General features: G+C 43.4%; 60 protein-coding genes (2 of these 60 cut by a window edge). 52 read left to right on the top strand and 8 right to left on the bottom strand.

Features of this window, described 5'->3' with window-relative positions:
• Positions 1–899, top strand: the 3' portion of a protein-coding gene (locus RIL182_RS15605) for a phosphoribosylaminoimidazolecarboxamide formyltransferase (RefSeq protein WP_260048031.1). It extends 307 nt beyond the left edge of the window; the window shows 899 of its 1,206 coding nt (coding positions 308–1,206); the start codon falls outside the window, past its left edge; the stop codon is at positions 897–899.
• Here the strand turns inward: RIL182_RS15605 and RIL182_RS15600 are convergent, their stop codons facing one another.
• The gene (locus tag RIL182_RS15600; protein ID WP_134523406.1) at positions 900–2,216 is read right to left on the bottom strand and encodes a nucleotidyltransferase; all 1,317 of its coding nucleotides are present in this window, start codon (positions 2,214–2,216) and stop codon (positions 900–902) included.
• Positions 2,217–2,561: 345 nt separating this feature from the next.
• Here RIL182_RS15600 and RIL182_RS15595 point away from each other — a divergent pair, with 345 nt between their 5' ends.
• The 10 genes from RIL182_RS15595 to ilvA all read left to right on the top strand — a co-directional run bounded on the left by RIL182_RS15595 (position 2,562) and on the right by ilvA (position 13,553).
• The gene (locus RIL182_RS15595; protein ID WP_006858548.1) at positions 2,562–3,752 is read left to right on the top strand and encodes an acetate kinase; all 1,191 of its coding nucleotides are present in this window, start codon (positions 2,562–2,564) and stop codon (positions 3,750–3,752) included.
• Positions 3,753–3,914: 162 nt separating this feature from the next.
• Positions 3,915–4,439: a YceD family protein gene (locus RIL182_RS15590; RefSeq protein ID WP_006858547.1), complete on the top strand. Its 525-nt coding sequence runs from the start codon at positions 3,915–3,917 to the stop codon at positions 4,437–4,439.
• Positions 4,440–4,443: 4 nt separating this feature from the next.
• Positions 4,444–4,623 (top strand): 50S ribosomal protein L32, encoded by a 180-nt coding sequence (gene rpmF / locus RIL182_RS15585; RefSeq protein WP_006858546.1) that lies wholly within the window; start codon positions 4,444–4,446, stop codon positions 4,621–4,623.
• A 162-nt stretch (positions 4,624–4,785) separates the two neighbouring features.
• Positions 4,786–5,508, top strand: coding sequence for a YesL family protein (locus tag RIL182_RS15580; RefSeq protein ID WP_006858545.1), 723 nt, complete (start codon positions 4,786–4,788; stop codon positions 5,506–5,508).
• A 113-nt stretch (positions 5,509–5,621) separates the two neighbouring features.
• The gene (plsX, locus tag RIL182_RS15575) at positions 5,622–6,662 is read left to right on the top strand and encodes a phosphate acyltransferase PlsX (protein WP_015521280.1); all 1,041 of its coding nucleotides are present in this window, start codon (positions 5,622–5,624) and stop codon (positions 6,660–6,662) included.
• A 4-nt stretch (positions 6,663–6,666) separates the two neighbouring features.
• Positions 6,667–6,897, top strand: coding sequence for an acyl carrier protein (gene acpP, locus RIL182_RS15570; protein ID WP_006858544.1), 231 nt, complete (start codon positions 6,667–6,669; stop codon positions 6,895–6,897).
• 165 nt (positions 6,898–7,062) lie between these two features.
• Positions 7,063–7,749, top strand: coding sequence for a ribonuclease III (gene rnc, locus RIL182_RS15565; protein WP_006858543.1), 687 nt, complete (start codon positions 7,063–7,065; stop codon positions 7,747–7,749).
• 36 nt (positions 7,750–7,785) lie between these two features.
• Entirely contained in the window at positions 7,786–11,346 is a 3,561-nt protein-coding gene (gene smc / locus RIL182_RS15560; RefSeq protein WP_044999445.1) for a chromosome segregation protein SMC, read from the top strand.
• A gap of 30 nt (positions 11,347–11,376) precedes the next feature.
• The gene (gene ftsY, locus RIL182_RS15555) at positions 11,377–12,321 is read left to right on the top strand and encodes a signal recognition particle-docking protein FtsY (protein ID WP_006858542.1); all 945 of its coding nucleotides are present in this window, start codon (positions 11,377–11,379) and stop codon (positions 12,319–12,321) included.
• 20 nt (positions 12,322–12,341) lie between these two features.
• On the top strand, positions 12,342–13,553 hold the full coding sequence (ilvA, locus tag RIL182_RS15550; RefSeq protein WP_044999444.1) for a threonine ammonia-lyase: 1,212 nt from the start codon (positions 12,342–12,344) through the stop codon (positions 13,551–13,553).
• A 152-nt stretch (positions 13,554–13,705) separates the two neighbouring features.
• On the opposite strand, the gene RIL182_RS15545 is transcribed toward ilvA, so the two are convergent.
• Positions 13,706–14,098, bottom strand: coding sequence for a hypothetical protein (locus tag RIL182_RS15545; protein WP_015559917.1), 393 nt, complete (start codon positions 14,096–14,098; stop codon positions 13,706–13,708).
• A gap of 225 nt (positions 14,099–14,323) precedes the next feature.
• On the opposite strand from RIL182_RS15545, the gene ylxM reads away from it, so the two are divergent.
• From ylxM to ltrA, 9 genes are all read left to right on the top strand, one after another.
• Positions 14,324–14,668, top strand: a complete 345-nt coding sequence (gene ylxM, locus RIL182_RS15540; protein ID WP_006858567.1) for a YlxM family DNA-binding protein — start codon at positions 14,324–14,326, stop codon at positions 14,666–14,668.
• Positions 14,669–16,015, top strand: coding sequence for a signal recognition particle protein (gene ffh / locus RIL182_RS15535; RefSeq protein WP_006858541.1), 1,347 nt, complete (start codon positions 14,669–14,671; stop codon positions 16,013–16,015).
• A 35-nt stretch (positions 16,016–16,050) separates the two neighbouring features.
• Positions 16,051–16,296: a 30S ribosomal protein S16 gene (gene rpsP, locus RIL182_RS15530; RefSeq protein ID WP_006858540.1), complete on the top strand. Its 246-nt coding sequence runs from the start codon at positions 16,051–16,053 to the stop codon at positions 16,294–16,296.
• An 18-nt stretch (positions 16,297–16,314) separates the two neighbouring features.
• On the top strand, positions 16,315–16,545 hold the full coding sequence (locus tag RIL182_RS15525; protein ID WP_006858539.1) for a KH domain-containing protein: 231 nt from the start codon (positions 16,315–16,317) through the stop codon (positions 16,543–16,545).
• Positions 16,546–16,625: 80 nt separating this feature from the next.
• Entirely contained in the window at positions 16,626–17,363 is a 738-nt protein-coding gene (locus RIL182_RS15520) for an Ig-like domain-containing protein (protein WP_006858538.1), read from the top strand.
• 55 nt (positions 17,364–17,418) lie between these two features.
• A complete protein-coding gene (gene rimM / locus RIL182_RS15515; protein WP_044999449.1) occupies positions 17,419–17,952 on the top strand; it encodes a ribosome maturation factor RimM in 534 nt (177 codons plus the stop codon).
• Entirely contained in the window at positions 17,949–18,665 is a 717-nt protein-coding gene (trmD, locus tag RIL182_RS15510) for a tRNA (guanosine(37)-N1)-methyltransferase TrmD (protein WP_006858536.1), read from the top strand. Before rimM ends, trmD begins: the two co-directional genes overlap by 4 nt.
• Before the next feature lie 129 nt (positions 18,666–18,794).
• Positions 18,795–19,148 carry a 50S ribosomal protein L19 gene (rplS, locus tag RIL182_RS15505; protein WP_006858535.1) on the top strand — a complete coding sequence of 118 codons (354 nt, stop codon included), beginning with the start codon at positions 18,795–18,797 and terminating at the stop codon, positions 19,146–19,148.
• A 527-nt stretch (positions 19,149–19,675) separates the two neighbouring features.
• Entirely contained in the window at positions 19,676–20,959 is a 1,284-nt protein-coding gene (gene ltrA / locus RIL182_RS15500) for a group II intron reverse transcriptase/maturase (protein WP_157351184.1), read from the top strand.
• Between the two features lie 57 nt (positions 20,960–21,016).
• On the opposite strand, the gene RIL182_RS15495 is transcribed toward ltrA, so the two are convergent.
• A complete protein-coding gene (locus tag RIL182_RS15495; RefSeq protein ID WP_006857941.1) occupies positions 21,017–21,451 on the bottom strand; it encodes a hypothetical protein in 435 nt (144 codons plus the stop codon).
• Between the two features lie 238 nt (positions 21,452–21,689).
• Between RIL182_RS15495 and RIL182_RS15490 the strand changes: the two genes are divergently transcribed.
• The 6 genes from RIL182_RS15490 (at position 21,690) to RIL182_RS15465 (ending at position 27,501) form a co-directional block, all read left to right on the top strand.
• Entirely contained in the window at positions 21,690–22,430 is a 741-nt protein-coding gene (locus RIL182_RS15490; protein WP_006857940.1) for a GNAT family N-acetyltransferase, read from the top strand.
• Positions 22,431–22,617: 187 nt separating this feature from the next.
• The gene (locus RIL182_RS15485; protein WP_006857939.1) at positions 22,618–23,832 is read left to right on the top strand and encodes an LL-diaminopimelate aminotransferase; all 1,215 of its coding nucleotides are present in this window, start codon (positions 22,618–22,620) and stop codon (positions 23,830–23,832) included.
• Between the two features lie 101 nt (positions 23,833–23,933).
• Complete coding sequence (locus tag RIL182_RS15480; RefSeq protein WP_006857938.1) at positions 23,934–25,232, top strand: HD-GYP domain-containing protein; 1,299 nt, start codon at positions 23,934–23,936, stop codon at positions 25,230–25,232.
• Between the two features lie 20 nt (positions 25,233–25,252).
• Complete coding sequence (locus tag RIL182_RS15475) at positions 25,253–25,798, top strand: hypothetical protein (protein WP_006857937.1); 546 nt, start codon at positions 25,253–25,255, stop codon at positions 25,796–25,798.
• A 216-nt stretch (positions 25,799–26,014) separates the two neighbouring features.
• Positions 26,015–26,620, top strand: coding sequence for a bifunctional phosphoserine phosphatase/homoserine phosphotransferase ThrH (thrH, locus tag RIL182_RS15470; RefSeq protein ID WP_006857936.1), 606 nt, complete (start codon positions 26,015–26,017; stop codon positions 26,618–26,620).
• Between the two features lie 38 nt (positions 26,621–26,658).
• The gene (locus RIL182_RS15465) at positions 26,659–27,501 is read left to right on the top strand and encodes an alpha/beta hydrolase (RefSeq protein ID WP_006857935.1); all 843 of its coding nucleotides are present in this window, start codon (positions 26,659–26,661) and stop codon (positions 27,499–27,501) included.
• A 162-nt stretch (positions 27,502–27,663) separates the two neighbouring features.
• Here RIL182_RS15465 and RIL182_RS15460 read toward each other — a convergent pair whose 3' ends face one another.
• Positions 27,664–28,143: an S-ribosylhomocysteine lyase gene (locus RIL182_RS15460; protein ID WP_006857934.1), complete on the bottom strand. Its 480-nt coding sequence runs from the start codon at positions 28,141–28,143 to the stop codon at positions 27,664–27,666.
• A 194-nt stretch (positions 28,144–28,337) separates the two neighbouring features.
• Between RIL182_RS15460 and RIL182_RS15455 the strand changes: the two genes are divergently transcribed.
• The 3 genes from RIL182_RS15455 (at position 28,338) to RIL182_RS15445 (ending at position 31,482) form a co-directional block, all read left to right on the top strand.
• Positions 28,338–29,105, top strand: coding sequence for a 5'-methylthioadenosine/S-adenosylhomocysteine nucleosidase (locus RIL182_RS15455; protein WP_006857933.1), 768 nt, complete (start codon positions 28,338–28,340; stop codon positions 29,103–29,105).
• Positions 29,106–29,210: 105 nt separating this feature from the next.
• The gene (locus RIL182_RS15450; protein WP_006857932.1) at positions 29,211–30,752 is read left to right on the top strand and encodes an ABC transporter substrate-binding protein/permease; all 1,542 of its coding nucleotides are present in this window, start codon (positions 29,211–29,213) and stop codon (positions 30,750–30,752) included.
• The gene (locus tag RIL182_RS15445; RefSeq protein ID WP_015559928.1) at positions 30,742–31,482 is read left to right on the top strand and encodes an amino acid ABC transporter ATP-binding protein; all 741 of its coding nucleotides are present in this window, start codon (positions 30,742–30,744) and stop codon (positions 31,480–31,482) included. Before RIL182_RS15450 ends, RIL182_RS15445 begins: the two co-directional genes overlap by 11 nt.
• A gap of 52 nt (positions 31,483–31,534) precedes the next feature.
• Here the strand turns inward: RIL182_RS15445 and RIL182_RS15440 are convergent, their stop codons facing one another.
• Complete coding sequence (locus RIL182_RS15440) at positions 31,535–31,714, bottom strand: hypothetical protein (protein WP_006857928.1); 180 nt, start codon at positions 31,712–31,714, stop codon at positions 31,535–31,537.
• A gap of 377 nt (positions 31,715–32,091) precedes the next feature.
• Between RIL182_RS15440 and prmA the strand changes: the two genes are divergently transcribed.
• The 4 genes from prmA to thiI all read left to right on the top strand — a co-directional run bounded on the left by prmA (position 32,092) and on the right by thiI (position 36,400).
• Positions 32,092–33,075 carry a 50S ribosomal protein L11 methyltransferase gene (gene prmA / locus RIL182_RS15435; RefSeq protein WP_006857927.1) on the top strand — a complete coding sequence of 328 codons (984 nt, stop codon included), beginning with the start codon at positions 32,092–32,094 and terminating at the stop codon, positions 33,073–33,075.
• Positions 33,076–33,116: 41 nt separating this feature from the next.
• Positions 33,117–33,872 carry an RsmE family RNA methyltransferase gene (locus RIL182_RS15430; RefSeq protein ID WP_006857926.1) on the top strand — a complete coding sequence of 252 codons (756 nt, stop codon included), beginning with the start codon at positions 33,117–33,119 and terminating at the stop codon, positions 33,870–33,872.
• A 166-nt stretch (positions 33,873–34,038) separates the two neighbouring features.
• On the top strand, positions 34,039–35,193 hold the full coding sequence (locus RIL182_RS15425; RefSeq protein ID WP_006857925.1) for a cysteine desulfurase family protein: 1,155 nt from the start codon (positions 34,039–34,041) through the stop codon (positions 35,191–35,193).
• A gap of 25 nt (positions 35,194–35,218) precedes the next feature.
• Entirely contained in the window at positions 35,219–36,400 is a 1,182-nt protein-coding gene (gene thiI, locus RIL182_RS15420; protein ID WP_006857924.1) for a tRNA uracil 4-sulfurtransferase ThiI, read from the top strand.
• A gap of 171 nt (positions 36,401–36,571) precedes the next feature.
• Here the strand turns inward: thiI and RIL182_RS15415 are convergent, their stop codons facing one another.
• Positions 36,572–36,802, bottom strand: a complete 231-nt coding sequence (locus RIL182_RS15415) for an HPr family phosphocarrier protein (protein WP_006857923.1) — start codon at positions 36,800–36,802, stop codon at positions 36,572–36,574.
• Positions 36,803–36,901: 99 nt separating this feature from the next.
• Between RIL182_RS15415 and mtaB the strand changes: the two genes are divergently transcribed.
• The 15 genes from mtaB to RIL182_RS15340 all read left to right on the top strand — a co-directional run bounded on the left by mtaB (position 36,902) and on the right by RIL182_RS15340 (position 51,571).
• The gene (gene mtaB, locus RIL182_RS15410) at positions 36,902–38,209 is read left to right on the top strand and encodes a tRNA (N(6)-L-threonylcarbamoyladenosine(37)-C(2))-methylthiotransferase MtaB (RefSeq protein WP_006857922.1); all 1,308 of its coding nucleotides are present in this window, start codon (positions 36,902–36,904) and stop codon (positions 38,207–38,209) included.
• Between the two features lie 64 nt (positions 38,210–38,273).
• The gene (locus RIL182_RS15405; RefSeq protein WP_015521299.1) at positions 38,274–38,537 is read left to right on the top strand and encodes an IreB family regulatory phosphoprotein; all 264 of its coding nucleotides are present in this window, start codon (positions 38,274–38,276) and stop codon (positions 38,535–38,537) included.
• Positions 38,538–38,544: 7 nt separating this feature from the next.
• Positions 38,545–38,979: a Holliday junction resolvase RuvX gene (gene ruvX / locus RIL182_RS15400; protein WP_006857921.1), complete on the top strand. Its 435-nt coding sequence runs from the start codon at positions 38,545–38,547 to the stop codon at positions 38,977–38,979.
• Positions 38,980–39,043: 64 nt separating this feature from the next.
• Positions 39,044–39,310 (top strand): DUF1292 domain-containing protein, encoded by a 267-nt coding sequence (locus tag RIL182_RS15395; protein WP_015559933.1) that lies wholly within the window; start codon positions 39,044–39,046, stop codon positions 39,308–39,310.
• Positions 39,297–41,051: a ribonuclease J gene (locus RIL182_RS15390; protein WP_006857920.1), complete on the top strand. Its 1,755-nt coding sequence runs from the start codon at positions 39,297–39,299 to the stop codon at positions 41,049–41,051. The genes RIL182_RS15395 and RIL182_RS15390 overlap by 14 nt, the downstream gene beginning before the upstream one ends.
• 16 nt (positions 41,052–41,067) lie before the next feature.
• Positions 41,068–41,409 carry a YlbF family regulator gene (locus RIL182_RS15385; RefSeq protein ID WP_015521301.1) on the top strand — a complete coding sequence of 114 codons (342 nt, stop codon included), beginning with the start codon at positions 41,068–41,070 and terminating at the stop codon, positions 41,407–41,409.
• Between the two features lie 15 nt (positions 41,410–41,424).
• On the top strand, positions 41,425–41,937 hold the full coding sequence (locus RIL182_RS15380) for an endolytic transglycosylase MltG (RefSeq protein ID WP_006857919.1): 513 nt from the start codon (positions 41,425–41,427) through the stop codon (positions 41,935–41,937).
• Complete coding sequence (locus RIL182_RS15375) at positions 41,934–42,578, top strand: O-methyltransferase (protein ID WP_006857918.1); 645 nt, start codon at positions 41,934–41,936, stop codon at positions 42,576–42,578. Before RIL182_RS15380 ends, RIL182_RS15375 begins: the two co-directional genes overlap by 4 nt.
• 41 nt (positions 42,579–42,619) lie before the next feature.
• Complete coding sequence (locus RIL182_RS15370) at positions 42,620–43,855, top strand: peptidase U32 family protein (protein WP_006857917.1); 1,236 nt, start codon at positions 42,620–42,622, stop codon at positions 43,853–43,855.
• A 42-nt stretch (positions 43,856–43,897) separates the two neighbouring features.
• A complete protein-coding gene (locus RIL182_RS15365; protein WP_006857916.1) occupies positions 43,898–44,956 on the top strand; it encodes a lactonase family protein in 1,059 nt (352 codons plus the stop codon).
• A 237-nt stretch (positions 44,957–45,193) separates the two neighbouring features.
• Positions 45,194–46,300, top strand: a complete 1,107-nt coding sequence (gene ytvI / locus RIL182_RS15360; RefSeq protein WP_015559935.1) for a sporulation integral membrane protein YtvI — start codon at positions 45,194–45,196, stop codon at positions 46,298–46,300.
• Between the two features lie 207 nt (positions 46,301–46,507).
• The gene (locus RIL182_RS15355) at positions 46,508–47,788 is read left to right on the top strand and encodes a BMP family ABC transporter substrate-binding protein (RefSeq protein ID WP_044999248.1); all 1,281 of its coding nucleotides are present in this window, start codon (positions 46,508–46,510) and stop codon (positions 47,786–47,788) included.
• A gap of 170 nt (positions 47,789–47,958) precedes the next feature.
• Positions 47,959–49,497: an ABC transporter ATP-binding protein gene (locus RIL182_RS15350; RefSeq protein ID WP_022112227.1), complete on the top strand. Its 1,539-nt coding sequence runs from the start codon at positions 47,959–47,961 to the stop codon at positions 49,495–49,497.
• Positions 49,490–50,590, top strand: coding sequence for an ABC transporter permease (locus tag RIL182_RS15345; protein ID WP_015559937.1), 1,101 nt, complete (start codon positions 49,490–49,492; stop codon positions 50,588–50,590). The genes RIL182_RS15350 and RIL182_RS15345 overlap by 8 nt, the downstream gene beginning before the upstream one ends.
• Positions 50,591–51,571 (top strand): ABC transporter permease, encoded by a 981-nt coding sequence (locus RIL182_RS15340; protein WP_006859110.1) that lies wholly within the window; start codon positions 50,591–50,593, stop codon positions 51,569–51,571.
• A gap of 4 nt (positions 51,572–51,575) precedes the next feature.
• Here RIL182_RS15340 and RIL182_RS15335 read toward each other — a convergent pair whose 3' ends face one another.
• A complete protein-coding gene (locus tag RIL182_RS15335) occupies positions 51,576–52,451 on the bottom strand; it encodes a LysR family transcriptional regulator (protein ID WP_006859109.1) in 876 nt (291 codons plus the stop codon).
• 187 nt (positions 52,452–52,638) lie between these two features.
• On the opposite strand from RIL182_RS15335, the gene RIL182_RS15330 reads away from it, so the two are divergent.
• Genes RIL182_RS15330 through RIL182_RS15320 form a run of 3 tightly spaced genes read left to right on the top strand, consistent with a single transcriptional unit; the run spans position 52,639 to position 55,363 of the window.
• The gene (locus RIL182_RS15330) at positions 52,639–53,283 is read left to right on the top strand and encodes a YoaK family protein (protein WP_006859108.1); all 645 of its coding nucleotides are present in this window, start codon (positions 52,639–52,641) and stop codon (positions 53,281–53,283) included.
• Between the two features lie 14 nt (positions 53,284–53,297).
• Positions 53,298–54,053, top strand: a complete 756-nt coding sequence (locus tag RIL182_RS15325) for a DUF4866 domain-containing protein (protein ID WP_015559938.1) — start codon at positions 53,298–53,300, stop codon at positions 54,051–54,053.
• 17 nt (positions 54,054–54,070) lie between these two features.
• On the top strand, positions 54,071–55,363 hold the full coding sequence (locus tag RIL182_RS15320; RefSeq protein ID WP_006859107.1) for an adenylosuccinate synthase: 1,293 nt from the start codon (positions 54,071–54,073) through the stop codon (positions 55,361–55,363).
• A gap of 4 nt (positions 55,364–55,367) precedes the next feature.
• On the opposite strand, the gene RIL182_RS15315 is transcribed toward RIL182_RS15320, so the two are convergent.
• A complete protein-coding gene (locus tag RIL182_RS15315; protein WP_082241397.1) occupies positions 55,368–56,696 on the bottom strand; it encodes a threonine/serine exporter family protein in 1,329 nt (442 codons plus the stop codon).
• A 189-nt stretch (positions 56,697–56,885) separates the two neighbouring features.
• On the opposite strand from RIL182_RS15315, the gene RIL182_RS15310 reads away from it, so the two are divergent.
• Positions 56,886–57,671 carry the 5' portion of a DUF6033 family protein gene (locus RIL182_RS15310; protein ID WP_172606720.1) on the top strand. It continues 45 nt past the right edge of the window, so 786 of the gene's 831 nt are visible here — the first part of the coding sequence; the start codon lies at positions 56,886–56,888; its stop codon lies beyond the right edge, outside the window.

Raw genomic sequence — 57,671 nt, 5'->3', positions numbered from 1 at the left:
TGGAGTTTACACCGCTTGCAAATGCATATGCGAGAGCAAGAGGCGCAGACCGTATGTCATCTTTTGGTGATTTTATTTCTTTATCTGATGTCTGTGATAAGGCAACTGCAATGATCATCAAGAGAGAAGTTTCCGATGGTGTCATCGCGCCGGGCTACACAGATGAGGCATTAGAGATCTTAAAAGCAAAGAAAAAAGGCAATTATAACGTGATCCAGATCAATCCGGATTATGTGCCGGCACCGATCGAGCACAAAGAAGTATTCGGTATTACCTTTGAGCAGGGAAGAAATGAATTAGTGATTGATGAGCATTTCTTTGACAATGTGGTAACGGACAATAAGGAAATTCCGGATGCTGCAAAAAGAGATCTTGCAATCGCAATGATTACTTTAAAATACACACAGTCCAATTCTGTATGTTATGTCAAAGACGGACAGGCAATCGGTATCGGTGCTGGACAGCAGTCCCGTATCCACTGTACCAGACTTGCAGGCCAGAAGGCAGATAACTGGTGGCTGCGCCAGTCCCCGAAAGTGTTAGGACTGCAGTTCCTCGACAAGATCGGACGTGCTGACAGGGACAATGCGATCGACCTCTATATTGGTGAGGATTACATGGATGTCTTAGCTGACGGTGCATGGGAAAACATCTTTAAGGTAAAACCGGAGGTCTTTACCGCAGAGGAAAAACGTGCATGGTTAGATAAAAACACAAATGTGGCGCTTGGATCTGATGCATTCTTCCCATTTGGGGATAACATCGAGCGTGCACATAAGAGCGGCGTGGCATATGTGGCACAGCCGGGCGGATCTATCCGTGATGATAATGTCATTGAGACCTGTAACAAATACAATATGGCAATGGCATTTACCGGAATCCGTCTGTTCCATCATTGATCAGACACGGATGATTTCTTTGCTGCATTCAGGACAGGAAAAACGATTTTTCGTTTTTCCTGTTTTTTGCTGTTCGTAGAGCTCAGAAGAAAAAATATCCTGTTTCAGCATCTGGTTTGCAGTTCCGTCAAGTGTGCGCAGGGCAGAGGAGAGCTTAGAGATGACAGGTACTTTTGCGGATTTTTTTAAGGCAGAAAGCAGGGCGGAAGCATCTTTGCGGAAACCGAGGATTCGCAGGTAAGGGATGTAATCAGTCTCCTTATATTGCTTCACATCCGTCTGGGTCATCTGAAGGATCAGATGCAGAAGGATCCGGTTCATGCGTGTGTAGGTGATATCGCGGCTCTTGTTTTGTGCACAAAACTGTGTGAAAGAGGAAAAATGATATCTGTTCTTTATTATGCGGTTTGCAATCTCCGGTGTCATATCATAGATATTTTCTAATTCCTTTTTGATGCACGATAAGATCCGGTAGCCAAGAATGGAGGAAAAGTCATCAGCATCCATAAGTCTGCCGGATGTGATCTCCTTTTGAAACAGTGCAAAAGCCGGTTCCGGCATCGAAGATGCAATTTCCGAAAGATGTGGCCGGCTGGAATGAATACTCTGTGAACCGTAATCTGCAGATGAAAAATGGAAAGTATGATTATCCGATGGTGTAACATTAGAAACTGCCGCGCGGATGGCGGAGGCAGAAGCTGTCGGTGTGTTGATCGTGGTATCATGATATCCGCTCCCCGCCCGCGGGATCAGGATTGGAGTCATGGCAGAATTACGCCGTTTCAGTGCCTTTAAATATTCGACCGCGAGGATGTTATTCGGAGTATCTAATATGGAAATGAGGAAATTCATTCCGGTGCTCTTAAAATAATCAGAAAGCGCAGCAGCTCTTGCAGCCGGAAATGCCAGTCCCTTTTTTAAATAAGAAGAAAGCGCAGATCTGTAAATGTCCGGTTCTTCTGCAAGAACACCGGCAATGCTCTTAAGCAGGGGGAGCTGGTCGGATTCTGCTCCAAAGCATATCCCGTCGATACAGCCCATTTTATCAAACAGGGTAACACCTGCCATGGCAAAATCCTCCGCGGAGGAGACTGCCCAGACAGCCGGGAGTTCGATGACAAGATCCGCACCACATAAAAGCGCCATTTCTGCCCTGCAATATTTATCGATGATGGCAGGGGCTCCTCTCTGGACAAAGTCACCGCTCATGGCGATGACGACAAAATCAGCATTTGTTTTTCGTTTTAACTCTGCAATCTGGTAGGCATGTCCGTTGTGGAAAGGGTTGTATTCTGCAATGATTCCGATTGTTTTCATAAGATACTCCATTTCTGACCATTTTTTGAAAATCCTGATTCCATCTGTATCTCAGGTTTGGGCGTAAGCACAGATTCTGCGTGTAACAGCATGATTACAGACTACCATACACAGATTTTTTTCGCAAATGTGAATGTCTGGGATTTGTTAAAAAAATAACGTTAAAATTCTGTCAACCTGTTTTTCATTTTGTACAAAAAATCTCACTTTAAACACCTTGTGCGAACAGAGTTAGAGGCGTATACTAGAGTTATATGCGGTTCGTATCGGTCGGACTGCCCATTTATCATTTATATAAGAAAAGAAAACTGCCATTCGAAAGCAGGCAGGGCATGGGAGGAAAATATGAACGTTTTAGTAGTAAACTGCGGAAGTTCTTCACTGAAATATCAGCTCATCGATTCTGACAGTGAAGCAGTATTAGCAAAAGGACTTTGCGAGAGAATCGGTATTGACGGAAGACTGGTATACCAGAAGACCGGATTAGACAAAGAGATCACAGAAGCAGCAATGCCGACGCACAAACAGGCAATCCAGATGGTACTTGATGCACTGGTAAATGAGAAAACAGGTGCAATCAAGAGTCTTTCCGAGATCGATGCAGTTGGTCACCGTGTTGTACATGGTGGAGAGAAGTTTGCTTCTTCTACCGTTTTAACACCGGAAGTATTAAAAGCAATCGAAGAGTGCAATGACCTTGCACCACTTCACAACCCGGCAAACCTGATCGGTATCGATGCATGTAAAGAACTGATGCCAGACGTACCGATGGTAGGTGTATTTGATACAGCATTCCATCAGACAATGCCAAAGAAAGCATTCCTTTATGGTCTTCCATACGAATACTATGAAAAGTACAAAGTAAGAAGATATGGCTTCCATGGAACCAGCCACAGTTTTGTATCAAAACGTACTGCTGAATTCCTTGGAATGGATCTGAAAAATTCTAAGATCATTGTGGCTCATCTTGGAAATGGTGCTTCTATCAGTGCCGTATTAAATGGTGAGTGTGTAGATACATCCATGGGTCTTACACCTTTAGAGGGACTTGTTATGGGAACACGTTCCGGCGATATTGATCCGGCAATCATGGAGTTCATTGCAAAGAAAGAGAACTTAGATATCGAAGGTGTCATGAATGTTTTGAATAAAAAGTCAGGTGTACAGGGATTATCAAAATTATCAAGTGATTTCCGTGATCTTGAGGCTGCAGCCAATGAAGGAAATGAGCTTGCAATCGGTGCTATCGACGTATTCTGCTACCGTGTTGCAAAATATATCGGTGCATATGTGGCAGCAATGAATGGTGTGGATGCGATTGCATTTACTGCAGGTATCGGAGAAAATACAACGATCGTCAGAGCAAAGGTACTTGAGTATCTTGGATATCTTGGAATTACAGTAGATGCACAGGCAAACGAAGTACACGGAGAGGAAAAAGTGATCTCAACAGCAGATTCCAAAGTAAAAGTCTGTGTGATCCCGACCAACGAGGAGCTTGCAATCGCAAGAGAGACGGTTGCACTTGTAAAATAGGCAAAACAGCGGGTCTTTGAGGTTCATAGACGATGAAAAATAAAAAAACAGGGTTGTCAAGAAAAAATACTTGACAAACCTGTTTTCACTATGTATAATCATTTAGGTGTGAAAAGCCTAGATAAAAGGTTTGATTCACAAAAAAAGATATAGGAGAATGCCGTGATTATAGATATTTCAGACATTTTATCTTGTGAAAACAAGGAAGAAACAAAGCAGGTTCAGATTGAACTTACGTCTTTTATATCAAAGTTAGGGGAATTTCCTATTATCAGTGCAGCACCGATAGAACTGCGTATCGCAAACCGGGAGAACAAGCGGCTGCTTATCCAGGGTGATGTTGATCTGCGAGTGTCGATTCCGTGCAGCCGTTGTCTGGAGGAAGTTCCGACAGATATCCACTTTTCGATTGACAAGGATATCAAATTAGAAGATTCTGTTGTTCATGACGAAGATGTGGAAGATAATGACTACCTGATTGGATTTAATCTGGATATAGATAGACTTATCTATGGAGAGATTTTGGTGAACTGGCCGATGAAAGTTCTGTGCAGGGATGATTGCAAAGGAATTTGCAAGGTGTGCGGAATGAACCTGAACAAAGGGGAATGCAACTGCCAGAGAACAGAACTGGATCCAAGAATGGCAGCAATCCAAGATGTCTTTAACAAATTTAAGGAGGTGTGAGAATATGTCAATTTGTCCAAAGAATAAATCTTCCAAAGGAAGAAGAGATAAAAGAAGAGCAAACTGGAAAATGACTGCTCCGGCATTAGTAAAATGCAGCAAATGTGGAGAGTTAATGATGCCTCATAGAGTATGTAAAAACTGTGGCTCTTACAACAAAAAAGAAATCATCCCTCAGGACTAATCCTTACGGGAAACAGAAAGATCAAGAGTGGAACGATGAGTTTCCTCTTGGTCTTTTTTGTTTCCGCTGAAAAAGTTATAATAATTTCACAAATTACCGGTTGCATAATCGGAGTGAACAGAATAAAATGGTAGAATGATGTTTTAGCAAAGGAGTAGGGCAATGGGAGATATTTTTAATTTGGACAACAAGTTTTTTCAGACACTTGGAAAGGGCGTCGACTGTGTATGCTTAAGCCTGCTGTGGATGATCTGCTGTATACCGCTTGCGTTCGGCATTTATGTGGCATATGTATCAAAAGCGATCATATTAGCACTTCCATGTATCGTACTGGCTGTTCCGGCTGGAATTGCGACAACAGCACTTTATTATGCAGTTAACAAGGTGATCCGTCACAGCAGAGGATACCTGTGGAGTTCTTTCTGGCATTCTTTTAAAACAAATATGAAGCAGGGTGCATTTGTAACGCTTGTCGTGGCAGCAGCGGTTGTTCTGGTAGGACTTGACGGTTATATCATGTATCAGTTTGCAAAAGCGGGTGAAAAATCAGGAGTTCTTTATGTTGTGTTCTTTGTGCTGATGCTTGTGGTCATTGCATGGGCGATTTATGTATTCCCGTATATGGCACGTTTTGAGAATTCGACAAAATTGATCCTTAAAAATTCTGCGCTGATGGCGATCGGCAATCTGCCAAAGACTTTTATGGCACTGATGTTTTTCCTGGCATGCTGTATCGGAACTTATCTTTTGCCGGTTGTAGCAATCATATCACCGGCTTTGGGAATGCTTCTGCTCAACTATATTTTAGAAGGTGTGTTTGAACGCTATATGTCCGATGAAGACCGTGAAGCAGAAAATGAAAGAAATCAGGAATTCTATAACTAATGATATTGTAAATGACAATCGATTTTTTATATTGATTTATAGAAAGAGTTATAGTATATTTCAATATAGACGTGAAGGGAGAGCCCGAAAACGTATCAGAATGGAGAGTAGTTATGCAGCAGAATCAATCACTTGAGATTACCAAAGTTGCCTTAGATGCGATGGGTGGAGATTATGCTCCGGCCGAGCCTGTAAAGGGGGCTGTGGATGCGGTAAATGCGAGAAGTGATATCAAGGTTCTTCTGATCGGTCAGGAGGACGTGGTTCGTAAAGAACTTGAAAAGTACACTTATCCGGCGGAGCAGATCGAGGTTATACATGCTGAGGAAGTTATTGAGACAGCAGAACCGCCGGTAAATGCGATCCGCAAGAAAAAACAGTCATCGATCGTTGTCGGCATGAATATGGTAAAACAAAAAGAAGCAGATGCTTTCGTATCGGCAGGAAGTTCCGGTGCCATATTAGTTGGTGGACAGGTTATCGTAGGCAGAATCAAAGGAATCGAAAGACCACCGTTAGCGCCGCTTATTCCGACGGAAAAAGGTGTGTCGCTTCTGATCGACTGCGGCGCGAATGTGGATGCAAGGGCATCACATCTTGTTCAGTTTGCGAAGATGGGTTCTATTTACATGGAAAATGTACTTGGAATCAAAAATCCGAGAGTGGCGATTGTAAATATCGGTGCGGAGGAAGAAAAGGGAAATGCGCTGGTAAAAGAAACATTTCCACTTCTGAAAGAATGTACGGATATTAATTTTGTGGGCAGTATTGAGGCTCGTGAAATCCCGCATGGAGAGGCAGATGTGATCGTATGTGAAGCATTTGTTGGAAATGTAATTTTAAAGCTGTATGAAGGACTGGCAGGAACGCTTGTCGGAGCAATCAAAAAAGGCATGATGAGCACCTTAAGAAGCAAAATTGGTGCAGCGCTTGCGCTTCCGGCATTAAAGTCAACATTAAAAGCGTTTGATGCTACTCAGTATGGCGGCGCTCCTTTATTAGGACTGAATGGACTTGTGGTAAAGACGCACGGAAGTGCAAAGGCAGTCGAGATTACCAATTCCATTTTTCAATGTGTGACGTTCAAAGAGCAGGACATCAACGGAAAAATCAGAAAAAATATTATAAGTTCAACGGAACAGGAAGGAATGTAAAGTTATGGAATTTGAAAAACTGAAAAAAATCATTGCAGAGGTATTAAACGTGGACGAGGAAGAAATCACAATGGACACCACTTTTGTGGATGACCTTGGAGCAGACTCCCTTGATATTTTTCAGATTATTATGGGAATCGAAGAAGAATTCGACATCGAGATCGCGAATGAGGATGCTGAGCATATCGTGACAGTTGCAGATGCAGTAGAGCAGATCAAGAATGCTTTAAACTAAATAAAAGATGACGTATGCCCTTGTTGAAGACAAAAGGGCGGTGCGCGATGTACCGTCTCTTGTCAGGCAAGGGCTTTTCCGTTATTATATAAGAAAACAGAGTCTTTTTTATATTTTACTGGATACACAGTAAGGTAGAAAAAAGCCCCTGACCAGGAGGATGAAATGTCAAAGTTACAGGAATTGCAGAACAGGATTGGTTATACATTTGAGAAAGAGGGCTTATTGCGTCAGGCACTGACGCACAGTTCCTATGCTAATGAAAAACACATGAAAAAACATTCTGACAATGAGAGACTGGAGTTTTTAGGGGATGCGGTTTTAGAGATCGTATCGAGTGATTTTTTATACCGCAATTATCCGGATCTGCCGGAGGGAGATCTGACAAAACTCCGTGCGAGTATTGTGTGTGAGCCTACACTGGCACTTTGTACCAGAGAGATGGATCTTGGCGATTATCTGCTGCTTGGCAAGGGTGAAAACCAGACAGGTGGAAGAAAACGTAAATCAATTTTATCGGATGCTTTAGAGTCTGTGATTGGAGCTATCTATTTAGATGGTGGTTTTGAACCGGCGAAGAAGTTTATACATAAGTTTATTCTGACAGATATCGAGCACAAAAAGCTGTTTTATGACAGTAAGACCATTTTGCAGGAAGTTGTGCAGGGCAATTATAAAGAGAGTCTGCATTACGAGCTGATTTCAGAAGAAGGACCGGACCATGACAAACAGTTTTCGGTCGAAGCACGGATCGGAGATAAAGTGATCGGCGCAGGAACCGGACACACGAAAAAAGCGGCAGAGCAGGAAGCTGCCTACCAGGCACTTTTGCTTTTGAAACCGAAACTGTAATTATGCGCAAAAGTCAGCGCAAGAATGAGGTTTAGTATGTATCTGAAAAGTATTGAAGTGCAGGGATTTAAATCATTTGCGAACAAGATCGTTTTTGATTTTCATAATGGGATCACTGGAATTGTCGGGCCAAACGGCAGTGGCAAGAGTAATGTCGGGGATGCAGTGCGCTGGGTACTTGGTGAACAGAGCGCCAAGCAGCTGCGTGGTGCCAGTATGCAGGACATTATTTTTGCAGGAACGGAAAACCGTAAACCACTCAGTTATGCTTATGTTGCGATCACACTTGACAATGCGGACCATAAACTGCCGGTGGATTATGAGGAGGTCACGGTTGCGAGGCGCGTGTACCGCTCCGGGGAGAGTGAGTATCTGCTCAACGGCAATACCTGCCGTCTGAAGGATGTGACCGAGCTGTTTTATGATACCGGTATCGGAAAAGAAGGATATTCCATTATCGGACAGGGACAGATTGAGAAAATTTTAAATGGTAAACCCGAGGAGCGGCGTGAGCTTTTTGACGAGGCAGCCGGAATTGTAAAATATAAAAAGCGCAAGGCGACTGCACAGAAAAAGTTAGAAAATGAACGTGAAAATTTAGTTCGTGTCAATGATATCTTAAGCGAGCTGGAACGCCAGGTCGGCCCGTTAGAAAAACAGGCTGAAAAAGCGCGTGTATATTTAAAGAAAAAAGAAGAATTAAAGACATATGACGTCAACATGTTTCTGATGGAGATGACACGCATTGACGGACAGCTTCATGAAGTGGGCGAAAAATGCGGCATTGCGGAAGCACAGTTACATGAGTCAAAAGATTCTTATGAGCAGGTAAAGACAGAATATGAGCGCATGGAATCGGAGATCGAACAGTTAGAACAGGCAATCGGTGAGGTACGCGAAAATTTAAGCGGTTCCACTGTTTTAAAAGGAAAGTTAGAAGGACAGATCAACGTCTTAAAAGAACAGATCCACACGGCAGAAATGACGGACGAGCATTTAAAAGACAGACTTGATTCCATCGAAAAAGACACACAGGATCGCCTTGCGCAGAAAGATGTTTATGGCAGGGAACGAGAGGAACTGTTAGAGGCATTAGCAGGGATTTCGGAGAGAAAGCAGGCTACTGAAAAAGAATTAGATGAGCTGCGCAATGGAATGAAAGAATGCAGTGACGGGATCGAACACGGAAAGAGTGAGATCATCGAACTCCTTAACAACAAGGCATCCGTTAAGGCGAGACAGCAGCGTTTTGATACGATGGCAGAGCAGATCAACATCCGGAAAGCGAAACTGACACAGAGACTTCTTGCCAGAAAGACAGAGGAAGAAGATTTAGACAATGTGCTGGCTGCCTATCAACAGGAATTAGATGATGTCAATGAAACGATCCGTGAGTTAAAGGAATCTGCAGCCGCAATGGAAGAAAAAAACCGTGAGTGGCGTAGAAAATATTCGCAGACGAGCCAGCAGTTAGAGCAGGATGTCACCAGATATCATAAAGAACAGTCCAGGTTAGAGACATTAAAAAACATTGCAGAACGCTATGACGGATATGGAAACAGTATCCGCCGTGTAATGGAACAGAAAGACAGACACAAAGGAATTTTAGGTGTCGTATCAGATCTGATTCAGGTTGAGAAAAAATACGAGGTTGCGATCGAGACTGCGTTAGGCGGAAGTATCCAGAATATTGTCACGGAGGATGAAGAGACAGCAAAGCAGATGATCGCGTATCTGAAGCAGAACCGGTATGGGCGTGCAACATTTCTTCCGCTCACGAGTGTGAATGGCAGCGGCGGGTTTAAGAATCAGGAAGCACTGCGGGAGCGGGGCGTGATCGGACTTGCAAGTACCCTGGTGAAAAATGATGCCAGATATGATGGCGTGACGAATTATCTGCTCGGCAGGGTAGTTGTTGCCGAGACGATCGATGACGCGATTGCTCTGGCAAGAAAATACCGCTATTCATTCCGTATCGTAACGCTAGAGGGCGAATGCTTAAATCCGGGCGGTTCCATGACCGGTGGTGCATTTAAAAATACCAGCAATCTTCTTGCGAGAAGACGTGAGGTAGAAGAACTTGAAACACTTGTTGCTTCTCTGCAGAGTCAGATCAAAGAGTCGAGAGACCGCTTAGAGGATATTAAGACGGCGCAGTCACTGTTAGAAGAAGATATGGAAAGCGGCAAGGAGAAACTGCAGGAACAGTACATTCTTCAGAACACGGCAAAAATGAACTTAGACCGCGCCACAGAGCAGAAAAACGAGAGAGAAACAGTTTTTGCCGGTCTGCATGCGGAGCGGGCAGAGATCGAGGAGCAGCTTGCAGAGCTTGAAAACAATAAAGCGCAGATAGCGGCAGAGATTGAGGCTGCAGCGGTTCGTGAAAAAGAGATCGGACAGGAAAACGAGGACTTCCAGAAACGTTTCGAGGAATATCAGACGAAGGAGAAGGAAGCTGCGGAAACTGTTTCAAAGATTGCTTTAGAGGAAGCCGGTATCCGTCAGAAAGCGGAGTTTGCGCAGTCAAATATTTCGCGTATTCAGAGTGAGATCACAAGATTTTCACAGGACAGGGAAACGCTGATCACGCAGGCAGGAGATGCAAAAGAAGAAGCAAAACAGAAGATGGCAGAGATCGAGGAATTAAAAAAGACGATCCTTGCATCGGATGATACGCATGCTGCTTTCGAACAGCAGTTAAAAGATTATACGCAGAAGAAAGAAGAACTGTCAGCTTCACATAAAGGATTTTTCCGGAAGCGTGAGGAGATATCCAATCAGATCTCGGAACTTGATAAGGAAGTATTCCGTCTGAATAGTCAGCGTGAAAAGCTAAATGATGCGAGAGAATACCAGACCAATTATATGTGGCAGGAATATGAACTGACGCTTCACGCTGCAATGGATCTTCGGGATGATACCTATGACGATCTTTCTACATTAAAGAAAATGATTGCACAGATTAGGGATGAGATCCGAAAGCTCGGTGACGTCAATGTCAATGCGATCGAGGATTATAAGGAGATCTCAGAGCGTTATCAATTTTTAAAAACACAGCATGATGATCTGATCGAAGCAGAGAAAACGTTGATCGGAATCATCGAGGAACTTGATACGGGAATGCGCAAACAGTTCATGGAGAAATTTGCAGAGATTCAGAAACAGTTTGATACCGTATTTAAAGAAATGTTCGGCGGTGGAAAAGGTACACTGGAACTGGTGGAGGATGAGGATATCTTAGAGTGTGGTATCCGTATCATCGCACAGCCTCCTGGAAAGAAGCTGCAGAATATGATGCAGATGTCCGGTGGAGAAAAATCACTGACAGCGATTGCACTGTTATTTGCGATCCAGAACTTAAAGCCTTCACCGTTTTGTCTGTTAGACGAGATCGAGGCGGCACTGGATGATTCAAACGTCACCCGGTTTGCAAAATATCTGCACAAGCTGACGCAGAATACACAGTTTATTGTAATCACACACAGACGAGGTACGATGGCGGCGGCTGACCGTCTCTACGGTATCACGATGCAGGAAAAAGGTGTTTCCACACTGGTTTCCGTAAATCTGATAGAAAATGATTTAGACAAATAATGATTGGAACAAATAAGAAAGGCAGGATGTATGGGCGAAGAAAAAAAAGGATTTTGGAGCCGTCTGGTTTCCGGACTCAGCAAGACAAGAGATAACATTGTATCCGGAATTGATTCGATCTTCAGTGGATTTTCCAGTATTGATGATGATTTTTATGAAGAAATTGAAGAAATTCTGATCATGGGAGATATCGGTGTCAACGCGACCGAAGCGATCATCGAGAATCTCAAAGAAAAAGTAAAAGAAAATAAGATCAAGGATCCGGCAGAGTGCAAGGAACTTCTGATCAACAGCATCAAAGAGCAGATGGATGTTGGAGAGACTGCATACCGTTTTGAAAATGAAAAATCTGTGGTACTTGTCATCGGAGTAAACGGTGTCGGTAAGACGACTTCTGTTGGAAAACTGGCTGGAAAGCTAAAAGACCAGGGCAAAAAGGTTGTCCTTGCAGCGGCTGATACATTCCGTGCAGCAGCAGGAGATCAGCTGTTAGAATGGGCAAACCGTGCAGGTGTTGAGATGATCGGCGGACAGGAAGGTGCAGATCCGGCATCGATCGTATATGATGCGGTCGCAGCAGCAAAAGCAAGAAATGCGGATGTACTGCTCTGTGATACGGCAGGACGTCTTCATAATAAGAAGAATCTTATGGAAGAGTTGAAAAAGATCAACCGTATTCTTGAAAAAGAATATCCGGATGCATACCGCGAAACTCTTGTCGTATTAGATGCAACGACAGGTCAGAACGCACTTGCACAGGCGAGACAATTTTCAGAAGTGGCAGAGATCACAGGTATCATTCTAACAAAGATGGACGGAACGGCAAAAGGCGGTATTGCGGTTGCAATCCACTCCGAACTTGGAATTCCGGTCAAATATATCGGTGTCGGAGAGACCATCGAGGATTTACAGAAGTTTGATTCTAATGAATTTGTAAACGCACTTTTTGATATCAAAGATCAGGCAGAACAATAAACAGATGAAGGAGAATGCAGATGTTAACATTAGACAAGTTTGAAGAAGCAAGTGAGAAAGTAAAAGAAGTCACCTTAGAAACAAAACTGGTATATTCAGATTTCTTAAGTGAGCAGACAGGAAATAAGGTATATTTAAAACCTGAGAATATGCAGTTTACCGGTGCATACAAAGTGCGCGGAGCTTATTACAAGATCAGCACACTGACAGAGGCAGAGCGTAAAAAAGGACTCATTACCGCCTCAGCAGGAAATCATGCGCAGGGTGTTGCCTACGCAGCAAAATGTTATGGATGTAAAGCTGTCATCGTGATGCCGACAACGACACCTTTAATTAAGGTAAACCGTACCAAGAGTTATGGTGCAGAGGTTGTTCTCTGCGGAGATGTTTACGACGAGGCCTGTCAGAAAGCCTACGAACTGGCAGAGGAAAAAGGATATACGTTCATTCATCCGTTCGATGATCTTGCAGTTGCAACCGGACAGGGAACGATCGCAATGGAAATCTTTAAAGAGCTGCCGCTTGTGGAATATATTTTAGTTCCGATCGGCGGAGGCGGACTTGCAACAGGTGTATCCACACTTGCAAAACTGTTAAATCCAAAGATCAAAGTGATTGGTGTGGAACCGGCAGGTGCAAACTGTATGCAGGCTTCTTTCAAAGCAGGAAAAGTAACGACTCTGCCGAGCGTCAACACGATCGCAGACGGTACTGCGGTAAAGACACCGGGCAGCAAGATCTTCCCATATATCAAAAAGAATTTAGATGATATCATCACAGTAGAAGATGATGAACTGGTTGTTGCATTCCTTGATATGGTAGAAAATCATAAAATGGTTGTGGAAAACTCAGGTCTTCTTACGGTAGCAGCGTTGAAACATTTAGGTGTAAAAGATAAGCGTGTCGTATCGATCTTAAGCGGTGGTAACATGGATGTGATCACAATGTCTTCCGTGGTACAGCAGGGACTTATTTTCCGTGACCGTATCTTTACGGTATCCGTGCTTCTTCCGGATAAGCCGGGCGAATTGTCAAAAGTAGCCGCAACGATTGCAGCAGAGCAGGGGAATGTGATCAAGTTAGAGCATAATCAGTTTGTCAGCACAAACCGTAATGCAGCCGTGGAGCTTCGTATTACTTTAGAGTGTTTTGGTACAGATCACAAAAATCAGATCATCAAAGCATTGGAGAAAAATGGTTATAAACCGAAATTAGTCAGAGCAAGTCTGTAGAATTGCGTTTCGGATATCAGAACCGGATCATAAAATGAAAAATGGTTAAAAAATAAGGAATTTCGTTCATTGCAAAACGAAATTCCTTATTTGTTATGAAACAGTATGCTCGTACAATATGTGGTCCGGCGTATGCGGCCAAATAGTCAGTGTCAGGATACTGTGTAAGACTGACCTGTCATATCCAGGCTGTTAATGTCTGCACCGGAGTGATTTACGTGAAGACCAAGATTGAAGCCAGAACCGCCATCCGGGTTAAAGCTGACAGTCACGGAATTGCCGGAAATAGAAGTAGACGCAGAGTATCCGGCAACCTCGACCTGATCGATCGGTGTATTAAAGGAAAGTGTCAGGGCGACATTGCCTGCCACGTTATTCCAGTTCACGGCAACCAGACCTTTTCCGCCACCTGCCCATCTGTCCCATACTCCCATATAGGTTGCGGTTACGGAACCGGCTGCACCGGCTGCGCCGCTTGCAAGATAGATGCCTTCTGTATGTTCAGGTGTCAGATAAATTGCAGGTTTCTGATATTTATTTTTCATGAGAACCTCCATTCCTGCGCATGATTTACGCAAGCAAAAAAGTTTTTATTTTAGGTTTAGCTCATTATAAACAGGGAAAAAAAGTGTTGTCAATACTGTTATAGGAAAAAAGTCATGTTTTAAGAAAAAATAAATACTGGTGTCAAGAAAAAATGCTTGACACCCATTCTTTTTTATGATAATCTATGCAAGGTGCTGATGTGAGAGTACAGATTGGGATATGAGATGGAAGAAAAGATTGAACAGGCGTATCTATATGATTTCTATGGAGAGCTTTTAAACGAACACCAGAGAAAGATATATGAAGATTTTGTGTTCAATGATCTCTCACTCGGTGAAATCGCGGATGAAGAAGGAATCAGCCGTCAGGGTGTACATGATATGGTAAAGCGGTGTACGAAGACCTTAGAAGGATATGAGAGCAAGCTTCATCTGATCGAAAAATTCCAGACCGCAAGAGGTATGGTGACAAAGATTCACACGTTGACCAAAGAGTTCTATAAGAACCATGACGAGGCAGTGTTAGAAGAGATCGAACAGATCTCCAACCAGATATTAGAGGAGCTATAGATGGCATTTGACAGTTTATCCGAAAAACTCCAGAATGTATTCAAAAACCTGAGAAGCAAAGGGCGTTTGACAGAAGATGATGTGAAGGCTGCTTTAAAGGAAGTTAAGATGGCTCTTTTAGAGGCCGATGTCAATTTCAAGGTAGTCAAGCAGTTTGTCAAAGATGTGCAGGAGCGTGCGATCGGACAGGACGTGATGAACGGACTGAATCCGGGACAGATGGTCATCAAGATCGTAAACGAAGAGATGGTCCGCCTGATGGGTTCCGAGACGACAGAGATTGCACTTCGTCCGGGCAAAGAACTGACGATCATTATGATGGCAGGTCTTCAGGGTGCTGGTAAGACGACTACGACAGCAAAGATTGCCGGAAAGTTAAAAGCCAAAGGCAAGAAAGTACTGCTTGCGGCATGTGATGTATATCGTCCGGCGGCGATTGAACAGTTACAGATCAACGGTGAAAAACAGGGAGTGGAAGTATTCTCCATGGGAGATAAAAATACTCCTGTGAACATTGCAAAGGCTGCGGTAGAGCATGCCACAAAGAATGATTTTAATGTGCTGATCATCGATACGGCAGGACGTCTTCATGTGGATGAGGACATGATGGCCGAATTGATTCAGATAAAAGAAAATGTTGCGGTATCACAGACCATATTAGTGGTCGATGCCATGACAGGACAGGATGCAGTCAATGTTGCAAAGACCTTCGATGAGAAGATCGGAATTGACGGCGTAGTACTCACCAAACTGGATGGTGACACCAGAGGTGGTGCGGCACTCTCAATAAGAGCGGTGACCGGCAAACCGATTCTTTACGCAGGTATGGGAGAAAAGCTTTCTGATTTAGAGCAGTTTTATCCTGACCGTATGGCATCGAGAATCCTTGGAATGGGTGATGTGCTGACACTCATTGAGAAGGCACAGAACGAGCTTGACGAGGAGAAAGCCAAAAAGCTTGAAGAAAAGATGCGCAAGAATGAATTTGACTTTGAGATGTATTTAGAGTCCATGAGTCAGATGAAAAAAATGGGCGGTCTTTCCAGTATCCTTGGCATGATGCCGGGACTTGGCGGCGGTAAGATGCCTGAGATTGACGAGGGAGCGGCTGAGAAGAATATGGCACGCACTGAGGCGATCATTTTCTCAATGACAGTCGAGGAGAGACAGAATCCATCATTGCTCAATCCGAGCAGAAAGCGTAGAATCGCACAGGGGGCGGGCGTGGATATCGCAGAGGTCAACCGTCTTGTAAAACAGTTTGACCAGGCGAAGAAAATGATGAAACAGATGCCCGGCATGATGAAAAAAGGTAAAAAGGGAATGTTTAAAGGACTTCCTTTTTAATAAATGAACAGCAAAAATTTAAGGAGGTGAAAGTAATGGCAGTAAAGATCAGATTAAGAAGAATGGGACAGAAGAAAGCACCTTTCTATCGTATCGTAGTTTCTGATTCCAGATCCCCGAGAGATGGAAAGTTCATCGAAGAGATTGGAACATATGATCCGACTAAAGATCCGAGCGAGTATCATGTAAATGAGGACTTAGCAAAGAAATGGTTAGCAAACGGAGCTCAGCCAACAGATACCGTAGCAAGAATTTTCAAAAATGCTGGTATTGAGAAATAGGATCAGTGAGGTGGACCTATGAAAGAATTAGTAGAAGTAATTGCCAAGGCACTTGTTGATTGCCCGGACGAAGTTGTTGTGACTGAGACCGAGAATGAAAAAGCAATCGTATTAGAGCTGCGCGTTGCACAGTCTGATATGGGTAAGGTAATCGGCAAACAGGGACGTATTGCGAAAGCGATTCGTTCTGTTGTGAAGGCTGCTGCCTCAAAAGAAGAGAAAAAAGTGATTGTGGAGATTATGCAGTAATCTTCGCAGTAAACCGGCGTGATCATGAACATGGTGCAGCCGGTTTTTTTTCTATCAGAGAAGAATAGAGGGGGATAAAAATGAGAGATATTACAAAAAAATGCTCTATATTTTTATTGACATTACTGTTGGCTGTACAGATACCGGTATTGACAAGTGCCAGGGAAATAGTGACAGACACAGGAAACTATACAGTATTTACCGAAGATAATGAGTCAGATAAGACAGCAGATATCGTAAAAGAATACTGTAAAGGTGCTTCCACGAAAATGAGTTTTAGGGGAAAACTGACACAGGTATACTGCCCAAAGAAAAGTACAACTTATATATATAGAGTGAAAAATATGCCATCGAACGGAAGAATTACAAAAGTGAGCAGTTCAAATGGAAAAGTGGCAAAGATTTCAATAGGTGACAATAATGTCCGGATCAAACCGTTAAAGGTGGGAAAATCAACGATTAAAGTGACGGTAAAAACAGGAAGGCTCCTGACAACTTTTACATCACAACTGACTGTTTATAAATGGAGTAATCCGGTTGCAAATTATAAAATAGGAAACAAACAAATAAAAAACCAGTTTAAAAATACCAATATTTATAATTATAAGCTTGGAAGCAAAAAAACATTAAAGTTTGATGTAAAGGCAAAAACAGGCTGGAAGATGACATCATTTACTTATTATGACAAGCTTGGAAAAAGTACATCTTATCTATCTTCTTCAAAGAAAATCAAACTGGAAAAGGGTGGTTCCGTGCAGATTAATTTTACAAATCAGAAAACAGGTCTGGTTGAGAATGTTGTAATCTGGATCAAATAACAGAATGAAAAATTTTATGAAAATAAGATTTTTCACACGCAGGAATGGAGATTTTATGGAGAATTTACTTCAGGTAGGTGTCATAACAACGACACACGGTGTGCGTGGGGAGGTCAAGGTATTTCCGACCACAGATGATGCGGCACGCTTTAAAAAATTAAAACAGGTAATCTTAGACACAGGAAAAGAACACCTTGCATTGGAAATTGCCGGGGTAAAGTTCTTCAAAAATATGGTAATACTCAAGTTTAAGGGATATGACAATATCAATGATGTGGAGATGTTCCGCAAAAAAAGTCTCTATGTGACCAGGGAAAATGCCGTAAAGTTAAAGAAAAATGAGTATTTTATAGCAGATCTCATCGGTCTTAAAGTGATCTCAGATGAGGGTGAAGATTTGGGAGAGCTGACTGATGTACTGCAGACAGGGGCGAATGATGTCTATGTGATCAGCAAAGAGGGTGCGGATGATATTTTACTTCCGGCGATCAAAGACTGTGTAAAACAGGTGGACATCGAGGGCGGTACGATGCAGGTACATCTGCTTGACGGCTTAAGAGACTTAAACAGCAGGCGGGAGGAAGCATGAATTTCTACATTATGACATTGTTTCCGGATATGGTCATGCAGGGATTAAATACCAGTATTATCGGCAGGGCAGCGGAAAAGGGACTGCTTACGATCGAGGCGGTAAATATCCGGGACTATACGATCAATAAACACAAAAAGGTGGATGATTATCCATATGGCGGTGGTGCAGGAATGCTGATGCAGGCACAGCCGGTCTATGATGCGTGGAGATCGATCGTCGATAAAATCGGGACAAAACCGCGTACAATTTACCTCACACCGCAGGGACCGACTTTTACACAGCAGGCGGCAAAGTCATTTGCAAAAGAAGAAAATCTGATTTTTTTATGTGGACATTATGAGGGGATTGATGAGCGTGTCTTAGAGGAGATCGTGACCGACTATGTCTCGATTGGTGACTATGTCTTAACCGGAGGAGAACTTCCGGCGATGGTCATGGTGGATGCGATTTCCCGTATGGTGCCGGGGGTGCTGACAAATGATGAATCCGGTTCTACGGAGTCATTTGAGGGAGATTTGTTAGAGTACCCGCAGTACAGCCGTCCGGAGGAGTGGATGGGAAAAAAAGTTCCTCCGGTATTGCTGTCCGGAAATCATAAACTTGTGGATGAATGGCGCAGGGAGCAGTCGATCATCCGCACGAAAGAACGCCGTCCGGATCTGTTTGCGCGTGCAGAGCTGACAGAAAAAGAGCGGAAAAAGTGGCGTTAAAAATAAAAATAAAATTTGTTTACAATCACAAACTTATGTGATATACTATAACAGTTGTGAATAAAAATAGATGGTCCTCTGTTACGAATTCGCGTATTAAGAACATCCAAATTATCAGGAGGTCACAAAATGAACGCAAGTGAAATCATTAAGAACATTGAAACAGCACAGTTAAAAGCAGAAGTACCGGAGTTCCGTGTTGGTGATACTGTAAAAGTTTACGGTAAGATCAAAGAGGGTAACCGTGAGAGAATCCAGGTATTCGAGGGTACTGTACTTAAAAAACAGGGCGGAAGCAACCGTGAGACATTTACTGTAAGAAAAATCTCTAACGGTGTCGGCGTAGAAAAAACATGGCCGTTACATTCTCCGAACGTTGAGAAAGTAGAAGTAGTTCGTCAGGGTAAAGTAAGACGTGCAAAATTATTCTACTTAAGAGATCGCGTTGGTAAGAAAGCAAAAGTAAAAGAGTTAGTAAAATAGTAGATGTAAGCGAAAAGCTGCAGTGGAGACACTGCAGCTTTTTTGGTTTGCGCGCCATGGGCGCGCTCTAATGGGTGAAAGTCCCGAACACGCCTAGGCAACGAGGAAGTGTATAGCAGAACAGCAAGGGTGTCCATCGTGAGGTGGAATCTGAAGGAAGCTGTAAGCAAACTCTTGGTCCGACGGACAGAAATCACATATAAGGCTCGGAAATACGGATAAGTCTGCCAAAAGAGATGAAGTCCTAAAGTTGCTGGAAGTACGAGTAGATGTGGCGGATAGATGAGAGGAAAGAGCGTGCACCTTAAGCGTGGAGGTCTCACAGGGGTTTCATTAGCCTAGTAACAACGAACTGTGAGAAGTCAGCCGAGCCCATAGTAGTGAAGAAGTCTCTGTAATGGAGATAGAGCAAAGGGGCGAACAATCAATAAGTTTGAGTATGTCTCGTATTGCAGAAGAGATAACATCTGCCGTAACCAATCGGGTAAAAGATGGTCAAATCAAGCGGGACGGAAAGGAAAGAACGCATGGACACAAGTAGTCTAATGGAGCAGATACTATCTAACGATAATCTCAACAGAGCATATCTGCAAGTCGTACGAAACAAAGGTGCCGAGGGAGTAGACGGAATGAAGTACACAGAACTCAAGGAATATCTTGCAAAGAACGGCGAAATTATCAAGGAACAGTTGAGGATAAGAAAATATAAACCTCAACCAGTACGAAGAGTGGAGATACCAAAGCCTGATGGTGGTGTCAGAAACCTGGGAGTACCGACAGTAACAGACAGATTCATACAACAAGCTATTGCACAGGTTTTAACACCAATCTATGAGGAACAATTCCATGACCATAGCTATGGATTCAGACCGAACAGATGTGCACAGCAAGCAATCCTTACAGCACTCGATATGATGAATGACGGAAATGATTGGATTGTAGACATTGACTTGGAAAAGTTCTTTGACACAGTAAATCATGACAAACTTATGACTATCATAGGTAGAACTATTAAAGATGGAGATGTTATCTCTATTGTCAGAAAATACCTAGTCAGTGGAATCATGATTGACGATGAGTATGAGGATTCTATCGTGGGAACACCTCAAGGTGGAAATCTCTCGCCATTATTGGCAAATATTATGCTGAACGAACTAGACAAGGAAATGGAAAAGAGAGGACTTAACTTTGTACGGTATGCGGATGACTGTATCATTATGGTCGGAAGTGAAATGTCTGCGAATAGAGTTATGAGAAATATCTCACGATTCATTGAGGAAAAACTAGGACTTAAAGTCAATATGACGAAGAGCAAAGTAGATAGACCAAGAGGAATTAAATACCTTGGGTTTGGATTCTACTACGATACAAGTGCACAGCAATTCAAGGCGAAACCACATGCAAAATCAGTAATGAAGTATAAGAAGAGGATGAGGGAACTCACTTGTCGTAGCTGGGGCGTTAGCAACAGCTATAAAGTAGAGAGACTTAATCAGCTTATCAGAGGATGGATTAACTACTTTAAGATAGGTAGTATGAAAACTCTCTGTAGAGAACTTGATGGAAACATTAGATATAGAATACGCATGTGTATTTGGAAACATTGGAAAACACCACAAAACAAAGAGAAGAATTTGGTTAAACTCGGCGTTCCAAGATGGGCGGCACATAAAGTGGCAAATACTGGCAATCGGTATGCACACATGTGTCACAATGGATGGATACAAAAGGCTATAAGCACAAAGAGACTAACTTCATTTGGATTAGTCTCAATGTTAGATTACTACACCGAAAGGTGTGTTACTTGTTAAGTTGATTGAACCGCCGTGTACCGAACGGTACGCACGGTGGTGTGAGAGGTCGGGAAATCACTCAGATTTCCCTCCTACTCGATTGATTAGATGAAAAGCCGTATTCGGATCAGTACAGGGAATGTGTTGCACAGGCAAAAAGTTCGAAAGTAGAACTTGAGGCGTGGATGAAGCAGAATCTCTTTGATAAGTGATTAATACCCCCAATTGATTATTTTCTTTGTGATACTTTTCAATTTCTTCTGCAAATCTGTTTTCAACATCCTTGTCATAGCGAAGTTCTGTAAGTGTGCAACCTTCAAAATCTTTTGCAAATTTTTTCTCTATGACATCAAATGCTTCATTGATTGAATTTTCACCATAGAGTGCAGAGTAACCAACAACACGATTAATATTTGATACATTTCCTCTGTTTCCAGTCAATACAAGGACTGCTGCCAAAACTAAAATTACTAATACAGCACATATTGCAATTATGCTTTTCTTCTTCATACAATCACATTCCTTTGTCAAATTCCAATCCGTCAGATTATTTCTTATTGTACCATATAGCAGGATAGAAGTAAAAAGTTATTATCTGGTATCAGAGCATAAGATAACATTCTTTTAAACGAGTCTCTTGAATGGAGGGGATAGGACTGCTATAATCCTACATAGAAAATGTCTGGTTACACAATAGGTGTGAACAGCAGCAATGTCTGAAATTTTATAATCAGGAGGAGAACCAACGATGAAATACATCCAACAACTAAGCCGCCAGCTCGCCTTAGACTACTGTTGCACCCCCGCAGACATCCTCGACCAAGGAAACCACTTCACCGAATACCGCAGTCTCGAAGGACGGCGCAGATTCGAAGACCAGGACAACTGTGCCCTGAAAATAACCGCTGTCAACAGAAAACTGATTTTCACCGGAAAAAAGGAGATCATAGAACTCTGCCGCGAAAAATACGAAACCTGCCCCGGCGCATGGTTTATGGATGTCGGAAACTTCCGGGAACTGGATCACATCTTAAAACCATACGGCTGCCAGTTAAAAACAGCACATCCGTTTTTCCTGCCGGAGACAGAGAGTGTTGCAAAAGAAACGGGGTTTGAGATCCGAACATATGACCGTGGGGAGATCCTGCAGTTTGCAGGGGACAACCGGTTTGACGAGGCATTCTGCTTTGACGAAAAATCACCCGATATGCTGGGAGTGGCAGCGATTTCAGACGGAAAGATCATCGGCATGGCGGGGGCAAGCGCAGATAGTCCTCTGTTCTGGCAGATCGGGATCAATGTGGAAAAAGAGGCGGAGTGCAGACATATCGCGTCCACTTTGGTCACAATTTTAAAAGAAGAGATAGAGAAATTGGGAAAAGTGCCGTATTATGGAACCAGTATGTCAAATCTTGCGTCACAGCGGGCAGCGGTGAATGCAGGATTTCGCGTGGCATGGGTGGAACTTCTGGCGGAAGCTAAAATATGAGATAAGCCTGTAAAATCAATGATTTTGGGACCAGAATTATGGATAAAAAATATCAGATTAGGTGAGACAATATTTTTTGATTCCAGGTAAACAAAAAATGCTTGCATGACCTATCACACAATGCTATACTGTATGACAGTTAGATAACGTTAACTTGTATTTTGAATGCAAAGTGAGGAGTAAGGACATGTTTAAAATTAATGACAATTACCAGAAACTTCCGGGAAGTTATTTATTTTCTACCATTGCAAAGAAAGTAAGCGCATATTCTGCAGCAAATCCGGACAAACAGATCATCCGTCTTGGTATCGGTGATGTGACACAGCCGATCGCGCCGGCTATTATCGATGCAATGCACAAAGCAGTCGATGAGATGGGACATGCAGAAACATTCCACGGTTATGCACCGGATCTTGGATATGACTTTTTAAGAAATGCCATTGTGGCAAATGATTACAAAGCAAGAGGATGCGATATCTCTGCTGACGAAGTTTTTGTATCTGACGGAGCAAAGAGTGATTCCGGAAATATCCAGGAAATTTTTGCACAGGATAATAAGATCGCTGTCTGTGATCCTGTATATCCGGTTTATGTGGATTCCAACGTTATGGCTGGAAGAACCGGCACTTATGATGCAGATACACAGATGTGGAGTGATGTGATCTATATGCCTTGTACCAGTGATAATAATTTTGTACCGGAGCTTCCGAAAGAGACACCGGATGTTATTTATCTGTGTCTGCCGAATAACCCGACCGGAACAACGATCACGAAATCACAGTTACAGGAATGGGTAGATTATGCAAACAAAGTCGGTGCAGTGATCATCTACGATGCAGCTTATGAGGCATATATCAGTGAGGATGATGTGGCACATTCCATCTATGAGTGTGAGGGAGCAAAGACCTGTGCGATTGAGCTTCGCAGTTTTTCTAAAAATGCAGGATTTACCGGAGTACGTCTTGGATTTACGGTTGTTCCAAAAGAATTAAAATGCGGGGATGTCTCCTTAAATGCGATGTGGGCAAGACGCCACGGAACAAAGTTTAACGGTGCGCCTTATATTGTACAGCGTGCCGGTGAGGCAGTTTACTCCGATGCCGGAAAAGCACAGTTAAAAGAGCAGGTCGGTTATTATATGAAGAATGCAAAAGCCATCAAGGAAGGTCTGACGAAAGCCGGCTATACTGTATTTGGCGGTGTAAACGCACCATATATATGGTTAAAAACACCGGATCAGATGTCTTCCTGGGATTTCTTTGATTATCTGCTTGAAAATGCCAATGTGGTTGGTACACCGGGATCCGGATTTGGACCGAGCGGTGAGGGATATTTCAGACTGACAGCATTTGGTACTTACGAGAATACACTTGCAGCTATGGAGCGGATCCAGACACTGTAAGATTTAATGGTAAAATAAAAACGGGCAGAACCACCTTTGGTTCTGTCTGTTTTAGCATATTAAAACAAAAGAATGATCCACAATGGTGGACAGGAGACGAAATGGAATACTGTAAATTACAGATTGGCTGCATGATCATTGTCCTTTATGTGGCGTGTATTTATATCAGAGAAAAACAGATTTATCAGATGAAACGGAAAAACGTGTTGTTTGAGACAATTTTGGCTGCAGGGATTGTCGGTATTTTCTTTGATGGAGCAACTGCCTATACTGTCAATCATTTAGCGGAGATACCGGCTTCTGTCAACACATTTTTACATCTGTGTTTTCTTTCTTTTCTGGATATTTTTGTGTTTTTGATGTTTTTATATATGTACGATATTACAAGAGGACTGCCACAGAAAAGAGGGGAACGCATCGGACTTTTCCTGCCTCTTCTGATCAATATTGTGGTTGTGATCGTATTTATGCCACAGCTTGAGTATCGCAAAGGAACGTTTACCAACTATTCGATGGGAATGTCTGCATATACCTGTTTTGCAATGGTGGCGTTGTATGTACTTGCTGCGAGTGGTATTTTTCTGCACAGCTGGAAGAATCTTGAGAGACATAAGCAGATTGCGATATCTACTTATTTGTTAGTGACAATCGGGGTGACGGCATATCAGATGTTTTTCCCGGAGGCACTGCTGACGAGTCTGGTTCCGGCGGTTGTGATCGTGGGAATTTATCTGAATCAGGAGACACCGCTCTATGCGAAACTCCAGAAAAACAATGAAGAGATGGTGATGGGGTTTGCGACACTTGTGGAGAACCGTGATGACAATACGGGAGGGCATATCCGCCGTACAACTGCGTATGTGAAATTGCTGGCAGAGGAACTTCGAAGCCGCGGTTTTTATAAGGAGCAGCTTACAAAAGATTATGTGGCAAATCTTGTGATGGCGGCACCAATGCATGATGTTGGTAAGATTGCAATACCGGATGCAATTTTGCAGAAGCCGGGGAAACTGACGGATGAAGAGTTTGAAATTATGAAGACACATGCCCAAAAAGGCGGAAAGATCATCCGGGAGACATTCGGGCATCTGGGAAATGATGCGTACGAAGAGATGGCATATGAAGTGGCAGCACATCACCATGAGAAATGGAATGGGCGCGGATATCCGGATGGACTGAAAGAGACAGAAATCCCATTGTGCGCCAGGATCATGGCTGTCGCGGATGTATTTGATGCAGTATCGGCAAAACGTTGTTACAGGGATGCAATGCCGCTGGATCAGTGTTTTCATATTATAGAAGAGGGACGTGGCAGGGATTATGATCCGGTTTTAGTGGATGTCTTTATTGAAATTGAGGATAAGATCAGAAAAGTTTATGAGGAAAGTAAGGCAGAATAAGAGGGGGTTTTTGCAGAAAGATGGATCGGTCGATTTTTAGGATCAAAAGGACAAAGACTCTGCATCAGGATTGGAAACACAAAAAGTCTGCCGAGTTAGAGAAGCAGAGGCGGGATATTTTAGAAGAAAAGAGAAAATTAGAAGAGGATCGTCGAAACTTCGAGCGGGAAAAAAGAGAATTTTCCACACACTGTCAGCTTGAAAAAGACAGTATGAAGCGGGAAAAACAGTTGTTTGAGACAAAGTGGAAGATTTTAGAGGAAGAACTTTCGCAGCTCGCAGATGAAAAGATCCAGATGAAAAAACAGCGGGATTTTTATAAATATGTCAGAGAACAGGAAGCACGTGATATGCTGACGGTGGGGACGGAAAATGTGGTACGCGGGGAATTGTTTTTCATCGGTGTGGAAAGTAAGAGTGCCTTAAAGAAAAGGTATAAACAGCTGCTAAAAATCTATCATCCGGACAATCTCTGTGGGGATACGGAGACACTTCAGGAGATCAACCGTGAGTATGACAGGCTGTTGAAGCAGTATGAGCTGAAGCAGGAACAGAGTGATACATAAATGTTTGCGTGGGGCAGTTACTGTTCACTCCTTACCAGTCGCTCCGGTAATGTGGGGCATTCTGTTGTTTCTGACAGTGGAAAACAGGAATTGCATCGTGGAAAATAATATGTTAGTATAACGAAGTAAAGTGATACAAAACGAAAGTAAAAGCAGAAAACAGGAGCTGTATTTACAGACCTGATATGCGTATTGAGGGCGCAGGAAAGGAGTTTTATGTATATTACATGTTTGGATGTAGAGGGAGTATTAGTACCGGAGATCTGGATCGCATTTGCAGAGGCAAGCGGAATTCCGGAATTAAAGAAAACGACCCGTGATGAGCCGGATTATGATAAACTGATGAAATGGAGACTTGGAGTTTTAAAAGAACATGGACTCGGTTTAAAAGAGATCCAGGACGTTATCAGAACGATCGATCCGCTGCCGGGTGCGAAAGAGTTTTTAGACGAACTCCGCTCTTTCACACAGGTGATCTTAATCAGTGATACCTTTACCCAGTTTGCATCTCCTTTGATGGAGAAATTAGGCTGGCCGACGTTATTCTGTAATTCTTTGGAAGTTGCAGAAAATGGTGAGATCACAGGCTTTAAGATGCGTGTGGAACAGTCAAAATTAACAACAGTAAAAGCACTGCAGTCGATCGGATTTGACACGATCGCAAGTGGAGATTCCTATAACGATCTTGGAATGATCCAGGCGAGTAAGGCAGGATTTTTATTCCGTTCCACCGATAAGATCAAGGCGGATTATCCGGATATTCCGGCATATGAGACCTATGAGGAACTGCTCAGTGCGATAAGGAAAGCAATGGTGGATTAGAGAAGCGATAAAAAACAGCATTGGAGAGGAGAATTTGTATGAAAAGAACAATTCATGTGAAACCGGCTGCACCGCAGTATTCCGTGATTACAAACATCACATTTGCACAGACAGATGCATGGTTCGGACACACCACGCAGGATCTTCGTATGGATTTGATTTATCCGGAAGATACGGCACACGATTATCCCTGTATTGTCTGGATCTGTGGCGGTGCATGGCTGAGCATTGACAAGTCTGCACATCTGGCATATCTGAGCGAACTTGCGAGAGCAGGTTTTGTGGTGGCATCCGTACAGTACCGGACCAGCAATGAAGCAAAATTTCCGGCACAGCTCTGTGATGTAAAAGCGGCGATCCGCTATCTGCGTGCGCACGCCGCAAGGTATCACATCGACGAAGCACATATTGGGGTGATGGGAGAATCAGCGGGGGGATATTTAACCTGTATGGCGGCATTATGCGATGATCCGGCATATGAGGTGGGAGAATATCTTTCTTATTCCAGCAAAGTGCAGGCAGCGTGCCCATGGTATCCTCCGACAGACTTCAGAGGTTTTCTATACGAAAACGAGGAACAGTGTGCAGCATCCCCAGAGTCATTGCTGATGGGAAAAAATGCGATGCGCAATCCCAGGGAGGCGCTTGCATGCTGCCCGGTCAGCTTTGTGACCAAAGATGCTCCGCCATTTTTTATTATCCATGGAAAATGTGATAAGACGGTACCATTTACACAGGGAGTGGAACTACATGATGAACTTGAAAAAGAGGGCAGTGATGTCACACTTTTAGAGATCGAGGACGCAGACCATGCGGATATCCGTTTCTTCCAGGAAGAGATCTGGCAGGAAATCATAACTTTTTTTAAAACAAAATTATAAAAAGAAAACAGCAGCAGATTCTTCAAAGATGGAAAAATGGAGAATTTTACTGTCTGAAAAAATGGGCATATAGCAGAAAATTGTTTGCTATATGCCATTTTCAACCCATTTGCGTCTATAAATTACCGCCTCGATATTATTCACAAGGTCTGGCGAAATTTATTAAGCTGGATAAACAAGATGTGCATCATCAATGTCATACAGTGTGTTCTCTAAATAACGGCTGGCAAGATAATTTGCCATGCCAAGGTTCATATCTAAGTAGTTACCGCAGTCCTTTGGAGAGGCACCAGGTACTTCGTCATGAAAATCGCGGATAAATTCAAACATTTCTATGATGAGCCCTACGATATCTTTGGATGTGTAATTGCCTGCGAGCAGCAGATAAAATCCGGTGCGGCATCCCATCGGTCCGAAATAGATCGTTTTATCCTTATAAAGAGGATGATTTCTTAAAAATGTGGCACCAAGATGCTCGATCGTGTGTACTTCTGCGGTATTCATAACCGGTTCATCGTTTGGGGAAGTCATGCGCAGATCGAATGTAGTGATGACTTCGGAGCCGACGGTATCTTTTCTTGATACATAGACACCAGGTTCTAATTTAATATGATCAATCGTAAAACTTGCTATTTTTTCCATAAGATTCCTCCATGTTTGCGTTTAAAATATTGTTACAGTAATGACCTGACCGGAAATGTGCAGCAGTAAAAGTAATTTTTATCCTCTTTCTATTGCTTTTTTTGCGGCGGACAATGTATTATGAAACTACCATAAAACAGATATTATAGTTCGTCAAGAAAAATTAAACAGGAAAAAGGGAGAAAATAAATACGATGGGCAATTATGATTTTACAAAACAGCCATCTCTTCTGATCCAGGGAGCCATGGATACAGAGACGGCATATTTCATAGAACATTTAGAGGAATATGAGTGCGTCACGATTGGAAACTGGAAGTTTCACACGGGATTTCTCGGTGCAAAAAGAGAGCCTGTCATCATTTCAAAGACATTTCAGGGAATGGTCAATGCTGCGGCAGCGACAAGCCTTGCACTGGCATACTTTAAGCCATGGGCGGTGATCAATCAGGGAATCGGCGGAGGCCACGATAAAAAATTTCACAGAGGGGACATCGTGCTTGGAGAAAAGGTCGTTCCGATGGGATCAATCGCATATGCATTTTCTGAGGAGGGAGCGGGAATTGATGGAAAAAGTTTTTCACTGCTTCCGGTGGAAATTTTTTACCGCGAAACGGGAAAGACAAAAAAAGTGACAGAGTATCCGTGTGACGGAAAACTGCTGAAAGCGGCGGAGCAGGTAAAAACGAAATATCATACCGGCCGTGGGGTGATTGGTTCCGGGGATGAGTGGAACAACCAGCTTGACCGGATTGCACTTTTAAGAGAGCGGTATCATACAGCCGTGGAAGATATGGAGTCGGCGGCGGCAGCCCAGCTTTGCCTTTCTTATGGAGTACCGTTTCTTGGCGTGCGGATCCTGTCAAATTCTATCGTAAATGGAGAAAAGTTTGATGAAGCGGTCGGAATCGACGGACAGAAATTCATGTTATCACTGATAGACCAGATGAGAGAATATATGTAGGAATACAGCAAATATACGGCAATACTTTCTTTTGACAAAAAAGTGTGCTATACTACCTACTCAGAAAAATGAATATTTATACACGAAAACGAGGAGAAAAAGACCATGAAGAAAACAGGTAAACGTTTACTTGCAGCCATGCTTTTATTCTGTACCATACTGATCGGTGCAGCAGGCTATGAAGTGATGGCAGCAGATGAGGCACAGAGCACGGAAAGTACATCTGAAACCGTGAATTCTGCAGATGATCTGCCGGGAAAAAGAATCGGTGTCCAGCTTGGTACTACAGGAGATATTTATGTCAGTGATTACGAGAGCGATGGCTCCGGCACCGTGGTGGAGCGTTACAACAAAGGTGCGGATGCGATCCAGGCATTAAAACAGGGAAAGATTGACTGCGTTGTCATTGATGAGCAGCCTGCGATTAAGTTCGTAGAGCAGAACACAGGAATCCGTATCTTAGATGAAGAATTTACCCTTGAGGAATATGCATTTGTAATTGCAAAAAGTAATACAGAGCTTTTAGATAAGGTCAACAGTGCTCTGGAAAAATTAGAAGCAGATGGTACGATCGCAGATATTCAGAAAAATTATATCGGCACTGAGGATGAGATTGGAAAGTTTCCGTATGAATCTAAAGATGTCAGCCATGAAAATGGAACTCTGACGGTTGGAACAAATGCAGAGTTTCCACCATATGAGAGCTATGAAGATGGACAGATCGTGGGAATCGATATGGATATCATGCGTGCTGTCAGTGATGAACTTGGTATGGAATTAAAGATCGAGGATATGGCGTTTGACTCGATTATTCCGGCAATCTCAACAGGCAAAGTTGATATCGGAGCTGCCGGCTTTACCGTGACAGAAGAGCGGAAAAAGAATGTTAATTTTACGGATACTTATACGACATCAAAACAGGTTATCATTGTAAAAGATGATACGGTAACTTCTGAAAAAGTGGGACTTGGTGAGAAATTTTATGACAACTTTGTAAAAGACAGCCGCTATGTGTACTTGTTAAAAGGTCTTGGAAATACACTTTTGATTACAGTGCTGGCATTGTTAGTCGGTGTTGTATTTGGATTTCTGATCGCAATCGTCCGTACCAACCATGACAGAAACGGTGGGCTGACTATCTTAAATGCACTCTGTAAGCTTTATCTGACCATTGTGCGCGGAACACCTGTCATGATCCAGCTTTTGATCATTTATTATGTTATTTTCCAGAGTATTGACACCGGAAAAATTGTTGTGGCAGTCATTGCATTCGGTTTAAACTCTGCAGCATACGTTGCTGAGATCGTACGTTCCGGAATCATGGCAGTGGATATCGGACAGTTTGAAGCCGGACGAAGCCTGGGTCTTAATTACAAGCAGACCATGATGTCGATCATCCTGCCGCAGGCGGTAAAAAATATCCTGCCGGCACTCTGCAATGAGTTTATCAGTCTTTTAAAAGAGACGTCCATCAGTGGCTACATCGGCCTTATGGATCTGACCAAAGGTGGAGATATCATACGAAGTGTAACTTATGAGGCATTTATGCCGCTGATCGCAGTTGCCCTGATTTACCTTATCATGGTAATGGGACTGAGCAAAGTGGTAAATCTGTTAGAAAGGAAGTTAAGAAGCAATGAGCGATAATACAGTCATTCTTGAGGTAAATGATCTGCATAAATCCTATGGAGATCACGAAGTATTAAAAGGTATCTCCACAACCATCAAAAAAGGAGATGTTCTGGCACTGATCGGTCCATCCGGCTGCGGAAAATCAACTTTCCTGCGTTCTCTAAATCTGCTTGAGGTTCCGACAAGTGGTCATGTATTGTTCGAGGGCACAGACATGACAGACGCATCCGTGGATATCAATCATGTCCGTGAAAAAATCGGAATGGTATTTCAGCAGTTTAATCTGTTCCCGAATATGACTATCCGTGAAAATATTATGCTGGCTCCGGTCAAACTCGGAAAAATGACCAAAGAGGAAGCTGCGAAAAAGGCGGAAGACCTCTTAGCACGCATCGGACTCGCCGACAAAGCAGATGCCTACCCGGCGCAGCTTTCCGGTGGACAGAAACAGCGTATTGCCATCGTGCGTTCCCTTGCCATGAACCCGGACATCATTTTATTCGATGAACCGACATCTGCACTCGATCCGGAGATGGTCGGCGAGGTACTTAACGTTATGAAAGAACTTGCGGCAGACGGCATGACCATGGTAGTCGTCACACATGAGATGGGATTTGCCCGCGAGGTTGCAAACCGTGTCATGTTCATCAATGATGGTGTTATCCAGGAGGAGAACACTCCACAGGAGATCTTTTCAAATCCGAAGAGTCCGCGACTGCAGGAATTTTTATCCAAAGTATTGTAATCCAATAGACCGGCTGGGGTATCCCTGCCGGTTGTTTTACTTTTACAGGGCATTAGCGGAGCGTGCATTCTATGATTTGAGCAATATCGTCGGTAGATCTTGCAGCCTGAGCCTGTCTGATCACATCTTCTTTCTCCGTGTCTGTCATTCCGGAAAAACATTTCATCGCATTTTCGTTTCGTCCTAACAGCATTCCAAATCCTGGTGGGATATCGTCTTTTTCGAAGTGCATTGCGTGTTTCCTCCTTTTTTTGGGGTTATGAGTCAAAAGGTGTATGGGGGTAGTGAGTGGTAAATTGCGCAAAGCTGATTCTGGTTTTGTTTCCGTTGTACGAAAATAAGAAAAACCATTCTCAGCTTTGCGCGATTTACCACCCCCGGACCGCTACTGCCACAAACTACTGATCCTCTTTTTCCTAACACCCCACAGTATCCCCATCCCCAAAAGAAAAAATACGTTTATTTTGCCAAATCCCCGATTTTGTGTTATCATACCAAATAGCTATGTGTAAACGGAAATATACTCTATGGCACACAGCCTGACAGCAGATATCAGGCTTGTGTCTGAATAGTAACCATGGAGAAGCAGCACAGAAATGGAGAATTTGTATGAAGTGGAATAAATATACAATAGAAACGACAACTGCAGCGGAAGATTACATGAGTGCCATGCTGGCAGATTTAGGGATCGAGGGAGTGGAGATTGAAGACAATATTCCGCTTTCCAAGGAAGACCAGGCGGATATGTTCATCGACTTTCTGCCGGAACTTCCACCGGATGACGGTGTGAGTCACGTCAGCTTTTATTTGGAGGATAATGGAGAGGACTACACGGAATTATTAAAACAGGTCAAAATCGCACTTGAAGATCTCCGCAAGATCGTGGATGTCGGAAGCGGCGTCATCACCTCTGACCAGACGGAAGACCTTGACTGGATCAACAACTGGAAAAAGTTTTTCAGCTCATTTTACATTGAGGATATTTTGATCAAACCAACCTGGGAAGAATTAAAAGAGGAAGATAAGGACAAATTCTTAATTGAGATCGATCCTGGTGTTTCTTTTGGAACCGGAAAACATGAAACAACGCAGCTGTGTATCTGCCAGCTTTTAAAATATATCCGTGGTAATGCGGAATATACACCGGAGAATAAAACACCGAAAGTATTAGATGTCGGCTGCGGAAGTGGAATTCTTTCCATCGTGGCATTAAAACTTGGTGCATCCGAGGTGGTTGGAACTGACCTTGACCCGGATTGCATGACTTCGACACATGAGAATTTTGAGGTTAACCATTTAGACAGCAGACTTGGAATATTTTATGTCGGCAACCTGATCGACGACGTAGAACTGCAGGAGAAAGTCGGTACAGAGGAGTATGATATTGTTGTTGCAAATATTCTTGCAGATGTCATTATTCCAATGGCTCCGGTCATTCCGGCGCGCCTGAAAAAAGGCGGTTACTTTATCACTTCAGGTATCATTGATTTCAAGGAAGATCAGGTGAAAGAAGCGATTGAAAAAGCAGGTCTTACCGTGGTTGAGATCAATCATCAGGGTGAGTGGGTCAATATCACCGCACAGAAGAGATAAGCAGCGTAATCAGCAGCAACGAACAGAAAGGCATTAGAAAAATGTATCAGTTTTTTGTGGAGAGCGGACAGATCGGGAAAGATTCTGTGATGATCGAGGGCAGTGATGTCAATCATATCAAAAATGTACTGCGCATGAAGCCGGGAGAAAAGATCCGCATCAGCGGACCGGCAAGGGAAAATTATTTCTGTGAAATTGCAGAAATCGAGGATTCCTTTGTGCGCGCGTCGATTTTAGAAAAAGACGAGACCGGAACCGAACTGCCGAACCGGATCTATCTGTTTCAGGGACTGCCGAAAAATGACAAGATGGAACTGATCATCCAAAAGGCGGTCGAACTTGGTGTGTATGAGATCATCCCGGTTGCAATGAAAAACTGTGTGGTGAAACTGGATGCAAAAAAGGCGGCGGCAAAGACAGCACGCTGGCAAGGCATTGCGGAGAGTGCAGCAAAACAGTCAAAGCGCAGTCTGATCCCAAAAGTTTCAGAACCTGTGAGCTATAAAGAAGCTGTGGCATATGCAATGAAACTTGACCAAAAGCTGGTTCCCTATGAAAATGAGCGCGGCATGGCGGCAACGAGAGAGGCGGTAGAGGCGGTCAGACCGGGAGAGTCCATCGGTATTTTTATCGGACCGGAGGGCGGTTTTGCACCGGAAGAAATCGAAGCGGTAAAAGGTGAGATGAAACTGATCTCACTTGGCAGCCGTATCCTTCGCACCGAGACGGCAGGATTTACGACACTTGCGATCCTGATGTATCATATCGAAACGTCGTGCCTGGAAAAATCAAATTAGCCTGACTGTGATTTAGCGGCCGAATGAATTTGTTTCAAAATTGATGGGCGCGGACATACACAGAATGAAAACAGTGCGAAGAGATAGCGCAGAAATGAAGATTAAAATGCAACATATATAAAGTTTTGTGCACACAGAGAAAAATGTGCAGAACAGGAGTAACAAAATGCAGGCATATCTGGATAATTCAGCAACGACACGCTGCAGTGAACGTGCGAAAGATCTGATGGTAAAAGTGTTGATGGAGGATTATGGAAATCCTTCGTCACTTCATACAATGGGAGTTGTGGCGGAACGTTATATCAAAGAGGCAAAAGAGCGGATTGCAAAAACACTAAAAGCGGATGAAAAAGAAATCCTTTTTACCTCAGGTGGTACAGAATCAAATAATATGGCACTGATTGGAACGGCGCTTGCAAATAAACGCGCGGGAAACCATATTATCACAACATCGATCGAGCATGCATCGGTGCTTTCACCGCTGGCATATTTAGAAGAACAGGGTTTTCGTGTGACTTATCTTACGGTAGACGAAAACGGACAGATCTCACTGGATGAACTGCGCGATGCAGTCTGTGAGGACACGATCCTTGTATCCATGATGATGGTCAATAATGAGATCGGTGCGGTAGAACCGATTGCAGAGGCTGCAAAAATCGTAAAAGAAAAGAATCCGAATACGATCATCCATGTGGATGCGATTCAGGCATATGGAAAATACCGTATCTGTCCGAAAAAACTTGGGATTGATCTGCTCTCGGTCAGCGGTCACAAAATTCATGCGCCAAAGGGAACCGGATTTTTATATATCAAAGACAAAACAAAGATTAAACCGATTATTTACGGCGGCGGACAGCAGAAAGGCATGCGCTCCGGCACAGAGAATGTTCCTGGAGCAGCGGCACTTGGAGAGGCTGCCATGGAGATCTACGAGAATTTTGATGAAAAGATTGCACATATGTATGCGTTGAAAAAGCACTTTATTGAGGAAGTGACAAAGATCGAGGGTGTGACGATTAACGGAAAGACCGGTGAGGATTCTGCACCGCAGATTGTAAGCGTCACGATCCAGGGCGTGCGGAGCGAAGTCATGCTGCATTCACTTGAGGAAAAAGAAATTTATGTCTCCGCGGGAAGTGCCTGCTCATCAAATAAACCGGCACCGAGTAAAACCCTGCAGGGAATCGGACTGAAAAAAGCGGATTTAGAGGGAACGATCCGTTTCAGCTTCTGTGTCAATACAACGGAAGCGGAAATTGATTATGCGATCGAACAGTTAAAAGAAATCATTCCGTTCCGCAGGAAATTTACCAGACATTGATCGTAAAGATAGAAAGGGAAAAAATATGTACAAAGCATTTTTGATAAAATATGCAGAAATTGCAATCAAAGGAAAAAACCGTTATCTGTTTGAGGATGCATTAGTCAGCCAGATGAATCATGCGTTAAAGAAAGTAGACGGAACTTTCCGCATCCGCAAGGAGCAGGGAAGAATCTATATCGAGATGGATGGCGAATATGATTACGACGAGGCGGTAGAAGCATTAAAATGTGTATTTGGTATCGTCGGAATCTGTCCGGTTGTTATTTTAGAGGACGAGGGATTTGACAAATTAGCAGAAGAAGTGATCCATCATATTGATGAGGCTTATCCGGACAAGCATTTTACCTTCAAGGTAAATGCGAGAAGAGCGCGCAAAAATTATCCGCTTGAGTCCATGGAGATCAATGCACAGCTTGGAGAGCGCATTTTAAATGCATTCCCTGAGACACGCGTGGATGTGCACAAACCGGAAGTTGTGATCAACGTGGAGATCCGTAATCAGATCAATGTATATTCAACGGTTATTCCGGGACCGGGCGGTATGCCGGTCGGCACAAACGGAAAGGCAATGTTACTGCTTTCCGGTGGAATTGACAGCCCGGTTGCAGGTTATATGATCGCGAAACGCGGCGTGACGATCGATGCGACTTATTTCCATGCACCGCCTTATACCTCAGAGCGTGCAAAACAGAAGGTTGTGGATCTTGCAAAGATCGTTGCAAAATATTCCGGACCGATCAACTTGCATGTTGTCAACTTTACGGATATCCAGCTTTATATCTACGAGCAGTGTCCGCATGAGGAGTTAACGATCATTATGCGCCGTTATATGATGAAGTTAGCAGAGCATTTTGCAAAAGAAAATAAATGTCTGGGTCTGATCACAGGAGAAAGTATCGGTCAGGTGGCAAGCCAGACTATGCAGTCGCTTGCAGCGACAAATGAGGTCTGCACGATGCCGGTATACCGTCCGTTAATTGGTTTTGACAAGCAGGAGATTGTTGAGATCTCTGAGAAGATCGATGCATATGAGACATCGATCCTTCCGTTTGAGGACTGCTGTACCATTTTCGTTGCAAAACATCCGGTCACAAAACCGAGCCTGAATGTGATTCATAATGATGAGAAGAAACTTTCTGAGAAGATCGATGAATTGATGCAGAAAGCGATTGATACGGTCGAAGTGATCCATATCGAAGCGTAGAAAACGGGTTCCGGGGCGAAAGATGTGTCAGAAATGCAGGCAGTTTATTTTTCGATACATCTTTTGATCAGGGCACCACAATAAAAGGACAACAAAAAACCACAGGTATATAACCTGTGGTTTATGTTCCATCTATGTGACACCGTAAATGGTATGACATCTGATCTGTGATTAGATTAAGTATGGTTTTAATGTTTCCATAATCTCATCAACATTAGCTTCAGCATGGATTGCTAAATCGATCGGTTTGGATAAGTCTAAGCTGAAGATACCCATGATGGATTTTGCGTCGATAACGTATCTACCGGAGATTAAATCGAAATCATACTCATACTGTGTGATCGCATTGACAAATGATTTCACTTTGTCGATAGAATTTAAAGAAATCTGTACTGTTTTCATGATGAAAAACCTCCTTAAAATTAGCTGTTAAAGTTATCTTTATAGTAATGGTTTTCCGTGGAAAAGTCAACAAGTAAATAGATATTATGGAGGTAAAAAATGAAAAAAGCAGCACTGCACAATCTGGGGTGTAAAGTAAATGCATATGAGACGGAAGCTATGCAGCAGATCCTTGAAAATGCAGGTTATGAGATTGTTCCTTTTACGGAAATTGCAGACGTATATGTGATCAATACCTGTTCCGTAACCAATATGGCAGACCGTAAATCAAGACAGATGTTCCACCGTGCAAAAAAGATGAATCCGGATGCCATTGTAGTGGGAGCCGGCTGTTATGTGCAGACAAAAGAGGCACAGGCATTGGTGGATGAAAGTATTGATATCGTGATCGGAAATAACCAGAAGCATGAATTGGTTACACTGTTGAATGAGTATGAAAAAGAACACACAAAACAGGCACAGATTGTTGATATCAATCACGAAAAACAGGAGTATGAAGAACTGCATTTAAAGAAAACGGCAGAGCATACGCGTGCATTTATCAAGGTGCAGGATGGCTGCAACCAGTTCTGCAGTTACTGCATCATTCCGTTTGCAAGAGGACGCGTCAGAAGCCGCAAAATGGAAGATGTATTAAACGAGATAAAGGGGCTTGCAAAAAGCGGATATAAAGAAGTGGTGTTAACCGGAATCCATTTAAGTTCTTATGGAGTTGATACCGGAGAAACTTTACTTTCCCTGATCGAACATGTACATGAGATCGAAGGAATCGAGCGTATCCGTCTTGGAAGTTTAGAACCGCGTATCGTGACGGAAGATTTCGCAAAACGTTTATCGGAGCTTACAAAGATCTGTCCGCATTTCCATCTGTCCTTACAGAGTGGCTGTGACAGTGTCTTAAAGCGGATGAACCGCAGATATGATACGGCAGAATATGAGGCGGGCTGTGATCTGCTGCGCAAATATTTTACGCATCCTGCGATCACGACCGATGTGATCGTTGGTTTTCCGGGAGAGACGGAAGAAGAGTTTAAAATTACAGAAGAATATCTGAAAAAAATACATTTTTATGAGATGCACATTTTTAAATATTCGATGCGTGAAGGTACGAAGGCGGCGGTGATGCCGGATCAGGTGCCGGAGCAGAAAAAGACAGAGAGAAGCAATATTCTTCTGTCACTGGAAAAGAAAATGTCTGAAGAATTCCGGAATTATTATGTCGGAAAAGAAAAGACGGCACTGTTAGAGGAAGAACTTGTGGTGGATGGAAAAACATATTTTACCGGATACACAAAAGAGTATGTCAAAGTGGCGTTTGAAACAGAAAAAAACATGGCAAATCAGTTCGTGACAGGAAAGATAAAAGGAAAATTAAAAGACGATATTTATCTTTTGGTTGAATTTTAGGACAAACTATATTAAAATAAAAACTAGCAATGCTTTTTATAGCAGGTATAAGGGCGTGAAAAATATGCAGAATATCAATAATACACAATATTTCAGAGTGGAGAAAGAGCCGGAGTTAAAGGTTGGTGACGTGCTTACGATTGTGTATCGTGCACTGAGCGAGAAAGGCTATAATCCAGTGAATCAGATTGTTGGATATATTATGTCTGGAGATCCCACATATATTACCAGTCATAATAATGCAAGAAGCCTGATCATGAAAGTGGAACGTGACGAACTGGTCGAAGAAGTTTTAAAGGCTTATATCAAAAATAATCATTGGGAATAGGAAGTTTATGCGGATTTTAGGTTTGGATTTTGGCTCAAAGACTGTCGGTGTGGCAGTCAGCGATGAGCTTTTATTAACTGCGCAGGGACTGGAGATCATAAGACGCCAGTCCCCTAATAAACTGCGCCAGACTTTGGCGAGGATCGAAGCGATTATCGCAGAATATCAGGTGGAGTGTATTGTTCTGGGTTATCCGAAAAATATGAATAACACAGAGGGAGAGCGTTGCGAAAAGACAAAAGAGTTTCAGGAGATGTTAGAGAGACGGACAGGGTTAGAAGTTATTTTGTGGGATGAGAGACTGACGACCGTTTCCGCAGATAAACACATGATGGAGTCCGGTATCCGCAGGGAAGACCGCAAAAAATATGTCGATGAGATTGCTGCAGTCTTTATTTTGCAGGGATATCTGGATTATCGGAGTATGCACGTAGAGAAGTAAACAGGTTCTGACAAAAGCCGCAGGTTTTCGAATGCGGTTTTTGTGTTATGCATGGAGGATGCACATGGAAAAAGTAACATTTGTGGACCCACAGACAAAAGAGAGTATTGATTTTTTTGTTGTGGAGGAGACACAGGTAAACGGTACGCGTTATTTTTTTGTCACGGAAGAGGAAGATGGCGACTGTGATGCGTACATTTTGAAGGAGGTCGCCACAGAGGACGATGACGTTGTGTGCGAGATGGTAGACGACGACACGGAACTTGCGGCAGTAGGTAAAATATTTTCAGAATTGATAGAGGATGCGGACATTGAATATGAAAGAGAATAAGGAGGCAGGAATCAGCCAGAATGATTCAAAAAAAGCAGAGAGACCGGAACGAAAAAAGAGAACCAGTGTAAAAGAGAACAAAAAAGAAAAAACTTCAAAACTTAAGATCATTCCGCTTGGCGGCTTAGAGCAGATCGGAATGAACATTACAGCTTTTGAGTACGAGGACAGCATTATTGTTGTGGATTGTGGTCTGTCTTTCCCGGAAGATGACATGTATGGAATCGATCTTGTCATTCCGGATGTGACTTATCTGAAAGATAATATTGATAAAGTCAAGGGATTTTTCATTACACACGGACATGAGGATCATATCGGAGCGATTCCGTATGTCTTAAGGGACATCAATGTTCCGATTTATGCGACAAAGCTTACCATCGGTATCATTGAACATAAGTTAAAAGAACATAATATGCTGACAAAAGTGAAACGCAAGGTGGTAAAATACGGACAGCATATCAATTTAGGCTGTTTCCGCGTGGAGTTCATCCGTACGAACCACAGTATTCAGGATGCAGCAGCGCTTGCCATTTATTCACCGGCAGGTATCGTTGTGCACACAGGTGACTTCAAGGTGGATTACACACCGGTATTTGGAGATGCCATCGATTTACAGCGTTTTGGTGAGATCGGTAAAAAAGGTGTACTTGCACTGTTATGTGACAGTACCAACGCAGAGCGCAAGGGATTTACCATGTCAGAAAAGACAGTCGGCAAGACCTTTGATGAGATCTTTGCAGATCACAAGAATACGAGGATCATCATTGCAACATTTGCGTCTAACGTAGACCGTGTGCAGCAGATCATTAATACAGCTTATAAATACGGCAGGAAAGTTGTCGTGGAAGGACGCAGTATGGTGAATATCATCGGCATTGCGTCGGAGCTTGGCTACATTAATATTCCGGACAATACGCTGATCGATATTGAAGAACTGAAAAATTATCCGGATGAGAAAACGGTTATGATCACGACCGGAAGCCAGGGAGAGTCCATGGCGGCATTGTCCCGTATGGCATGTGGCATGCATAAAAAAGTTACGATCAAACCTAACGATACGATCGTGCTCAGTTCCAACCCGATCCCGGGAAATGAAAAGGCAGTTTCCGGTATTATCAATGAGCTTTCCATGAAGGGTGCAAACGTTATTTTCCAGGACGTACATGTATCCGGTCATGCCTGTCAGGAAGAGATCAAACTGATCTACTCCCTGGTAAAACCGAAGTATGCCGTTCCGGTACATGGAGAGTACCGTCATCTTTTGGCACAGGCGAGAGTGGCAGAAGAACTTGGCATCAACAAGGACAATATCTTTATCCTGACCTCTGGTGATGTGCTTGAATTAGATGACGAAAAAGCAGAAGTGACAGGAAGAGTCCATGTAGGTGATATCATGGTCGACGGACTCGGTGTCGGTGATGTCGGCAACATCGTACTCCGCGACAGACAGCATCTTGCGGAAGATGGAATCATCATTGTCGTTCTGACATTAGAGAGCGGTTCCGGACAGGTGCTTGCGGGTCCGGATATCGTATCCCGTGGATTTGTCTATGTCAGAGGTGCAGAGAGTCTGATGGAGGATGCAAAGCATCTGCTTGAAGATAAGATGCAGTATTGTATGGATAAAGGAATCACCGACTGGGGCAAGATCAAAAATGAGATCAAGGATTCTTTAGGTGATTTCGTGTGGAAAGAGACAAAGCGCAGACCGATGATCATGCCGATCATTATGGAAGTGTAGGAAGGACAGATGTATCATGAGCAGAATGGATGAAGCCATGCAGGAACTGGTGGATGCAATCAAATTCAGCGAGGAATATATCAGATATCAGGATATCAAAAACAGAGTGCACAATCAGCCGCAGTTAGAGCAGCAGATCCACGCATTTCGCCACAAAAATTATCTGTTACAGAACAGTGATGGAAATGTGGATCTTTATGATGCGACGGATAAGATGGAACAGGAATACCGTGAGTTTCGGAAAAATCCACTTGTCGCAGAATATCTTGCAGCAGAAAATGCTTTTTGCCGTGTGGTGCAGAAGGTCAACTGGACGCTGATCGAAGAACTGGATTTTGAAGTTGGATTTGAGGAATAGTCTGGAGGATTTCATATGAAGCTGAATAAACTGGTATTAAAATTTGTCAGCATCAGTTTTTCGATTCTGGTCATGTTACTTGTTGTGATCGGTTTGATAAAGCTGGGCAGTTTTTGCTATGATTTCGGCTATCGGGTGTTTACCGAAGGACCGGTGGAAGAAAAACCTGGAACCGATGTGACCGTAGATGTGACGGGGGATCTGTCAGAATATCAGATTGGTAAGCTGTTAAAGAAAGAGGGGCTGATCCGCGATGCGAATCTGTTTTATGTACAGCTTCGTATGTCAGCGTATCATGGAAAGTTAAAAACAGGAACCTACACGTTAAATACATCCATGACAGCGAAAGATATGATGGTGGTTATGGCGGCAGAATCTGAGGAGAGTACGGAAAGCACAGAGAGCACAGAACAAAGAACAGATCTGGATTCATCGGACGGAACATCTTCGGATGATACCGGGGCGGATGATGCCGGAGAAGAAGGTCAGAACACAGATGAAAATGAACAGGCAGGAGCAGTCGAGTGATAGTAGATGAACGTCTGGTCACCTATATCAATTCGCTTGATACGGGGAATACCAGTATTTTAGATCAGATAGAACAGGAAGCACTAGATAGTTATGTGCCGATCATAAGGAAAGAGATGCAGCAGTTTTTGAAGCTGCTTCTTGCAATGAAACGTCCGATGCGGATCCTTGAAGTGGGGACCGCAGTCGGATTTTCTGCCATTTTGATGGCGGAATATGATCCGGTGCCGTGTGAGATTACAACGATTGAGAATTATGAAAAGAGAATTCCAATTGCAAAAGAGAATTTTATCCGTGCAGGGAAAGAAAAACAGATTATGCTGTTAGAAGGAGATGCGGCGCAGATTCTTCCGACATTGACGGAAACCTATGATTTTATTTTTATGGATGCCGCAAAAGGACAGTATATTCATTTCATGCCGGATATATTACGGCTGCTTGGACCGGAAGGAACACTGGTTTCTGATAATGTGCTGCAGGATGGAGATATCATAGAGTCCCGTTTTGCAGTTACGAGGAGAAACCGCACGATTCATAAGAGAATGCGCGAATATCTGTATGAACTGACACATGACGAGCACCTTGTTACGGCAGTTTTGCCGATTGGTGACGGAGTTACGGTCAGCACATGGAAGAAATAGAAAGGGCGTATCTGAGAAAGATACGAAAGGATAGATAAGTTATGAGAAGACCGGAACTTTTGATACCGGCAAGCAGCCTTGAGGTGCTAAAAATTGCAGTGATCTATGGTGCAGATGCCGTGTACATTGGTGGCGAGGCATTTGGACTTCGTGCAAAAGCCAAGAATTTTTCCATGGAGGAAATGAGAGAAGGAATCCGTTTTGCACATGATCATGAGGTAAAAGTATATGTGACGGCAAATATCCTTGCCCACAATGACGATTTAGAGGGTGTAAGGGAATATTTCAAAGAGCTGGATTCCTTTGCAAAAGAAGAAAAACCGGATGCACTTATCATCGCAGATCCTGGTGTGTTTATGATTGCAAAGGAAGTCTGCCCGGATATTGAGCGCCATATCAGTACACAGGCGAATAATACCAACTACGAAACATACCGTTTCTGGTATGGACTCGGTGCAAAGCGTGTGGTATCGGCCCGTGAACTTTCTTTAAATGAAATTAAAGAACTTCGTGCAAATATACCGGATGACCTTGAGATAGAGACGTTTATTCACGGTGCAATGTGCATTTCTTATTCCGGAAGATGCCTGTTATCTAACTATTTTACCGGACGTGATGCGAATCAGGGAGCATGTACACATCCGTGCCGCTGGAAATATTCCATCGTGGAGGAAACGAGACCAAACGAGTATATGCCAGTTTATGAGAATGAGCGTGGAACTTATATTTTTAACTCCAAAGATCTTTGTATGATCGAACACATACCGGAATTAATGGAATCAGGTATTGACAGTTTTAAAATAGAGGGTAGAATGAAAACAGCACTATATGTTGCGACTGTGGCAAGAACTTACCGCAAGGCGATCGATGACTACAAAGTGTCACCGGAGCTTTACAAAAAGAATCTGCCATGGTATTTAGATCAGATATCCAACTGTACCTACCGCCAGTTTACAACCGGATTTTTCTTTGGAAAGCCTTCAGATGAAGCACAGATTTACGACAATAACACCTATTTAAAAGAGTACACATATTTGGGAATTGTTGGAGAGCAGAATGAAGAAGGACTTTACCGGATCGAACAGCGCAATAAGTTTTCGGTTGGTGAAGAGATTGAGATTATGAAGCCGGATGGAGAAAATCTGACGGTGACTGTGAAACGGATTGTGGATGAGGATGGAGCAGATATGGAATCAGCACCGCATCCAAAACAGGTTTTATATATTGATCTGGGGCATCCACTTGAGAAGTATGATATTTTACGAAGAAAAGAGTAGGGAGGAAAATACTCTGCCCCGAAAAATAAGGAGGATAAAAGTATGAAAAAGGAAAAATATGTGGCTTATGTAGGTACATATACTCATGAAAACAGTGTCGGAATCCATATTTATGATGTGGATGTGGCAAATGGCAGTATGAAAGAACGTAAAGTAGTACCAATCAATAACCCGTCAGATCTTGTTGTTTCAAAGGATAGAAAGTTCCTTTATTCGATTGCTGATGAAGGTGTGGAAGCATTTAAGGTTCTTCCGGATGGAGATCTTGAGGCTGTGAATAAACAGTGGATTGGCGGCATGAGAGGATGCTATGTGGAAGTGGATGATGAGAATCGTTATCTTTTCGTTGGTGGACATCATGACGGACGTGTGACGATGATGCATCTTGAAAAAGATGGAAGCATCGGAGCTATCGCAGATGGTATTTTCCATATAGGTATGGCGCGCGGAAGCGACAGACGTACCAACACACCACATGTTGACTGTGTAAAACTGACACCGGATCAGAAGTTTTTGTGTGCAGTTGATAACGGATTAGATCAGGTTAAGATCTATCGTGTGGATTATACTTATGGTAAATTAAAACTGGTGGATATCATTCGTGGACCGCTTGAGTCTGCGCCGAGAATGATCCGTTTTTCCAGAGATGGAAAATATGCTTATATCCTGTATGAGTTGACACATGAGATCGAAGTGTACAAATACTCCGTTGAAAATGAACAGCCACAGTTTGATAAGATCCAGACGATCACAACACAGGGAAAGAAAGAGGAAGATATCTGTGCCGCATCCGGTATGGAGATCACTAAGAGCGGAAAATATCTCTTTGTTTCCAATGCCGGTGTGAACACAGTGGTTGCATATGAGATCGATCCTGCAACAGGTATGCTGACACAGGCATTCCGCACTAAAGTAGACAGTGATTATCCGAAAATGCTTGCAATTTATCCGGATGAGAAACATTATCTTACTGTAAATAATACATCCAATGATATCGTATCTTATACGATCAATTATGAGAAAGGTTTCTCTCTGCAGAACGGTGCGCCGGTCAAGGTTGATAAGCCAAACTGTATTTATATCTTAAAATTAGAAGAATAAGAGGGATTCCGTGCATCTTATGTCACGGTAAAATACCCGCAGTATGCCAGAGATGATATGCTGTGGGTGTTTTTTATTTGTGCAATTTACCAATCAAAAAACCGGAAGCCACCTTTCGACATCCGAATCCTTGAAGGAAATAAAAATATTTCATAAATAAGAATGAGATTGCCCAAAGCGGATATAGATAATAATAGTGGATGAAAAAAGATACAGTAAAAGGAAAAATGGTGGGCGATGAACAGAGAAGAACGATTGAGGCGGCAAAAGGATTTTCTGACCGGATTTGCATTCTGGGTGGTGTGGCTTGTGATTTTGTGGGTAGTGCTTAAGGCGGCAGGTTCTGTGCTGTTTCCGTTTCTTGCGGCGTTTGCGGTGGCGGTACTGCTGTCGGGAGCGGTACAGTTTATTGCGGAGCGGATGCATATTCAAAGAGGGATCGTGGCGGTCGCGGTCGTTCTTTTCTTTTATATTATTTTAGCGGTATTCCTTTATTTTGCGGGCAGTTATCTGGTGCGTCTGATTTACGATACGGCAAGGGAACTATCCGTATTTTTTTCAGATACGATCGTCCCGGTCATGCAGCGCTTTTACCAGTGGTTAGACCGCTTTGTTTCTGTATTTTATCCGACAGAACTGACAGGAAAAACATCCGGTTTACATGGAGTTGGGGAAGAGTCCGCACAGACACTGAAAAATGCAGGAAAACTGATGTCGGGGATCTCGGATGGTGTCATCGACGGGGTGTCCGGGATGGCGGCAGGAATCCCGGGATTTTTTATGAAACTTCTGATTGCGGTGATCGCGACCGTATTTATGGAACTGGAATTTCCGGAGATCAAAGCATTTTTAAAGCGGCAGATCCCGGCGGAATACCAGCGGGCGTTCCGGGATGGAAAAAATTATGTAACAGGGACAATGGGAAAATGCATTCTTTCGTACTGTCTGATTTTTGGTATGACATTTGCGGAACTTACGGCAGGCTTGTTTCTGCTTGGCATCAAAAATGCATTTGCCATCGCGTTTATCATTGCGGTACTTGATATCCTTCCGGTTCTTGGGACGGGAACGGTTTTGATCCCGTGGGCAGTTCTTGCTTTTGCATCTGGAAGGATTTCTACCGGAGTTGGCGTGTTTGGACTTTACCTTGTGATTACGGTCGTGCGGAATCTGATCGAGCCAAAACTGGTTGGAAAGCAGATGGGGTTATCACCGGTGATTATGCTGCCATGTATGCTGATTGGCTTAAAATTTTTTGGAATTATCGGCCTGTTTGTGGTGCCGCTTCTGGTTTCATTTCTAAAACAGTTGAATGACAGAGGAATTATAAAAATCTTTCGTTAAGGCATTTGAAAACATAAATGGCAGAAAATAGAAAATTCCATAAGTTCCTGGAATGATAAAAATAACCTCCGCTTATAAATGAAAAAATTTTTCGCTAAAAATTGGATTTTGGGTGAAATACGGCGAAAATTGCATTGACGGAAAAATTTCTCTATGCTAAATTTACTCATGTATTTCTATCAAGTAGTGATACAGGAGGATGAAAAAATGAAGAAAGCATTAAGCGTATTATTGACAATGGGACTTACCGTTTCCATGCTGGCAGGATGTGGTTCAAATGGAGCTGCAGACAATGCATCAGCAGGCAATGCAGCAGATAACAGTGCTGCAGACAATACTGTAGCTGCGACAGAGAGCAGTGCAGCAGCCGGCGAAGCAAAATCAGCATCGGATATCAAGGTAGGTGTGATCTACATTGGTGATGAGAACGAGGGATATACAGCAGCACATATGGCTGGTATCGATCAGATGATGAGCAATCTCGGATTATCTGAGGATCAGGTCGTAGAGAAAACTCTGATCCCGGAAGATGAATCTGCTTATGATGCAGCAGTTGATTTAGCAGATCAGGGATGTAACATTATTTTCGGTACAAGCTTTGGACATGAGAGCTACCTGCTTCAGGCAGCAGCAGAGTACCCGGAGGTTCAGTTCTGCCATGCAACCGGATATCAGGCAGCATCTTCCGGACTTTCCAATATGCACAACTATTTTGATTCTATCTACGAAGCACGTTATGTTTCCGGCGTTGTTGCGGGTATGAAATTAAACGGGATGATCGCAGACGGAACCATCACAGAGGATACAGCTAAGATCGGTTATGTTGGTGCATTCCCGTATGCCGAGGTTATTTCCGGATTTACTTCTTTCTATTTAGGTGCAAAGAGCCAGTGTCCTTCCGCAACTATGGAAGTACAGTATACAAACAGCTGGGCAGATATGTCCGGTGAGGCAGAGGTAGCAGCAAAACTGATCGATGACGGATGTGTCCTGATCAGCCAGCATGCAGATACCACTGGTGCGCCAAGTACCTGTGAGGATAAGAAAGTTCCATGTGTCGGCTACAACGTTGATATGACAACTGTTGCTCCGGATGCAGCACTTACTTCTCCGACAAATAACTGGGGTGTTTACTATACACATGCAGTACAGTGTGTATTAGACGGAACAGCAATCGAGACTGACTGGTGTCAGGGATTTGCAGAAGGTGCAGTTGACATTACACCGATCAACGAGGCAGTTGCAGCAGAGGGAACAGACGCAAAAGTAACAGAAGTTGAAAATGCAATCAAAGACGGATCACTTCATGTATTCGATACATCCGCATTTACTGTAAATGGTTCTTCCTTAGAAGACCTGATCGCAGAAGGTGGCGATTATGCAAAATATGCAGATTATGTATCAGACGGATACTATCATGAGTCTGAGCTGGCATCTGCTCCATCTTTCGATATCATTATTGATGGTATCACTTCTGTGACCAACTAAGAGCATCTGCGGTGCAGAATGATTGATTAAGATTTTTAGCAGAATATAATTCTGCCATAATGCAAAAGAGCATGTCTGAATGAATGCTTTTTGTATCATAAATAAGCGGAACTGTGAAAGGACAGACCTTTTATCACAGTTCCGCAGTTTACGTTAAAGGAGGACTGTTTGTGGAACCGGTAAATGCGATTGAACTTTTGGGAGTCACCAAACGTTTTGGAGAGGTTGTCGCAAATGACAATGTAAATCTGACAGTGAGAAAGGGAGAGATCCTTTCTATATTAGGAGAGAATGGTAGTGGAAAGACTACGCTGATGAACATGCTCTCCGGTATTTATTTCCCGGATGAGGGAGAAATCCGTGTGAATGGGAAAACCGTGACGATCCGGTCCCCGAAAGATTCCTTCGAACTCGGAATTGGAATGATTCATCAGCATTTCAAGCTGATCAATATCCTGACAGCCGCCGAGAATATTATTTTAGGTCTGCCGGGAAAAGAACGCCTGAATTTAAAACAGGTGGAAAAAGAAGTCAAAGAACTGACAGACCGCTACGGTTTTGACTTAAATCCATCCCAGAAAATTTATGATATGTCCGTTTCCCAGAAACAGACCGTTGAGATCGTAAAGGTTTTATACCGTGGCGCGGATATTCTGATCTTAGATGAGCCGACTGCCGTTTTAACACCGCAGGAGACTGAAAAATTATTTGCGGTATTGCGCAACATGCGTGCCGCAGGAAAATCCATCATCATCATCACACACAAGTTAAACGAAGTATTAGAGCTTTCTGACCGTGTGGCAGTGCTTCGAAAAGGAAAGTACATAGATACGGTGGAGACAAAAGGTGCAACGGTAGAGTCTCTAACTGAGATGATGGTCGGTGAAAAAGTAACGCTTGATATCAACCGTACCGAACCGGAAAATGCAAAAAAACGAATTGAGATGCGCGGTGTGACATGCCGGAACAAGGAAGGTTTAAAAGTATTAAAAGAGACTTCCTTTACCGCATACAGCGGCGAAATTCTCGGTATTGCAGGAATTTCCGGAAGCGGGCAGAAAGAACTCTTAGAATCTGTGGCTGGTTTGCAGCCGATCGAGAGTGGTGAGATCCTTTATGAGTCACCGGAGGGAAAAGTCGAAAAAATCTCCGATATGAAGGCGGAGGATATCAAAAAACTTGGTATCGCCTTATCCTTTGTCCCGGAGGACCGTCTCGGAATGGGATTAGTCGGTTCCATGGATCTGACAGATAATATGATGATCCGCAGTTACAAGGAAGGAAAACATTTCTTTGCAGACCGTAAGGCACCAAAGCAGCTTGCGCAGGAAATCGTGGACAAGCTTGAAGTCGTGACGCCGGGAGTTGAGACTCCGGTCAGCCGCCTTTCCGGTGGAAATGTACAGAAGATCCTTGTTGGACGTGAGATCGCAAGCAATCCAAACGTGCTGATGGTGGCATATCCGGTGCGTGGGCTTGATATCAACTCTTCCTATACGATCTATAATCTGCTAAACGACCAGAAGAAAAAGGGAGTTGCAGTCATCTGTGTCGGCGAGGACTTAGATGTGCTTTTAGAGCTGTGTGACAGGATCCTTGTGTTAAATGGCGGAAGAGTTTCCGGTATTGTGGACGCTAGAAGTACCACAAAAGAAAAACTTGGACTTTTGATGACAGGTTCGGGAGAGGAGAAACAGGCAAATGAGTAAAGAAGTAAAAGAACCGGCAGTTCGTATGATAAAACGCGATACGATCAGCACAGCAAAAGCATGGGGAATCCGGCTTGCAGCCGTTGCATTATCACTGATCGTTGCGGGACTTGTGATCGTTGCAATCACAAAACAGAATCCGATCCAGGTATATCTTGGTATTATAGACGGTGCGGTAGGAAGCAGCCGTCGTGTGTGGGTAACGATCCGAGAGACATTGGTGCTTTTATGTATTGCGATCGGACTGACACCGGCATTTAAAATGAAATTCTGGAACATTGGAGCTGAGGGACAGATCTTAATGGGAGGTATGGCAACTGCAGCACTGATGATCTATGCAGGGGATGCGATGCCAAACTGGCTGCTTTTAATTCTGATCTTTATTGCAAGTGCGGCGGCAGGATTGATCTGGGGACTGATCCCGGCAGTGTTTAAAGCATATTTCAATACAAATGAGACATTGTTTACATTGATGCTCAATTATGTGGCAATGCAGCTTGTCACATTTGCCATCGTATTCTGGGAGAATCCGTCCGGTTCTAACACGGTCGGCATCATCAATGCAGCTGGACAGAAAGGATGGTTCCCATCCATTTTTGGAAATATGTATGGACTGAACGTGATCGTTGTTCTGATCATCACACTCGGCATGTATGTATACATGAAATACAGCAAACAGGGATATGAGATCGCAGTTGTCGGCGAGAGCCAGAATACTGCGCGCTATGCCGGTATTAATGTAAAAAAAGTAATCATCCGCACGATGATGCTCTCCGGTGCGATCTGCGGAATCGCAGGCTGCCTGATCGTCAGCGGTGCGAGCCATACGATCTCCACAAGTACAGCCGGTGGACGTGGATTTACCGCCATCATTGTTGCGTGGATGTCAAAATTTAATCCGTTTGCAATGATCTTAGTATCTGCATTTCTGGTATTTATGCAGCAGGGATCCATCCAGATCGCTTCCCAGTTTGGTTTAAATGAGAATGCGTCGGATATCATTACCGGTATTTTACTGTTTTTCTTAATCGGCTGTGAGTTCTTCATCAATTACAAGCTGGAATGGAAAAAGAACCATAAGGAGGGAAAATAAATGAATCTGCTTATGACATTCATACAAAAAGCAATCGGACAGGGTGTTGCGATTTTATTTGGTGCGACCGGAGAAATTGTAACGGAAAAATCCGGTAACTTAAATCTTGGAATCCCGGGTATCATGTACATGGGAGGTATTTCCGGTCTGATGGGCGCATTTTTTTATGAGAATGGCAATGAAAACCCGAATGGATTCATTGGTCTTCTGATCGCCTTATTTGCAACACTGATCGCATCTGCATTGGGTGGTCTGATCTACAGCTTCTTAACGATCACGCTTCGTGCCAACCAGAATGTTGTTGGTCTTGCCTTAACGACATTTGGTGTAGGTTTTGGTAACTTCTTCGGCGGTTCTATTTCAAAACTTGCCGGAGGTGTCGGACAGATTTCCGTACAGACTACGGCGGCGGCGTTTCGTGCAAAAATACCGGGACTTTCTGCAATCCCTGTGATCGGAGATTTATTATTTTCCTATGGTTTTCTGACCTATTTATCCGTGATCCTTGCCGTATGTATGACTTATTTCCTGAAAAAGACCAGACGCGGCTTAAACTTACGCGCAGTCGGGGAGAGCCCGGCGACTGCAGATGCTGCAGGTATCAATGTATCAAAATACAAATACATTGCAACTGTGACAGGAGCAGCAATCGCAGGTCTTGGAGGACTTTATTTTGTCATGGAATATCTCGGAGGAACCTGGTCTAACAACGGATTTGGTGACCGTGGATGGCTGGCAATCGCACTGGTTATTTTAGCACTCTGGAATCCGGATCATGCAATCTGGGGATCATTCCTGTTTGGCGGACTTTATATTTTATATATCTATCTGCCGGGACTGACCCGTGCAACACAGGAACTCTGCAAGATGCTTCCTTATGTGGTGACGATCATTGTACTTGTGATCACAAGTAAACGAAATAAACAGGAAAACCAGCCACCGGCAAGCCTTGGAGAAGCATACTTCAGGGAAGACCGATAATGGTTTAAAGAAAAGAAATTACTTTGCGGACAGCAGCACTCATCTGGGTGCTGCTGTTTGTGACTAAACAGATTTCACGTTCCGGTATGGGTTCGACGAGACGGATCGCGTAGGCGCTGCCGCGTGCGATCGCCTCTGCAGCGAGCTCCTCCGGATAAAAACCGATACCGAGATTGTGTGTGATCATAGGAAGGATCTGGTCGGTGGTGGCAGCCTCCATATCAGGTGCGAACATCAGACCATGACTTAAGAAATAACGGTGATACAATTCTCTGGTCCCGGTGCCGTCGGCAAGCCCTATAACCGGTATTCCGGAAAGATCATTTAAGCTTCGGATCTGTGAAGCCAGTTCTTTATATTTTGTTCCTCCGATCAGAATTTCGCGGTAGGAGGCAAGGTGTGTTTTGTGCAGTGGCTTTTGGATGGTAAGTGGTGAGGTGACGGCTGCAAAATCGACGACCTTGCTCTCTAATGCTAAAATTGCCTGTGGTGTGGAGTGATTGAAAATACGGATGCGCACATGTGGATATTGTTCGTGAAAACGTTCTAACACCGGAAGCAGCCGCAGGCGTAACGCATTTTCGCTGGCTCCGATGGAAACCAGTCCATTTTCGAGATCCCTATTCTGACGGATCTCATCTTCCCCAAGCGACAGCTGCTCATAGGCAATCGCAACATGTTCATATAATCTTTTTCCTTCGGGAGTCAGCGTTATCCCCTTGTTAGAGCGCAAAAACAGTGTACAGTTTAATTCCGATTCCAGATTATTCATGCACCTTGTGATATTTGGCTGGTTATTGTGCAGTGCCTCTGCAGCTCTGGTAAAACTTTTATACTGTGCAACATAGTAGAAAATACGGTAATAGTCGTAAGTGATCATGCGGTGTTTTATCTCCTTTTATTTATTATATAAAAATCATATGATGGATATATCAATAATACTTTTTACATCTGATAACAGGGATACTATAATACAGTCGATGTAAGAAATCAATGAGAAAAAACGGGAATAAGAGGTGAGAACATTGGCTTTGAATCAAAATGAGCCAAGGAGTACGAAAGTGCAGATGTCGGAGGCGTTTATCACGAGTGTGTTTCTGGCACTGTCCGGTGGGTTCCAGGATGCATACACTTATTTTACGAGAGATGGCGTGTTTTCGAATGCACAGACCGGAAACGTGGTACTCATGAGTCAGCATTTTATGATGGGAGAGTGGAGTGAGGGATTGCGTTATCTGTTCCCATTGCTCGCATTTGCAGTCGGTGTGTTTGTGGCAGAGAGGATACAGGGAAGTTTTAAGTATGCGAGAAAGCTGCACTGGAGACAGTCAGTATTACTCTGTGAGATGGCAATCCTGGTGTTTGTGGGATTTCTTCCGGAGAATCTTAATATGGCAGCAACCGTGTTAGTTTCTTTTTCCTGTGCCATGCAGGTGCAGACATTCCGGAAAGTCGGCGGATATTCCTACGCGAGCACAATGTGCATCGGAAATCTGCGGAGTGGGACGGCAGCGTTTTCACTGTATCTCAGGGAAAAAAGACCGGAACAGATCAGACAGGCACTTTACTATTTTGGAATCATTTTATTCTTTGCGGTTGGTGCGGGAATCGGAGGAAATCTGTCTGTGAGGTACGGGTTTCATGTGATCTGGATATCCGGTGGACTTCTGTTGATCAGTTTTCTGCTGATGTTCTTAGAAAAGATTAGATAATGGAGGGAAAAAGGATGGAGACAATATTTCCAAGAGAAGAAAAAGCAGATCTGTTGTTTGATAAAATCTTGAAAGATCCGGAAGCCTGTGAGCGTCTGATGCAGACTTTTTATGGAGAAATTGATTCGGATCTTGAACTGGTGGGAGGATATCTTCCACCGGAACAGTTTGCTAAGGCATTGTTTGATGCCTATAAAAACCGGGATCTGACAGCATTTTTGATGGCAGTCTGTAAAAACAGCATGTTTGACTTACTGCGCAACTCATTTTTGGCACCGTTCCGCTTTAATGCGGACGGACAGGTCAATCCGTATCTGCTCACGGACGAGGATGGAAATCTGATCCAGACAAAGGAGATCCATGTGAGTGAAAAAGATTATAACCGGTTTAAAAAGGTATTCCGGAAAGAGAAAGGTGTAAAGATGTATCTTGCATACGGATACCGCAAGCGTCACAGCTATGATGCGGATACGATGGATGTGATGGAATATAAGATGGGTGAGCACATCGGTCTTTTGCTTGTCTATGAACTGCCGGATACGGTAAAACAGCAGAGGACGGAAGCACAGGCTTATGCAGCAGTGTGGGATATCATGATGAAACTGCAAAAGGACCTGCCGCGTTCCTTTGTTTATTACGGACAGGATTCTTTGGAAGATGAAGGTCAGAGGTTTGATGAACTGGGCGTATTTTTACCGATCCACCGTTTTTCGGAACGGTTGGAAAAGAGTATTGATACAGCAGATAAGATTGTACATGCACAAGCATAAAAGGAGTGTGAATATTTATGTTAACAGCAGTAACTGGTATTAACTGGGGCGATGAAGGAAAAGGACGTGTCGTAGATTTATTAAGTGAACACGCCGATTATGTGGTTCGTTATCAGGGAGGAAACAATGCAGGACATACCGTAGTGACAGATAAAGGTAAATTTGTTTTGAATCTGCTGCCGTCCGGTATTCTGCATCCGGAGGTTGTCTGTGTACTTGGAAACGGAATGGTCATTGATCCGGATCACTTAAGACATGAGATCGAGATGATGCGTTACATGAATGTAAAAATCAGTCCGGAAAATTTAAAGATATCGGAAAAAGCAACCGTCTGCATGCCATTCCATGTCAGACAGGACGTTTTAGAGGAGGAGAGACTCTCTAAGACCGGGGAGGCATTTGGCTCCACAAAAAGAGGAATCGCCTATGCCTATGGCGATAAATATATGAAGAAAACGCTTCGGATGGGAGACCTTTTATATCTGGATTCGGAAGTGATCAAAAAACGGATCGCAATGATCGTAGAGAGCAAAAATCTGATTCTTGAAAAGGTATATGGCCAAAAACCACTCTCAGTAGAAGAGGTCATGGACTGGTGCAAGGGACAGGCAGAATTTTTAAAGCCGTATATTACCGATACGGGGGTGCTGTTGGAAAAGGCAGCCGCAGAAGGCAAAGATATCCTCTTTGAGGCACAGCTTGGCGCATTGCGTGATATTGATTACGGAATTTATCCCTACACATCAAGCTCTAGTACGATCGCAGCCTATGCAACGATCGGAGCGGGTATTCCAAAAAGAAAACCGGAGCGTGTCGTAGGTGTCATGAAGGCATATTCTACATGTGTTGGTGAGGGACCATTTGTCGCTGAGAAAGCCGCTGACGGGGAATGGAACGATAAATTAAGAAAGGCGGGAAATGAATTTGGTGCTGCAACCGGACGTCCAAGAAGAGTCGGGCCGTTTGATGCAGTTGCAAGCAGATATGGACTGCAGTGTCAGAATGCAGGAGATATTGCCCTGACCAAACTGGATGTATTGAGCAGCTTTGAAAAGATCCCCGTTATCACGGGATACCGTGTGAACGGAAAGCTCATCACGGATTTCCCGACAAATGTATTGCTTGATGCTGCAAAACCGGAGGTTGAGATGTTAGATGGTTGGAACTGCGACATCTCATCCTGCAGAAACTGGAATGATCTTCCGGAAAATGCAAAGAAGTATATCGAGAGGATCGAGGAACTGATCGGACATTCCATTTACCTTGTTTCCACAGGAGCAAAGAGAGATGAATATTTATTGAAAGAATAAAATATCAGGTACAGTACCGGAACATCTTATCGGTCAGTATTCTTGCAAAGATCAGTCCGAGAGGCAGGCATACGATGATAAGGATCGCAGAGGCAAACCAGGAGGCCGATGCATCCAAAGACATGATGCCGAGATTATAGATCGCGCGGTACAGGTATAATCCGGGAACCATGATAACGATAGATGGAACGGTGATCGCAATCCTTGGATAACCGACATGGTTTTTTAAAAGGGATGCGAGCAGTCCAGCGGTCAGTGCACCTAAAAATGCAGCGGCCGCGGAAGGTGTTCCGAGAAGATCCACAAGTTCTAACCGGAATGTATTTGCAATGGCGCCGATCACGGCTGCAGCAGCTGCAAGCTGTCTGGGACTGTTAAACATGATTGAAAATCCGAATACGCCGCAGAAACTTGCAAGCAGACGGAAGATGATCTTTTCTGTCAGAGTAAGGTTTAAAGGAAGAAAATCTACAGGCTGCAAATGAAGTAAAAGGGCTACCATCCAGGCAAACATAGTGGCGACGGCAATAATGATCAGTGCGTAGGCGAGACGCTCAAGACCGGAGCGCATATCAAGTTTTGCGAGGTCGATTCCGCTGGTAATAAATGGAAAACCGGGAATGATAAAGAGCATGGCACAGATATAACCTGCTTCATGCTGAATAGAGATTCCCCACAGCAGCTCTGCAATTTTTAACAGTCCGGCATAAACCAGACAGGCACTTGAGACGGATGCTGCAATGCAGAGAAACAGTGTAAAATGATGTTTTGTCAGTTTGCACCGCAGATAATTTCCAATGCCGGCACCAAAGAAGGCACAGAGCATTTCAATAGGTCCGCCGCCGAGTAAAAATGTAAATGCGCTGCATGCAAGCGCTGATGCACATCCAAGTGCAAATGGGGAGTAAAGCCCATGGATCTGTTCAATCTGGTCTAAATAAGTATGGATCTGTTCGCCGGACATTGTGCAGCATTCATGGTCAAAATCATTGACGAAGCGTTCCAGCCGGTTTAATTTTGAAGTATTGACACCGGTATTTGTCAGGCAGAGAGACTGCGAGTAACAGTCGGTTCCGTCAAAGCAGGTATATTCGATCGACATCAGTCCAATGTCAGCGGTACAGGTAACACCGAGCAGAGTGGCAAGACTGTTCATGGAACTGCGCACACGCCATGCTCCGGTACCGCAGGAGAGCATCATAAGACCGGTACGACCGATCACTGAAGCTTTTTCAGTCAGTCCTGTCTGGGTGATCGGGAGTGATTTATCCGATCCCGTAAACTGGTGCCAGGGAATATCCATATGGTTTTTTTGTATCTGGTTCTGCATCATTTGTAAACACTTCTTTCTGAATAATGTCATGTAATTTGCTGTTATAAAGTGTATCTGTTCTTCCTGAAAAGTCAAGTATGTATCTGTATAAATTAATCCCAAAATGAGCCGATAACCATAATAGAAACAAAAACTGCCGGATAAATGGAATTAGAAGGCGAAAACAAATTTTTCAGGGAGGATAAAAATATGAGTGAGATCAGCAGCAACAGTGCATTAAATTCTTATGCAGCGGACTATTCTTACCGCACAGAACACAACAAAAAAACAGACAGCAATAAAAAGGCCGACGTTACAAAAGAGGCAGACAAGACCACAAAGAAAAGCAAGGTGAGCGGCAGAACCATAGGTGATCCGGTCCTGAGCGATAAGGCCCAAAAGTATTATGAAAAATTAAAAGCAAAATATTCTAATATGGATTTTATTCTTGTCTCTCCGGAGAAAAAAGAGGAAGCGGAGAGCAAGAAAGGCATGTACCAGAGTTCCAAGGAACTTCTTGTTTTAATCGATTCCGACAAGATCGAAAAGATGGCGGAAGATGAGGAGTATCGTGCAAAATATGAGGGGATTTTAAACAATGCAGCTTCCCGGCTAAATCAGATGAAAGATAGTCTTGGCTCGAAAGCCGATTCGGTAAGCTCTTTTGGAATGACCTTTGATGACCACGGAAATGCATCATTTTTTGCGGTTGTGGACAAATCTCTTGCATCCCAGAGAGAGCGTATCGCGGACAAAAAAGAAGCTGCGGCAAAAGAGAAAAAGAAAGCGCAGAGGGAAGCACAGGAAAAACGTGCGGAGGAGAAAAAGGCGGACCGAACAGATAAGAAGGGAAAGACAGATGGTACCGGTAAGGCGAAAGATACAGAAAAGACATCGGATGCGGATAAAGTGACCGTTTCCGCTTCCTCCTGGGAAGAACTGCTGAAAAAAATAAATAACGTGATTTATGAAAGCAGGGCAGATTCCGTGATGACA

Origin of the sequence: Roseburia intestinalis L1-82 (genome assembly GCF_900537995.1) — a bacterium.
Lineage (GTDB): Bacteria > Bacillota > Clostridia > Lachnospirales > Lachnospiraceae > Roseburia > Roseburia intestinalis.
Note: the sequence above shows the minus strand (reverse complement) of the source record. Positions and strands in the feature narration are given on the sequence as shown.

Bases quoted from the DNA above. Each gene is read 5' to 3' on its own strand.
- RIL182_RS15355 (WP_044999248.1), top strand. From the start codon at position 46,508: ATGAAGAAAGCATTAAGCGTATTATTGACAATGGGACTTACCGTTTCC.
- ytvI (WP_015559935.1), top strand. From the start codon at position 45,194: ATGAACAGAGAAGAACGATTGAGGCGGCAAAAGGATTTTCTGACCGGA.
- RIL182_RS15460 (WP_006857934.1), bottom strand. From the start codon at position 28,143: ATGGAAAAAATAGCAAGTTTTACGATTGATCATATTAAATTAGAACCT.
- RIL182_RS15495 (WP_006857941.1), bottom strand. From the start codon at position 21,451: ATGAAGAAGAAAAGCATAATTGCAATATGTGCTGTATTAGTAATTTTA.
- RIL182_RS15335 (WP_006859109.1), bottom strand. From the start codon at position 52,451: ATGATCACTTACGACTATTACCGTATTTTCTACTATGTTGCACAGTAT.
- RIL182_RS15330 (WP_006859108.1), top strand. From the start codon at position 52,639: ATGTCGGAGGCGTTTATCACGAGTGTGTTTCTGGCACTGTCCGGTGGG.
- ftsY (WP_006858542.1), top strand. From the start codon at position 11,377: ATGGGCGAAGAAAAAAAAGGATTTTGGAGCCGTCTGGTTTCCGGACTC.
- smc (WP_044999445.1), top strand. From the start codon at position 7,786: ATGTATCTGAAAAGTATTGAAGTGCAGGGATTTAAATCATTTGCGAAC.
- RIL182_RS15595 (WP_006858548.1), top strand. From the start codon at position 2,562: ATGAACGTTTTAGTAGTAAACTGCGGAAGTTCTTCACTGAAATATCAG.
- mtaB (WP_006857922.1), top strand. From the start codon at position 36,902: ATGAAAAAAGCAGCACTGCACAATCTGGGGTGTAAAGTAAATGCATAT.
- prmA (WP_006857927.1), top strand. From the start codon at position 32,092: ATGAAGTGGAATAAATATACAATAGAAACGACAACTGCAGCGGAAGAT.
- RIL182_RS15315 (WP_082241397.1), bottom strand. From the start codon at position 56,696: ATGATGCAGAACCAGATACAAAAAAACCATATGGATATTCCCTGGCAC.
- RIL182_RS15365 (WP_006857916.1), top strand. From the start codon at position 43,898: ATGAAAAAGGAAAAATATGTGGCTTATGTAGGTACATATACTCATGAA.
- RIL182_RS15430 (WP_006857926.1), top strand. From the start codon at position 33,117: ATGTATCAGTTTTTTGTGGAGAGCGGACAGATCGGGAAAGATTCTGTG.
- RIL182_RS15325 (WP_015559938.1), top strand. From the start codon at position 53,298: ATGGAGACAATATTTCCAAGAGAAGAAAAAGCAGATCTGTTGTTTGAT.
- RIL182_RS15385 (WP_015521301.1), top strand. From the start codon at position 41,068: ATGAGCAGAATGGATGAAGCCATGCAGGAACTGGTGGATGCAATCAAA.
- RIL182_RS15370 (WP_006857917.1), top strand. From the start codon at position 42,620: ATGAGAAGACCGGAACTTTTGATACCGGCAAGCAGCCTTGAGGTGCTA.
- RIL182_RS15485 (WP_006857939.1), top strand. From the start codon at position 22,618: ATGTTTAAAATTAATGACAATTACCAGAAACTTCCGGGAAGTTATTTA.
- rpmF (WP_006858546.1), top strand. From the start codon at position 4,444: ATGTCAATTTGTCCAAAGAATAAATCTTCCAAAGGAAGAAGAGATAAA.
- RIL182_RS15320 (WP_006859107.1), top strand. From the start codon at position 54,071: ATGTTAACAGCAGTAACTGGTATTAACTGGGGCGATGAAGGAAAAGGA.
- ltrA (WP_157351184.1), top strand. From the start codon at position 19,676: ATGGACACAAGTAGTCTAATGGAGCAGATACTATCTAACGATAATCTC.
- RIL182_RS15340 (WP_006859110.1), top strand. From the start codon at position 50,591: ATGAATCTGCTTATGACATTCATACAAAAAGCAATCGGACAGGGTGTT.
- RIL182_RS15345 (WP_015559937.1), top strand. From the start codon at position 49,490: ATGAGTAAAGAAGTAAAAGAACCGGCAGTTCGTATGATAAAACGCGAT.
- thiI (WP_006857924.1), top strand. From the start codon at position 35,219: ATGTACAAAGCATTTTTGATAAAATATGCAGAAATTGCAATCAAAGGA.
- RIL182_RS15520 (WP_006858538.1), top strand. From the start codon at position 16,626: ATGAGAGATATTACAAAAAAATGCTCTATATTTTTATTGACATTACTG.
- RIL182_RS15405 (WP_015521299.1), top strand. From the start codon at position 38,274: ATGCAGAATATCAATAATACACAATATTTCAGAGTGGAGAAAGAGCCG.
- RIL182_RS15475 (WP_006857937.1), top strand. From the start codon at position 25,253: ATGGATCGGTCGATTTTTAGGATCAAAAGGACAAAGACTCTGCATCAG.
- RIL182_RS15455 (WP_006857933.1), top strand. From the start codon at position 28,338: ATGGGCAATTATGATTTTACAAAACAGCCATCTCTTCTGATCCAGGGA.
- RIL182_RS15425 (WP_006857925.1), top strand. From the start codon at position 34,039: ATGCAGGCATATCTGGATAATTCAGCAACGACACGCTGCAGTGAACGT.
- RIL182_RS15445 (WP_015559928.1), top strand. From the start codon at position 30,742: ATGAGCGATAATACAGTCATTCTTGAGGTAAATGATCTGCATAAATCC.
- RIL182_RS15525 (WP_006858539.1), top strand. From the start codon at position 16,315: ATGAAAGAATTAGTAGAAGTAATTGCCAAGGCACTTGTTGATTGCCCG.
- rpsP (WP_006858540.1), top strand. From the start codon at position 16,051: ATGGCAGTAAAGATCAGATTAAGAAGAATGGGACAGAAGAAAGCACCT.
- ffh (WP_006858541.1), top strand. From the start codon at position 14,669: ATGGCATTTGACAGTTTATCCGAAAAACTCCAGAATGTATTCAAAAAC.
- acpP (WP_006858544.1), top strand. From the start codon at position 6,667: ATGGAATTTGAAAAACTGAAAAAAATCATTGCAGAGGTATTAAACGTG.
- ylxM (WP_006858567.1), top strand. From the start codon at position 14,324: ATGGAAGAAAAGATTGAACAGGCGTATCTATATGATTTCTATGGAGAG.
- RIL182_RS15390 (WP_006857920.1), top strand. From the start codon at position 39,297: ATGAAAGAGAATAAGGAGGCAGGAATCAGCCAGAATGATTCAAAAAAA.
- RIL182_RS15480 (WP_006857938.1), top strand. From the start codon at position 23,934: ATGGAATACTGTAAATTACAGATTGGCTGCATGATCATTGTCCTTTAT.
- rimM (WP_044999449.1), top strand. From the start codon at position 17,419: ATGGAGAATTTACTTCAGGTAGGTGTCATAACAACGACACACGGTGTG.
- RIL182_RS15395 (WP_015559933.1), top strand. From the start codon at position 39,044: ATGGAAAAAGTAACATTTGTGGACCCACAGACAAAAGAGAGTATTGAT.
- RIL182_RS15600 (WP_134523406.1), bottom strand. From the start codon at position 2,216: ATGAAAACAATCGGAATCATTGCAGAATACAACCCTTTCCACAACGGA.
- RIL182_RS15450 (WP_006857932.1), top strand. From the start codon at position 29,211: ATGAAGAAAACAGGTAAACGTTTACTTGCAGCCATGCTTTTATTCTGT.
- RIL182_RS15490 (WP_006857940.1), top strand. From the start codon at position 21,690: ATGAAATACATCCAACAACTAAGCCGCCAGCTCGCCTTAGACTACTGT.
- RIL182_RS15580 (WP_006858545.1), top strand. From the start codon at position 4,786: ATGGGAGATATTTTTAATTTGGACAACAAGTTTTTTCAGACACTTGGA.
- rplS (WP_006858535.1), top strand. From the start codon at position 18,795: ATGAACGCAAGTGAAATCATTAAGAACATTGAAACAGCACAGTTAAAA.
- ruvX (WP_006857921.1), top strand. From the start codon at position 38,545: ATGCGGATTTTAGGTTTGGATTTTGGCTCAAAGACTGTCGGTGTGGCA.
- rnc (WP_006858543.1), top strand. From the start codon at position 7,063: ATGTCAAAGTTACAGGAATTGCAGAACAGGATTGGTTATACATTTGAG.
- RIL182_RS15545 (WP_015559917.1), bottom strand. From the start codon at position 14,098: ATGAAAAATAAATATCAGAAACCTGCAATTTATCTGACACCTGAACAT.
- RIL182_RS15415 (WP_006857923.1), bottom strand. From the start codon at position 36,802: ATGAAAACAGTACAGATTTCTTTAAATTCTATCGACAAAGTGAAATCA.
- plsX (WP_015521280.1), top strand. From the start codon at position 5,622: ATGCAGCAGAATCAATCACTTGAGATTACCAAAGTTGCCTTAGATGCG.
- thrH (WP_006857936.1), top strand. From the start codon at position 26,015: ATGTATATTACATGTTTGGATGTAGAGGGAGTATTAGTACCGGAGATC.
- RIL182_RS15440 (WP_006857928.1), bottom strand. From the start codon at position 31,714: ATGCACTTCGAAAAAGACGATATCCCACCAGGATTTGGAATGCTGTTA.
- RIL182_RS15465 (WP_006857935.1), top strand. From the start codon at position 26,659: ATGAAAAGAACAATTCATGTGAAACCGGCTGCACCGCAGTATTCCGTG.
- ilvA (WP_044999444.1), top strand. From the start codon at position 12,342: ATGTTAACATTAGACAAGTTTGAAGAAGCAAGTGAGAAAGTAAAAGAA.
- RIL182_RS15380 (WP_006857919.1), top strand. From the start codon at position 41,425: ATGAAGCTGAATAAACTGGTATTAAAATTTGTCAGCATCAGTTTTTCG.
- trmD (WP_006858536.1), top strand. From the start codon at position 17,949: ATGAATTTCTACATTATGACATTGTTTCCGGATATGGTCATGCAGGGA.